The organism is Paenibacillus sp. BJ-4 (assembly GCF_020404765.1).
GTDB lineage: Bacteria > Bacillota > Bacilli > Paenibacillales > Paenibacillaceae > Paenibacillus.
The window spans coordinates 1-57356 of sequence record NZ_JAIVEM010000165.1 but is presented as its reverse complement, the minus strand read 5'-3'; the positions used below and the strand labels follow the sequence as shown (position 1 = coordinate 57356).

The window sequence follows — 57356 nt, the reverse complement described above, 5'->3', positions numbered from 1 at the left end:
ATTCCATCAGCTTTTGCACCACTGATTTGTCATCACGATAAAAGCTGTCCGAGCTGAATACGTTTCCGACATGCATGTTCAAGCCTTTGGCAACACCACGATCATAAGCGCCCTTCAAAAGAGGGAAGCTGGCAATCGGTGAGAAGTCGTAGCCGCCAAAGATATGACGGTTCATACCGGAATCCGTACACGAAGCCTGTGCCAAAATAACGTCACGAACATGCACATGCTCCTTCATCCCGCCGCATGTACCTACACGGAACAAGTTTTTTACACCGTACTCGCTGATCAGCTCATTGACATAAATACTGATCGAAGGCAGCCCCATTCCAGTTCCCTGTACAGACAAGCGTTTGCCTTGATATGTTCCCGTAAATCCGAGCATTCCGCGCACCTCGTTGTAGCAGGTCACGTCCTCCAGATACGTTTCAGCGATAAATTTCGCCCGTAACGGGTCTCCTGGCAGCAAAATCGTTTCTGCAATCTCTCCTGGCTTAGCTCCAATGTGTACACTCATTTTTCTATTCCTCCGTCCCATTTGTCCGTGCTTATATCGTTACTGAAGTTCTGCCAAAAAGCTCGTTCCGTGTTCTGGCAGTTTTACACCAAAGTTATCCGCTACCGTTGCTCCAATATCCGCAAACGTTTTACGAACTGCCAGCTCCTTGCCTCCAGCTGCAAAACGTGGGGAATACATCAACAATGGCACATATTCACGGGTATGATCCGTTCCCCGATACGTTGGGTCATTCCCATGGTCCGCAGTGATGATCAGCAGATCGTCATCCGCCATTTTGGCCAATACCTCCGGCAAACGTGCATCGTAATCGTCCAAGGCTTGACCATATCCCTGTGGATCACGGCGGTGACCGTATACAGCATCAAAGTCCACCAAATTCAAGAAGCTTAATCCGGTAAATTCCTCATCCAGCGTAGTGACCAGCTTATCCATGCCGTCCATATTGGATACGGTGCGTACCGCCTTCGTTACACCCTCACCGTCATAAATGTCGGAGATTTTACCCAAAGCGATCACATCCAGACCTGCATCCTTCAGCTCGTTCATCGTGGTGCGACCAAACGGCTTGAGCGCATAATCATGACGATTGGAGGTACGGGAGAATTTCCCTGGCTCGCCTACGAACGGACGTGCAATAATGCGGCCCAGCATGTACGGATCTTCCAGCGTGATTTTACGGCAGAACTCACAAATCTCATAGAGCTCCTTCAAAGGTACAACTTCCTCATGCGCCGCAATTTGCAGCACCGAATCCGCCGAGGTATAAATGATGAGCGCTCCTGTTTTCACATGTTCTTCGCCCAGCTCATCAATGATTTCCGTTCCGCTGGCAGGCTTGTTGCCAATCACTTTGCGGCCTGTATGCTCCTCAATGCGCTGAATCAGCTCATCCGGGAACCCATCTGGGAATACGCGGAACGGAACCGCAATATTCAAGCCCATGATCTCCCAATGCCCAGTCATCGTATCCTTGCCATTGGACGCTTCCTGCATTTTAGTGTAGTATGCGAGCGGCTTTTCGGCCGCTGGTATCCCTTCGATGGAACGAATGTTGGACAGACCAAGCTTACCCATATTCGGCATGTTCAGCCCCCCACGTTCGCGGGCGATATGACCGAGTGTATCTACATCGTAATCATCAAACTGGGCAGCATCCGGTGCTTCGCCGATGCCGACCGAGTCCAAAACGATCAAGTGAATCCGTTTAAATTTAGACATCATAAAAATCCTTTCCTGACTCGCTGTTTTTTCTTACAAAAACAACCCTGCAATCGTTGCCGACAGCACGCTAACCAGCGTCGCCCCGTACAACAGCTTCAGACCAAAGCGGGCCACCACATTCCCTTGCTTTTCATGCAGCCCCTTCACAGCCCCGGAAATGATCCCGATGGATGAGAAGTTCGCAAAGGATACGAGGAATACGGATACGATCCCGATTGTACGCTCAGACAAGCCCGTTTGCTTGGTCAGATCCAGCATGGCCACAAATTCGTTGGATACGAGCTTGGTAGCCATAATGCTGCCCGCCTGAACCGCTTCGTTCCACGGAATCCCCATAACAAAGGCGAACGGTGCAAACACATATCCCAGCAACGCCTGAAAACTGATTCCGAACAACCAGGAGAAAATGCCGTTAACCATGGCAATCAGCGCCACAAAACCAATCAGCATCGCTGCTACGGTAATGGCGACCTTGAAGCCGTCCATAATATACTCCCCGAGCATTTCGAAGAAGGACTGCTTCTCTTCCTCTTGAACCTCCAGCAAATCTTCTTCTTTTTCAATCTTGTACGGATTAATAATCGAAGCGATAATAAAGCCGCCGAACAGGTTCAACACCAATGCGGTAACCACATATTTGGGGTTCAGCATTTGCATGTAAGCCCCCACAATCGACATGGATACGGTAGACATCGCAGATGCACACAACGTATACAGTCGATGTTTCGGCAGTAAACCAATTTGCTTCTTAACGGAAATAAACACCTCGGATTGACCCAAGATAGCTGAAGCTACAGCGTTGTAGGATTCCAGTTTACCCATTCCGTTTACTTTGCTCAAGACAAGCCCGATATATTTAATAATAAAAGGCAGCACTTTTATATATTGTAAAATCCCGATCAATGCAGAAATGAACACGATCGGCAGCAGCACACCAATGAAGAACGGTGCCGCCCCTTCATTCGCAATTCCGCCGAATACAAAGTTAATCCCTTCGGTTGCATATCCCAACAGACTATTAAACCCTGCTGCAAAGCCTTTGACTAGAAATTCGCCAATACCTGTGTGGAGCAATACAAAGGCAAGCGCAGCCTGCAATACAACCATAACCGCCAGCGGACGATATCTGATTTTGCGCTTGTCGCTGCTGGCGATGTAAGTCAGTGCAAATACAACGAGCAGTCCCACTAAAGCGATGATATATTTCATTTTATTATCCTCCTCATTACATTAAGCGCTTACATTAGCTATAAAAAGAACGCGCCCCCGAAAGAGGCATTCTTTTTTTATTTCCCCAAATCCGCGGGACGAAAAGCACCCGGCAATAGTTTTTCCATCGTCCACTCTTCCGTGTTGCCATGAAGGTTTGTCAGATATATTTTGGTATCTGAATGAGCAAATTCGGAAATGACCTGACGACAGGCCCCGCATGGAGATACAGGCCCTTCCGTGTCTGCTACAACCGCAATCGCATCAATTTTACGACAGCCTTCGGATACCATTTTAAAAATCGCCGTCCGTTCTGCACAATTGCATAAGCCGTAGGAGGCATTCTCCACATTACATCCACGATAAATCGTGCCATTGCTACCGAGAACCGCAGCACCGACTTGAAAATTCGAATACGGAATATAGGCCTGTTTACGCGCCTCAAGCGCTTCATGAATCAATTGATCCTTCACCCGCGAATCCCTCCATGACTTTAAAATGAACTTAGTAGGAAGATGTAGACTGCTCGCCCTCGATGATTTTCACACCGGAGCTTGCACCGATCCGACTTGCGCCTGCTTCTACTAATTTTTGCACGTCTTCCAGACTACGTACGCCGCCAGAAGCTTTAACACCAATCTCAGGTCCTACCGTTTTGCGCATCAAGGCCACGTCTTCCGCAGTAGCTCCACCTGTAGAGAAGCCAGTCGAGGTTTTCACAAAATTCGCTCCCGCTTTGACGGACATCTCACATGCAAGTACCTTCTCTTCGTCAGTCAGCAAGCAGGTTTCGATGATGACTTTTACCAGTGTACCAGCAGCAGCTTCCACGACCGCACGAATATCCTGCTCCACGAGCTGCAGATCACGTGCCTTCAAGGCGCCAATGTTAATAACCATATCCACCTCAGTCGCACCGTTAGCAATAGCATCCTTCGTTTCAAATGCTTTTGTTGCCGACGTACTCGCTCCCAGCGGGAAACCGATAACTGTACAGATGGCTACGCCTGTGCCTGCGAGTTGTTCTGCTGAATAAGCTACCCACGCCGGATTCACACATACGGAAGCAAACTGATATTTCTTCGCCTCAGCGGTCAATTTCGTAATTTCATCCTTCGTTGCATCTGCACGCAACAATGTATGATCAATTAATGCTGCAATGTTCATGTTCTGAACGCTCCTTCAATTGATAAATAGTGTGAAGACAAATGTCCTTTATTTCTCTGTGATGAGACCATCATAGCATGGCTTTGAACATATGTAAAACACATTTTGAAATTATGTTCAAGCCTATGCATGGGACGGTCACCTACAGTTCACGTTACCCTATAGGCGCACGCCAAAACCGTATGTTTACGCCGAAGTGATGCCACATGCTTATTGTAAAAGAGCTTGTGCAGTAAACTGATCCGTCACCAGAATATTCGCATATTTGCCCCGCAATGATGCCCGGATAGCCTCCACTTTGCGCTGTCCGCCTGCTACCAGAATAGACTTCTCCTTCTTGCGTAATTCTGGCAGATCAATTCCAACGGTACGGCTGTTGATTTCGTTACTGCATATATTGCCCTCATCGTCAAAAAAGCGTGAGCAAATATCACCCTTGCCAATTTTTTGCAGTAGCTTCTGTTCCTCTTGGTTAAAATATCCCAGTCTGAACAACAGCGCATCCTCCTTGACCGTTCCCACCGTAAACACGGCAATGTTCGCTTGCTTGCCAAGTTCAATGATGCGCTGGATGTGCCGATCCTGCTCAACCATTTTCTTAACGGCATGACTATCAAAAATCACAGGAAGCGGCAAATACCGTGCAATCGTGTGAAAGGCTTCCGCGAACAAATTCACCGTCTCAACGGCATATGTGTTGACATGCGAATGGCTTACGCCTCCTTTGAGCTGAACCACCTCAACTCCCTTAACCTGCTTTTGCTGGAGATGGAGTGCCACTGCATGCATCGTCGTTCCCCACGTCACCCCAATAATATCCGCATCTTGCACTGTTTCATGCAAATAATCGGCTGCCTTTTTGCTAATATGCTTCTTAATCTCCTGATATTCATTGACTGGAGAGTAGCAAACCAGCACGGTATCCAGCCCGTATTTCTTTTTGACCTGCTCTCCAAGCGCATCCATATCCTCCATTGGATCAACAATACTGATCCGCACGTATCCCTGTTCCTTGGCAGCCTGAAGCAGCCGCGATACCGTAGGACGCGAAACCCCGAGTCTGACCGCGATATCCTGCTGGCTATAGTCGTTCAGATAGTATAACCTGGCTGCCTCGATACTTAATCGCTGCTTATCATGATCCATTCTACCTCAACCCGCTTATCTTAAAATGTAGTGCCATCACCTGAGTTGCCCTTTTGGAAGACTTAAACTGCTTGTTTGTGATATTCTGTGATTAACTGAAACAGTCTCACCGCATCCTCAACTTTATAGTTCCATGTGCCAAAACGCAATAGCTAACCCGTTTTACTGTCATTTCACAACCACCTGTAGAAGACTTATCTGAATATGTAAGGAGAATGGCTATGTCTGAATTTATTGTGTGCAGTCTGGCGGACAAAAAGTTCGCTTTAAACTTTCTGGAAGTAGAAGAAGTCATGAATGCCAAGAAAGGGACACCACTTCCCTTTTCCGAGGCATGGCATGAAGGAATGGTCACCATCCGTGACAGCGTATTTACGATCCTTAATTTACGAAAAAAGCTACTGCTTCCCGCTTCAAACGAGTCCTCCGAGGACAAAATGATTTTGCTTAGCCGGGCGAAGATTGCTCTAGTCGTTGATCAGGTGGAGGATACGGCTTCTGCCGAGGACAGTCAGCTACAGAGCAATGAGGAAGAGTGGCAACGCGAGCTGTTTCCTACCGTGCTGGAGCATCATGGTGTCCTCATTCCGGTGCTGGATATGGACGCTTTTCTCGCTTCCACCAAGACAAACTAAAAAAGCTTTAAAGCTTTCATGTAAAATACTCCCGAACCCTTGAGCCAGCTTGCACTCATCGTTCGGGAGTATTTTCAATTATTGGAGTCCCTGCCCTTCTTTCATGTGAACCAGCGTGTTCAGCTGCTCCAGCAGCGTATTCCCGCCGGTCAGCGAAATGGTGCCAATCTTCTCGCAGATTTTTTCCAGAAACTCCAGCTCTTTGAGACGATAGAGAGTGGCATTTTCGTCCATCAGCTTGGCCGTATTGAGCAAACTACGAGTAGAGGCCGTCTCTTCGCGGCGTGTGATGAGGTTGGCTTGCGCCTTCTTCTCTGCCAGCAGCACTGTATTCAGAATATCCTTGATGTCCCCTGGCAAAATAATATCTTTCACCCCAGCAGACGTAAAGGTCACTCCATATTCGCCGCTCTGCTCATTCAGTCGAGTCAAGACATATTGAGCGATTTCCTGCTTCATTTTTAGCAAATCGTCCAATTTCATAGTGCCAACGTATTCACGTAGCAACAATTGAAGCATAATATACATTTGCTCCTCGAATGCCCGAATTTCCAGCGCCCGCAGCGGATCGAGAATACGGTACTGACAGACGAAATTGAGACGCAGCGTAATTTTATCTTCCGTCATGATTTCCTGTCCCATCAAATCCATCTGCTGCTGGCGCATATCTATCGTTTTGATCTCTGTGTTCATCGTCGACATCCAAAAGTAATACTTGCCCGGCTTCAGCTCGCCTTGCAGGACGTTATCATAATACAGGAAGCCCAGCTCATAGCTGGCTACCTGAAGTGCCTTCCAGAAGCCTTGTGTCTTGGACAAAAAGGCTTGCCCCAATGCCTTATCAATCGCCGGCTGGCGGGTATCTGCATGAACGAAGCGATGCTCCTTGAGCACGTTCCAAAATGCATATTTGCCTGCCGTCAGCAGCTCCACGAATTTATTGTCCTCATAATGCAGGACATATTCATGGTCCTCAACCTCTACGACATTCAATTGCTCCAACAATAGGGGATCTGTCAAAAACAGACGAATATCATGGCCGGGTACAAAAAACGGTTCACCTACATTCAAAATTTCTACCGCCTCCTGCTGAAATGTCTTCAACAGGTAAGTCCCTGGCAGCAACAGCTTGTAGTAGCTCCCTTTTTTGAACAGCAGCCCGCGTTCATCAGATTTAATCGTTATTTTCTTAAACATGGTATCACTCCTAGTATTTAATATCCTCAACTTAAAAGAGTGCTTTTTTCTACGTGTGGCGGCTCCGCGATCCATTTGATCTTCCGATCGCTGTTGCCCGCTTAAAATCAACACACTTTTAAAATGAGGATTTTTGATTTTTATTTGTTGTAGCAGGGTTAGTGACCCTTGCAGAGCATCCCTTCGGGGTGAACGGCGGGGCCAAGCTTGAGGAAAGAGAAAGTTGCCGCTGTTTCCGTGTTTCGAGGATGTAATTCATCAGCCCAACATCGACTGTGAATCCGTATCCCCGAAGCCTCGGGCCTTATCGGCGCTTGCTCTCTCCGGTATCCGCTGGCCGCATAGCCATCCCCTGGCATCTGTCATAGAGACCAGAAATGGGATGCTCTCATCCGGGTCTTTTCATTGTTTTTATTCGACCATTCGAATACTCTACCAGGAGTCGCGTGGAAGGCGATTGGGAATCGAACCCTAATGTTGGTGGATACACAAGATTTACAGGATACCTCACCCGATAAGGGCAGGCACTGCGGGACCCTTTGAAATCCTCGCCTCGGTAATATCTTCCTGCGTCAGCCTTCATCATTATTACGCACAACCTCATTCACGAACATGGCGAAAGTATTACGACCCTATACAAAAACAAAAAAGACACGGAAGAAGCTCATTTGGCTCACTCCGTGTCACTCTTTTTATAGCTACCTGTCACGTTCGTATCTTGGGCCTGATCCACTAGGATGTTTTTTCCAAAACTTTAATGTTTTTCTCAGCAAGCCCTAGTTATTAGCCTATAGTTCAACCTCATGTGCTTTATCCTGATTTCTAGGTCAATTCTTTCATTTCTATATTTCAACTAAAAAAGGCGAAAGTATCCAAAAAAAAGCAAAAAAAACAGGATGAAAAGCCCGAAAATCCTCTCAGAGCACCTGAACACCATTTTTCCGGGAAATTATATCCGTTCTTTCCTTTGGCTTCACCCCATAAAACATTCACCCTATGAGCTGTTCATCCCATTAACCATTCACCCTAATAAACGTTTAGTATATAAAAAAAGAATCTTCCAGGCTTCTAGCCCTTCAGATCCTCAGTCTTTTGAAGTATAAGTTTTAAGTCTTTAAGTCTTTAAGTCTTTGAGTCCTTTTGCCCTTCTATCATGCTCCACACCAATTCGGAAAAATGAGTTACTTTGTGGCGGTCAGCAGCGGAGCGGAGGGGTTGAATCTGGAGAAGCGTATGCGCTCGCCTTTGCCCCTGAATTTTAACCCTGTAAGGGTGTATTCAATCCAAAAAATTCAGGGGCAACAGCGATCGTAAGATCAAAACCTTCGCGGAGCCTCCCTCACCACAATTTCACTCACTTCTTCGGCTCAAAATACCCTTCTATTTTCAAGTCCACGCCAACCTGCGTTACACTCAAATCTTGTAGCCCAACCGCATCGCTCATCGCGGACACGCCTTCCCCTCCCAAAAATCCCGGGGCTGCGCGCCCTCCAACCAGCTTCGGCGCAATATACAGTACAAGCTTGTTTGCCAGTCCTTGCTGTACGAACGAAGCGTTCACCTCGGCACCGCCTTCCACGAACACCGAAGACACCTCCGCCGCACCCAAAATATCCAGCATTTGCGGCAGACTAACCCAATCGCTGTTTTCATCCTGTGTCGGATATACCTTTACACCCAGCTGTTCCAGCTGGCTTCGCTTGCCTTCATCATAAACACGTCCTGTAAATATCCAGGTCGGCGCTTCTCCATCTGTAATGACACGAGCTTCCAATGGAATACGAAGCGTGCTGTCCAGAATGATACGAATCGGATTCCTTCCTTCCGGCAGACGTGTCGTAAGCTGCGGATTATCGTGAATCACGGTCTGCACACCGACCAGGATGCCCACATGCTCATGACGAAGACGATGCACATCCTCCCGTGCCACCTCGGACGTAATCCACTTGCTTTCCGAGGTTCGGGTGGCAATTTTACCATCCAGCGTCACCGCCGATTTGATCGTAATAAAAGGACGCTTGCTTACAATATACTGGTTAAACACTTCATTCATACGAATGGATTCCTGCTCACATACTCCGACAATGACCTCGATGCCCGCATCTTTCAAAATCTGTACCCCTCTGCCTGAAACAAGCGGGTTCGGGTCCAGCGCAGCGATCACCACACGGCGAATACCAGCCTGCACAATCGCTTCTGCGCACGGGCCTGTCCGTCCGTGGTGGGAGCACGGCTCCAGCGTTACATAAATCGTTGCTCCCCGAGCATGTTCACCCGCCATACGCAAAGCATGAATCTCCGCATGCGGCTCGCCAGGCTTCAAATGAGCGCCGATCCCAACAATACGACCGTTGTTAACAATCACTGATCCAACGAGCGGATTCGGTTCTGTCTGCCCTTTGGCACTTCTGGCATTTTCCAACGCCAGGCGCATATATTTTTCGTGAATGGTCTGAGTGGTCATAGAACCTCCCTGAAATCGAAATCCCGCAAATGGCCGGACCGTTCCACTTTTGTATTCAAATACCGTTCGTTATATTGCGATACATCGCCCCACAGCGGCATACGACCCGCCACATTCATACCCGATTTCTTCAAGGCATCCAGCTTTTTAGGGTTATTTGTAATCAATGTTACCGGTTTTTGTCTCAGGTGACGCAGCACATTGATGGCATCCACATAATTGCGGGTATCATCTTCAAAGCCCAATTGATGATTGGCTTCGACAGTATCCATGCCTTCTTCCTGCAAAATATATGCCATTGCTTTGCTGAACAAACCGATCCCACGACCTTCATGATTGGCCAGATAGAACAATGCACCTGTTCCATGCTCCACAATCATCTTCATGGATTGGTGAAGCTGAAATCCGCAATCACAACGCTTGCTACCAAAAATATCTCCAGTATGGCAAATACTATGCATACGAACAAGTGCATTTTCCGACTGTTGAAGATCACCATATACCAGTACACTTGACTGTTGTCCCTCTGCCAAATTCAGTGTCGACAATCGCTTCACAATCGTGTCGGCGGTTGCGTTCAGCAAGTCCTGACGATCTGCCTCATCCCGTACAGGCAACCAGCAGTACCATTGGAAAACAACGGTTTCTCCTTCCAAATTAACTGGCAGCTTGATCGGCCCTACCAAAATCGTCGAAGATTGCTCTCCACGAATCGTTTGAATTTTATCGTTAAGTAGCGTAGCTACATCTTTTTGGTTCATCTCTTTGCACCATCCTTTATATAAGCTCTATCTATCCGGAAGCCTCGGTTATTCAAAGCCTAATCGCTGATTTATATGATTGGGGTTTCTGCTGGTAAAAAATGTTCATGAAACGTGGATTCCATCGTCAGTTGCCGTTCCTGAAGCTCGGTCACAGCCTGTCGCCGTCCGTCTTCGAACGCCTTCAAGCCCACTGCGGTGTATCCCCCCCTCCTGACGTAAACGAAGAAGCTCACTCGCCAGCACATCGGCATCCTTCAAGGCAGCGTTCAGGCCAAAAGCTCCGGTAGGTGTCATGGTATGCGCCGCATCTCCAATGAGGACCAGTCCGCCCAGCGTCCACGTGTCACTGCGGCTGCTGAAAATATCCAACGGCACGAAGTCCTTCCATGAAGGAATGTGATCATGCACGCTATGCTCTAGATCCGGGAAAGCCTCCGTAAACAGCTCTATAAACGGTTCAAAAGATTGCTTAAACAGACTTGAAAAGCTGCCTTCCTCCACATTCCAGCCAATTTGGATGTAGCCTTCAGCCTGCGAAAATAAAGACAGCTGCCGTCCGTTGACCAGCGCCAAACGTGTGACAGGCTCCCATCCGACAGGTGCTGTGATTTTCGCCCATAGCAGATCATAGCCGTGCCGAATGTTCGTTACAGGCATCTGTGCCAGCTTGCGCACCGTTGAATAACGACCGTCCGCCCCGACAATCACAGAGCTGTGAATCTTAATCTCACGGCCGCTCTGGTCACGAGCGGTCAGACCTGTGTAGCCCTGCTCGCTATCCCCTTGCAATCCAATTACTGTCGTGCCAGCCAGGTAACGAAAGGACTTATACATTGAAGCCTGTTTCAGCAGAGCCTCTAAAAAGCGAGGCTGTGGAATGTGAATCCCCACATTCCCGTCTGCTGAACCCGGCTTGACCGTTTTCATCTGCTGCTGATGCACCCAATATTCGATTCTCGTTGAGGGAAGAATGTAATCCTCATGAATTTGTTCGAGCAGCTTATGCTTTTGAATCACCTGCTGACCTTCATCATTCAAAATTTCACCGCGGAAAGCCTTTCCCGCCACGCTCTGCCGCTCAACCAATATTGTAGAAATACCCTGCTCCGCCAGCAAACAGGACAACAAAGTCCCTGCCGGTCCTCCGCCAACTACACACACTTCACATTCCAGCTTCATCTGACTTCCCCCTACACCCAAACCATGACCTCAACACTTAATCCGTACCTGTCCATTTAATTGCATCATTATAATATCAAAATAATATCAAATTTTAAGCATTTATATAGAAATGTCCATATCGAATCTAACAAGTTACTTTATGTAACAAAGTATATTTATATCATTCAATTTCGTCAAGTAATAAATTTATACAAAGTAAAATCATTTACTTTTGACAGTGGATCGTTAATAATAGGAGCATGAGGTGATCTTATGAACATTCCGCAAATGTGCCCACGGTTTGAAAAAGCTATGGAGTTACTGAGCAAGCGTTGGACGGTATTAATCGTGTTTCAACTAACTAACGGTCCGCAACGATTTGTCGCTATTGAAAATTCAATCCCCAATTTAAGTGGGAAGGTCCTTTCCGATCGCTTGAAGGAGCTTGAGGAAGAAGGAATCATACAACGTATGGTTTACCCTGAGAAGCCGGTTCGGATCGAATACTCCCTTACGGATAAAGGACGCGATTTAGCTCCATTGTTTGACCATATCGGTACTTGGGCTACCCGCTGGATTGAAGTTGTGCCAGCAATTGAACAGCAATGATCCGCCTAACATGCTAAAGAACGCCTTTGCCGGGTACAATTCGTACTCATCACGCAAGGCGTTCTATTTCTTTATAAGACATTTCACTTATGTATCTTTTTCATGATTTACAAGGTTACCATTGCAGTTCCCATCAACGCTTCCATCGCCGCCGCGTTGCATTTCCTCACGGATGGCTTGCACCCGTTTTTTCCCCCAGTCATACATCATCTCTACAATCGGTAAAATCGTCATTCCCAGCTCGGTCATCGAATACTCCACCTTTGGGGGCACCTCTGGATATACTTCCCGATGTACAATACCGTCCTCCATCAACTCGCGCAGCTGGTTGGTCAGCACTTTATGTGAAAGCTTCGGAAACAGCCTTTGCAGATCGCTAAAGCGGTGCGGCCCTTCCACACCCAAATGCCACAAAATAACAACCTTCCACTTTCCGCTTAACACCGACAGGGTCAATTCCTTTTCACAGTTATAGTCTCCGTTGACGATCTTCTCCCGTATTTCTTCTCTTAGCGTATCAGACATATATCGTTAACTCCTTTTAATTCATCATGTTCTTACAGCCTAAGCCTAACAGTAACCTGCAGGTAACCTCCGTACTTGAAAGTGCATTCTTCACAGCTTGACGAAGTCATCCTACAATAATAGATATCGTTTCACATTGAAGGAGGAATAAAGTATGAGTAAAAAAGCTCTTTTTATTATACCCCCAGAGCGCTTTAATGAGGATGAATTGTTTAAACCCAAGGAAGCGCTAGAGCAAGCAGGCGTTACGGTGACACTGGCTAGTACAAAAACAGGCGAAATTATCGGTGACTACAACGGTAAAGCGACCGCAGAACTTATGTTCACAGACGCAGTCCCTGCGGATTATGATGTGGTATCTGTAATCGGTGGATCAGGAACAAATGATCATCTGTGGAATAATGCAGATCTCCAAGCTCTGCTGAAACAAACCCATGAGCAAAAGATTCTATTGTCCGGTATCTGCGCAGGTTCTGTAGCCGTCGCTCAAACCGGACTGCTCTCCGGCAGAACGGCTGCGTGCTATCCGGTGGACGTTCAGAAAGATCAACTCCAATCGCATCAAGCCGAATATGTGGCTCAGCATGTCGTTGCGCATAGCGACATTATTACAGCCGATGGTCCAGATGGCGCTCAGGAGTTTGGCGAAGCCCTCGTTCGAGCCCTGCAATAAGTCGCGCTCGAAGTCCTATGCGGTTGCCCTAAGCAGGCAACACAAACAGCCGCTTCATGTCCTTTCTTTTGTATGGGACCTGATGCGGCTTCTTTGTGCCATTTTCATGCTGAAGTGACTAATTTAATGGTACGGTTCTGGATTGTCGTGCTAACTTAAAAGAATCGACGTTTTAGCATAGGAGGCTTATGCCGTGATTATGAAAGGCAAAATCCATTTACATCAGGTAACGTCCGAATCGTTACGACTGGGCGCCTTACTTTCATTAGTAGGGGGCTTTCTGGACACATATACCTTTGTTGGAAGAGACGGCGTATTCGCCAACGCACAGACAGGCAATATCGTACTGCTGGCTGTCAAAATCATTCAGGGGAACTGGATTCAGGCGTTAGCCTATATTCCTCCCCTGATCGCTTTTTCACTGGGCGTTTTTGTTGCCGAGGGAATCAAAAGAAAATCGACCCACCGTCTAACACCGGACTGGGCCCGCGCTATTCTTTTACTGGAAATTACAATTTTTTTCATCGTGGGACTGATTCCGCAAGGAGTTCCCAATACGGTAGTGGTGGTAATCGTCTCGTTCGTCGCTTCCGTCCAAATGACTTCCTTCCGCAAGCTCATTGATGTGCCGTACACCTCCACTGTCAGCACCGGAAACCTCCGATCAGCTACAGAGGCTGTGTATGTCGCCATAACGACCAAGGACACGAATGCTGCCATTCGAGCGATGCGTTATGGTGTCATCCTGGCAGCCTTTTTGGTTGGGGCTTTACTGGGGGGATTTCTGACTTTGACGATTGGGGATAAAGCCATTTGGGGCGCTGTTGCTGCACTCATTTTTTCATTTATTTTATTTACGGAAAAAGAGAAGTGGAAGCTGCCCCTGCGTCACTAAGCCTGTATTAGCTCTGAACAAACTGGTGCTGGGCCATTTCAAAAAAACTTAAAAGATCCTCGCGGGATGGGAATGCGGCCTGAGCTGATTGGTTGCTGCCGCCCCCCTTCCCTTGGAATGCGCCCAGATTCTCCTTAAAAAATGTCCCGCAGGCGACAGCCTGTGTGCCATTATGGGTCAGAATGATTTTGTTGTCTGCTGTTGTGGCTAATAAAACAAGCAAATCATGTTCATCTGTCAGCTTGACAGCCATTTGCTGTATTTCCTGAAACGATTTTTGTTCAAACATATGAGCAAGAACGTGCCCCTGAACCGTAGCGAGCAATTCTTTCGACTGATACGAAGCATTTTCCTTCTGCAGAAGCTCCATTTGCGCCTTGAGCTGCTTGTGCTCCTGCTCCCACTTTTCAAATCGGGTCAAAATGTCCTTTCGCCCGGTATTGAACTTCGCAGATAATACGTCCAGAATCCGAACACTCTCGTTAAAGTCCTGAAGTGCACGAGCGCCACATTTGAAATGGATTCTCGCCATGCCCTTCTGCTTCTCCCATTTCAGACATTTGATGATTCCAATCTCCCCCGTCTGAGCCACATGTGTGCCACCGCAAGCATTATATTCAATACCTTCAATCTCAACAATCCGAATATTCTCCGTCACTTTAGGCATTTTCACAAGCGGAATATCCTTCAATTGCTCATCGGTTACAAAGTAGCTTTTTATGCTGCGGTTACTGTAGATTTGCCGATTCACTTCCTGCTCGATTGCCGATAGCTGCGCAGATGTTACATTCGAACAATTGACGTCAATTGTGGCGTACTCTTGTCCCAAATGAAAACTTTCTGTACGCGCGCCCAACAGCTCCAGACAAACTGCTGACAACAAATGCTGTCCGCTATGCTGCTGCATATGGTCAAATCTGCGCTCCCAATCCAGTTGGCAGGCCCCTTCGCATCCTCCGGCAAATACTCTACCTGATGCCAGATTTCCCCTTCTTCCAGAAAAACATCCATCACCCGGATGTCCTGAATGGTTCCTGTATCGCACGGCTGTCCCCCTCCATGTGGATAAAAAGCCGTTTCCTCCAGCATGACAAAATACTTATCATCTCTTTCCATACTTCGGGTAATATGTGTGTCCCACTCCGTGAGGTTCGGGGCAGCGTAGTATAATTTTGTCGTCATTTAAAAGCTCCTCGCTTTAGGCATTAAATTTTAAAAAACGTCGCTTCACGATAAAACTGTCACCCAATTGGCTCGGAATCCAATGCACACGGTGATTTGAATGAATCTCCAGGCCCACACCAACATCCACTTTATTATCGAACACTAGATTGTAAATATCAATGGAGGGGATTACTTGACGACCTAACAATGGACTACCTCGTTTGGAGCCTTGGCAAAATTTAGCTTGTAATTCAATTTTGAATATATTAAGATTAGTCGGCTAACTAATTTAGGGACTGTCATAAACTGTTTAACGAAAGGAGCACCTATGGATTTCGATTTACGGGACTTACCTACGCGTGAGGCGCTGCAGGAATTTTCTATACGTATTCCCGAGATTGATGTAAGAGCTACAGAAGCTATGCTATTTTTTATGCGAGTATCTTCCAGTATCTTTAAAGTCAGTTTTGAGGGCTTTGAGAAATTCGGTATATCTCACGGAAAATTTTCAATTTTAATTCTCCTATACCGGAACATTCAGACTGGACTGTTGGCTACAGAGCTTGCAGAGAAAGTAGGAGTCAGCAAGCCTACAGTTACCGGTCTGCTTGATCGTATGGAACGAGATGGCCTTATTACTAGATCAAATCATCCCTCTGACCGTCGAATGAGCATTATTAAGCTGACCGATCAAGGAACAGAGTTGATGGTAAAGCTACTGCCTGTACATTTTACAAGCACCTCCAAGCTGATGAGCCACCTATCCACCGATGAAAAAGAGCTGCTGCTGGCATTATTGCAAAAAGTAGAAGCCGGCATCCCTCAAGCACAAGAGATATATAAAGCAGCAAAACCAGAATAAGTTTTAATTTCGCATTTTAGTTAGCTCGCTAACTTTTGAATTATTAAATAAAAGGAATAAATAAAATGTACATATCAGGTTATTTATTCACGTTTATGTTTATTACTCATTTCATAAATTTAAGGAGCGTATTTACCCATGAATCGCACACAAGTCACCAGTCTTATGATTCCTCTCATTTCTATTGCCTGTCTGATTGGCGGAGGCTTTCTGCTTCAGACCAACGGACAAGATCAAGTGAACGCTTCGCGATCCGTTAAAGGCACAACGCTAAATTCCGATAGCATTCATGTATCCTTTGAACAAGTAGGCGGCAAAATCCTCACCATCCCGGTAACTGAAGAAACTATGGTGAAAAAAGGGACTGTGCTGATGGCTTTGGACTCCAAAGATGTAGATTTGCAAATTGAGCAGCTGCAAACACAAATTGCCCAGTTCAATACGCAGATTAACCAACAACAACAATCCATCGACTTAGGTTATTCACGGGCTGCCACTCAGGAAAAGCAGGCACAGCTGGATATCGCGCAGGCTCAAGTCACTCAGAGTAAAAGTCAGGCGGCATTACAGCGAGCGCAAGCGGCTGAGCGTCAAGCCACTGCGGCAGAAAAACAGGTCAATGTTGGCGCTCGGGATGAAGATGTTCAGCAGCAACGAATTGCCGTAGCTTCTGCTACCAAAAGCTTTCAAACAGCTCAGACCAACTACAAGCGTAACAAAGCCCTATATGATGCAGGAAGTGTATCCAAAGCGGTGTTGGATGATACCGAATCCGCATTAACTTTAGCTACCAATCAGCTGAGCCAGCAAAAAGAGTCTCTTCAAAAGTTGCTGAATGGTGCAACTCCTGAAGAACGAATGCAAGCGAGTGAACAGACGATACAAGTATCCGTTTCAGTAAAGCAAGCCGAAGAGGAAATCCGTGGTGCCCAATTGTCCGTCGAACGTTCCAAAACCCAACTGGAAACCATTCAGCAGAGCCGTCAACAGTTAGCGGACCAGAAGCTGGCTATTGATCTTTTAAAGCAACAAAAAGACACACAAGAAGTTCAGCTTAAAACATTGCTGCTCAAAAAAGAACGCCTGGTGTTAAAAGCACCGCAGGACGGCAAGGTCACAGCAATCCATACAAAGGTCGGCGAAAATGTGGCACAAGGTGCACCCGTGCTGACACTGGAAACCAATGATTTATATTACGACCTCTATGTGAATGAAGAACAGGCGGGAAAATTCAAGGCCAATCAGGAAGTTAAAACTCACGTATCTGCTCTAAATAAGGACTTAAAGGGTACTGTGCGCTATGTAACAGCTGCACCACAATTTGCTAATGTAAAGATGTCCCGGGAAAAAGGTGAGGCGGATACCGCTACATTCCAAGTACGTGTGTATGTAACAAGAGAAGCATCCTTGCTACCAGGCATGACAGTTGAGGTGAATACGAATGAAATCTCTTCGTGACGAATGGTCGTACCTGGTTCATTCCAAGTATCCGATCATAGCTATTATTTTCCCGTTGATTGCAGTGCTGGGGTATTCACTGCTGCTTCCAAGCAGCCAAATTAACGATGCTAACGTAGTAGTAGTGGATCAAGATAACACAGCTTACAGCCGTGAACTGATTCAGAAAATAGATGCATCCCCGTATATGAATGTAGCAGAGATTGTTTCGTATACAGACAATCCTGAACAGTATTTTTATCACGAGAAGTATTTGGCTGTTATTTCCTTGCCACAGGGGTTGGAGGATAACCACAATCGCTCTCTTTCCAGCCGTGTGGGTCTGATTCTCGATAATACTAATGTTCAATCTATTACTTCGATCCGTACAGCCATGCAGGAAATCAGTGTTTCCGAGAATATGGAGCTATCCGTTCCAGCTATTTTGAAAACCGGAATGAACTCGGAACAGGCTCAGGGAGCCCTTAATGGCATCGCATTAGAAGTACGTTCCCTGTTTAATCCAACGAATGATTATCAGAATACGACGATACTTGCATTTACCTGTATGTTCTCTTTTATGATACTGAATATAAACAGTTTGCCTCTGATCGCCAGACTAAGGGTTTCCAAGAGGCTGGCTGCCGAGCTACAACATCCGTTCAATATACTGCTACGCATTCTTCCGTATACGCTGTTTTCGACGGCCGGTTTAATCTTCTCTCTCGGCATACTTAAAATGTTTGGAGGAGGCCGTTTCGAGGCTAATCCGATTGCCTTTATCATTCCGGTTGTCCTATATGTATTCGGTACCGTTTGTATGAATATTCTGGTTACATGGGGTGCTGCACATCCGGGGGTAGCCATCGGCAGAATGGTTATGATACTGATGCCTGCTTTTGTTCTCTCGGGGGCCGTGCTTTCAAGATCACTGTTTCCGCCTTTGGCGATCCGAATCGGTGATTTCTTCCCATTTGTATGGATGTACAAATTCCTGCGTACCATGGGGCTGCGTGGGGCGCCTTTGCAGGAGATGCTTCCCGAACTCGGTTCTCTATTACTATATGTCGGTGTACTCTCCATGCTGGTTATCGCCAGAGCGCTGTGGGAAAAACAGAAGCTGGCCAAGCTCACCACGGGTACTGCTCCTGAAATGGGGGCAACACATCCCGTTGTTCCAGCAAGCACACCTAGCGGCGGGTTATCTGTGCAAGGGGCACCGTCAGTACCTATGCATGAGCCTATAAAAGGATAGAGTCTCGTCTGTAAAATAAAAAAGGGTTAAGTGCCGTCTAACGAGCCTTAACCCTTTTTTCAATAATATGAAATTCTCATTGTTATCAGAATAAAATTCACTTATATGCCAGACCTAATTGATAAGCGTGCTCCAGTAAACCTTCAATGTATTCTTTCGATTCGGACAAAGTATCATAGAAGAACTCCACCTTGGACTCTCTTACTCTTGCGTAACCAGCAATGGCTTTATTCAAATATTGAGTAACCAAATCGTGATATTCATACTTGATCAGATGTTCTTTAGTCCCTCCCGCCAAGCACATCCACAAAACCTGCTTCGTCGTAAATTCCTGAAGTAAACCTTTGTTCCAGACTTTATCCAGGTACCCTTTTAGCATGGAAGGGACACTGTACCACCATAGTGGAAACACAAAGACCAGAGCATCCGCAGCTGCAATTCTGTCCATCTCTTTCCGCGTTTCAGGAGCATATTGTTTATGGGTCGTATTCCAATCCAGCTCATCTGCAGCGCTGTACACCGGATTGTATCCATCCCGATCCAAGTCCAAAATATCTACCTCGTGCTTATTCTCTTGCAATCCCTCTACAAAACGATTCATGACCGCAAGGGTAAGTGAATCTTCTCTAGGATGCGTGACGACCAATAGAACTTTCATGTATCCGTAACCTTCTTTCTCCTCATAATTGGTGAACCCTGTCTACAGATGCTATTATGGATGTTATACATTAAAGTGTGAAGTACGCACTTCAATGTACTGTAGGTACTTTAAGGTACCTTAGTGCCTTTTGTACTACAGATCGGAGAGGGGGAAAGTCTATGGAAGACAAAGCCAAAACCTATATGCTCGGGATCGAGGCAACTTTGGAGGTCATCAGTGGAAAGTGGAAAAGCATCATCCTACACCATTTAACCAGCGGCAGAAAACGTACATACGAACTTCGTCAACTCATTCCGAAAATCACCCAAAAAGTGCTCACCCAACAGCTTAGAGAGCTTGAAAAGGATGGAATCATCTACCGCATCATTTATAACCAGGTTCCCCCCAAAGTGGAATATGAGCTTAGTGAATATGGATGGGATTTTAAAGATCTGCTTGATCGTTTTTGCTTATGGGGAGAAGATCATTTGGATAGGATCTATGGAGATAAAACAAAGGTGCTGGAAGAGTATTCTGTGAAGGAAAAAAACGCCAAACAAGCACCACCTCTTTAAGGAGGCGTGCTTGTTTGAATGCTGTACTACATGCTCGTTGCTTGTACCTTTATAACGCCTGATTACCGTTAAATACTTCTTCAGTATAACTTTTATCCGTTCACCAATTGCAGAATCCAGTCTTTTATATCAACGATTCGTAATGATTTGGGACGTGTGTCCGTTCCGGAAATAATTAATGGGACAAGAGAATCCTTTTCATGCAGCGAACCATGAGCCCCTCCTCCGATGTGGGTAGGAGAACTTTCACCAACGAGTTCATATCCGGGCTTGACCGTCACGACAACGTATTTTCCTTCATGAGAATTCATGGCCCCGTACAGCCTCGCCAAAACGTCAGGATATATTCCATACTTGATCCGGTTGTTATTTATCTTCATATCGACAAGGCTTGCTTCCCCCGATAATGCCCATGATTGTCCATATTCATCGGTGAAGTTTCCACCGGGACGATAAGAGAAGCTGGCGACCTCTTTCCCCTTTGTAATACGTATATTATTGTTTTCGTCTTTCATTGCGATGATATCGAGCTTTTCCTCTTTTTGTAAATACTTCACTACGTCGGATAAGTTGACGTTATCATTAATCGCATACACATAAGCCATTCGTTCATTCGTAGAAAGGACAATTTGGTCTTCTATTCCTACAGATTGGTTTAACTGTGCTATGCGGTAATGGTTCAACAGCGGCTTTAGTTCTACTGTTGCTGCCTGTCGGTCATCATAAACTGCACTTTGCCCACTGTCTCCCAAGACGACCCATATAGCATTTTTTACAGCCTGCTCCCACGAACCATATGCGTTAAGCACACTTTGCAGTGCTTGATCCGCTTTTTCAATTCCTTTTAGCTGATTAGGGCCTTTTTTATGCACCAAGCTATCATTCTCTGGAAAGTAGGTGATGGTTACGCTGGGAAGTTTTTTTTGATTGATTAAAAAAGCGATATCTTTTGCAGAAAACTCGTTATTCATCCCGAATTTTTTCCACGGAGGAGTATTCCAGCTATTCTTCGGATCCAGTTGTGCAAAAGTTGCATAGGAAAACCATTGAGGTCCTGTGATTTTCAATTGTTCTGGTACACGGTTGCTGTTCGCTATGAAGCGAGGCACTTTTAGAACATGCTCGGTTCTTCCTCTATAAACAATAGCGTTAATTGAGGCAGATGCTTTTCCTTTGTCGGCCAGCTCTTCATGAATGGTTTTTGTTTTTTTGTTCAAATGAACTTGATTCAACTGATAGATAGCATCCAAAAACACTTGCATTTGATCTATCTTCAGAGCTTCTTTGGCACCATTTCCGTAGAAAATCATGCGTTTCTTATGGTCACTGTACCAAACAAGTCCGGGTACATGATGTTGATCTGCATACGTCCCTGTTAATAAAGTACTGTCAATGGTCACGGACATCGTGGGAAATGAACTCACAACCTGCGGGAAGTATTGTCCTTTTTTCATGAGATATTGCATTGCGGGTGCACGGCCTTCTTGAATTGCATTTTGCAAAGGCTTGCTCATTAAAGAATCAATCATGATAACTATGACAGGTTTGGCCCTATTATCCACTGGGATATTGGATTTGACACTTTGTTGATTGAGCTGTTGACTGGAGTCCGCCCTGCAACCGACAATCAGTAAACCTAAACCTAGCACTAGTACAATGGTCAATTTATTCTTTATTCCCATGTGTGTGCCTCCTTCTTTGAAAAACACAGTTCCCTTTGATTATTTATTTTTTCTTACATTAAAAAAATTATTCCTAATTGAATCATTGAGCAAAAAAGGTGATCCCATAAAAATCAAATTATAATTCCATGAATTTTTTTGATCTAATAGGCTCAAATTATCTATGTGACTCGACTAAATTAGAAAGATGGTGAATTCTCATTAACATTCCGTTCTCACCAAGACTTTATCATTGGTTTGTTCGTCCGAAATGGTTTACTAAAAAATATATCCATGATCATGTACATTCCCATTTTACTTTTGATGGCCAAACTGTACTGGATTTTGGCTGTGGTACTGGCGCAAATTGCTCGATGTTTAACCCGTTGTATTATGTTGGGATTGATCCTGATGCCAAACGAATTGATTATGCAAAGCGATTATATAACCACCATGCATTTCAGGTATTGAATAATAAGAGGTTTCCATTTGATAATGAGTCGTTCGATTACATACTTATTATCGCTGTATTGCACCATATTTCTTCAGAGGAAATATCAAGTTACATGAAAGAATTTCAAAGAATTTTAAAGCCGGAAGGAACCGTTATCGTTATGGAGCCCTGTCTATGCAAGAAAAAGCCGATATGTAACTGGTTTATGAAATGGTACGACAATGGGGAGTATATTCGTAATGAAGAAGAATATATTCGATTGTTTAGAGATCATGATTATGATTGCAGGGTCATAAAACGATTCCGAAAATGTTTTTTATACCATGAATTATTTTTCTCAGTAAAACCAAAATCACCAAAGGGAGGGGAGTATAACAATGACTACTACAAACATAAATGGATACTCAATGCACTACATTGATTCTGGAAAAGGAATCGCTATCGTCTTCATCCATCCCCCTGTACTCACGAGCTTAAATTTTACATACCAAATCCAAGGGCTATCGCCACACTTTCGAACTATTGCTTTTGACATCAGAGGTCACGGTAAAAGTCAGCCTTCCAAACAAACGGTTACTTACCCTCTAATCGCCCAGGATATCAAACAGTTGATGGACCAAATGAGCATTGATAAAGCTTTTTTGTGTGGATATTCTACCGGAGGCTCAATAGTGCTTGAGTTTCTTTTGACCTATCCGGATCGGGCATGGGGAGGCATCGTGATCAGTGGAATGTCGGAGGTAAATGAATGGCGATTAAGAAACAAAATTTTTATGGGTATGGCTCTCTCCAAAATCGGAGCAGTTGGTTCGATTGCGCTTTCTAATGCTTGGTCGCAAACAAAACAATTTTCTTTATTCCGTGAGTTATTTAACGATGCGAAACAGGGGAATTCCAGCAATGTCGAACAATATTACCGATACAGCCTGAAGTACAACTGTACCTCGCGGCTCAGGGAAATCCATCTTCCTGTCCTGCTCGTTTATGGGGAGGATGATAAACTCTTTCATCCTTATGCCAACATGTTATATCAACAATTGCCAAAGAGTGAGCTTGTTTTCATTAAAAAGGTCGATCACCGCCTTCCTACGAAGGCTGCGGGACCACTGAACGACCAGATCAAGCAGTTCGTAGACCGTTTCAGCCTTTAAGGTACACTCTTAGTACATGACCTCGCAAAAAATGGACAACTCATCAAAGGAAAAAAAATAATATTTTATACAGTGTAAATATACAAATTATGCTAACGTCATATATAGTTTAGATAGGATAGATATTTATTGTTCTGCTTCTAAATCTGAAGGGGTGTAAAAATGAAATGCTAACGCGTATTAAAAATCTTTTTGTTATCCCTAATTACCCGTTATTTATGGTCTGTATGTTATTGCAGGGTATGGCCATATCCATCAGTGCACCTTTTTTGGCTGTATATTTTACAAATACACTTGGCGTATCGGTTGGAACCTTTGGTGTTTTTACAGCTGTAACCTTGATATGTGGTATATGGATAAGCTCTCTGATTGCCAAGCGTTCTGATACTGGATTAGATCGCAAACAAATTTTGGTTATTTGTACGTTATTTAATGCGATAGCATTCGCAGGATATCTTGTAATTCAAAATTTTTATGTACTTTTTGTATATATGACTGTCTTCACAGCCATGGGGGCACCTGGAATGCCGCAGTTATTTGCCAGTGCACGTGAAGCGGTAGATCGCAGCAAATCAGCTGATCATGCCTTTGCCAATTCGACACTTCGTTCTATGTTTTCTCTTGGCTTTATCACGGGCCCACTCTTCGGGTCTTTTCTGATTGCACATACGGGATTTAAAGGTATTTTTGTAGGGACGACTTCTATTTTTATAATTATCGCTATACTTCTATTTTGTTTTATTAAGCAATCCCCTGCTCGACTCAAAAGTAAGGATCAGCTTTCACTTCACCACATTACATTACATAAAAATATTGAAATTCTGATCCCCTTCTCTGTCCTCACTTTGCTCTATGTGTCTCACTGGATGAATAATCTGAATATTTCTTTGTTTATCATTCACAATTTAAAAGGGGACACGAGTGACGTCGCTCTAGTATCTAGTATTTGCGCGCTATTAGAAATACCTTTGATGCTCATGCTGGGTGTACTTGCAGCTAAATACTCCAACCGTTTGCTTGTATCTTTAGGGGCTTTAACAGGAGTTGTCTATTATGTTCTCGTCCTTATGTCTACGGAAATGTGGCAGCTATTAATGGGACAGCTTCTTTTAGCCTTCTTTGTTGCAGTGATTTCGGCCATTGGCATCAGCTATATGCAGGATTTGTTGCCATCCCTTCCTGGATACGCCTCGACGCTATATTCCAATGCGACGACCATCGGAAGACTGGTGGGGAGCTTGATGGGCGGATTAACCGCTCAATGGATGGGGTATCGAAACTCCTATTGGGTATGCCTGGCCCTGATTCTCTGCTCCCTTGGTCTGCTGGCGCTTTCTAAAAAATTAGAGTTTGCAAAATCGGCCGCTCTCCAAGAAAGAAATCACAGTCTATAGCAACCATCACAAAAAAGCGGGATAAACGCTTGAAGCGCATACCCCGCTTATCTATTGAACATCACATTTGAAAGAAGCCGATTTATTTATCCGACTGCGGATTCCAATGATCTGTCGCACCCAGAACGGCTTTAACTGTGTATTGACTGGCTTCGTCGGCAGTAAGCTGTTTGGCCCAAGGTACACGCCCGCCACTCTCTGCACCTGGCCCGAAGTTGTCGAACTCTCCAAATCTTGCGGTCTGCCCATTGGATTCCTTGCCCCAATTGTTCCAGCCCCCCGGCTTGATATGGTCATCCATATATGTCTTCAAAAAAGTAACATGAGCGTAAGGGCGCCATGGCCGCCCAAGATCCACCTTGCCAGTCAAGCCATCTTCCATTGTCAGACGACATTGAATAAATACAAAATCCGGCTTGTTCTCTTCTGTTGAAGCTGCTGTCACATATCCGGCACGCAGGCTGTGTATGATCGAATTATCAAACACGGCAGGTGCATTGCCAAATATAAAATCTACACTGCCACTGATGTAGCTGTCCTTAAAATACTGTCTGCCACGGTTCACAAGCAACGTATCCTGTAGGCCGGTAATTTTGACATTGTGATACTTACCGCGATCACCTTCGGCATATAACGCTACAGCCTGCACCTGCCCAGTCCCTTCTGTATTGGCGATCATCACATTTTCCAGTATGAAATCAGGACTTTGCACACGCATTGTATAGCTGTTGCTAGTTCCTAATTCTTTTCCGTCCACCACGGTTCTGGCCGTATCATCAAAAGAAATGATCGTTTTATCCCGATCTTCTCCGATAATGCTCAGATTTTTTTTGCTGGAATTCACTTTTATTTTTTCACGCTACGTACCGTTTTTGAGATGGATAACAGTCCTTGTGTTGCTTGTTTTACTGCAAGGCTTGGATATCCTGAATCAGCATTTCAACATTTTCTTTCTTCGTAGCCCAACTGGTACAGAATCGAACAACACTATGTGTATCATCAGCCTTTTCCCAAAAGGAGTAAGTATATTTTTCTCTCAATGCCTTTAATATACGATCTGGTAAAATCGGAAACTGCTGATTGGTTGTAGAGTGGTATTGAAAAGAAAAGCCTTGCTCAGATAATCCGTTTTGAAGCAACATCGCCATATCTATAGCGTGTTTGGAATTTTCAAAGTATAAACCGTCTTCAAACAAAGTTTCAAACTGAATGCCCAACATTCTTCCCTTAGCCAGCAGCCCCCCTTTTTGCTTGATCATGTATCGGAAATCTTTTTTCAATGCATCATTTATAATGACTACCGCTTCTCCCATCAATGCTCCAATTTTTGTCCCGCCGATATAAAATACATCGCATAGCTTCGCTATATCTGCTAAAGATGCATCGTTGTCCACTGCAACTAAGCCATACCCTAAGCGAGCGCCGTCGATAAACAAGGGTAAGCCACATTCCCGGCAGACTTGACTTAACGCTTCCAGCTCAGATTTAGTATAGATCGTTCCATTCTCGGTAGGGTAAGAAATAAAAACCATACCGGGCTGTACGCTATACTCAGGAGCGGCATGACTCCAGTGAGCATCATACAGACCCTTTACCTGTTCGGCCCGGATTTTCCCATCATCACTTGGCAAAGTAAGTACTTTATGGCCAGTAGCTTCGATCGCTCCGGTCTCAAGTACGGCAATATGTCCAGAAACTGAAGCAATGACACCTTGATGCGGACGCAAAATAGAAGAGATAACCGTCGTATTGGTCTGTGTACCCCCAACTAAAAAGTGTACATCTGCATTTGGGGAGTCACATGCTTTTTTAATATAAGCTCTGGCTTTTTCACAGTGCTCATCCACACCATAGCCGCCAGTTTGTTCGTCATTCGTCTCCAATAGTCGCTGTAATATACGCTTGTGGGTACCTTCGGTATAGTCGCACTCAAATCGAATCATTTTGTATTCTCTCCAATTTCTCTAGTTTGTTCTGAATGAACACCATAGAAGCGTGTAACTCTTGAATCTCTTCCTCTGATAGACCTTGAACTAATTTTATGACTTGTTCGTCAGATCTTTCATCCAGTTGGTGATAGAACGCTTTTCCTTTAGGCGTCAAACGAATCAGATTTGTTCTATTATCCACTGTAGAATTTTCCTTAACAAGAAAGCCCTCTTTGCAAAGTTTAGCTATGATTCTACTCATATAACTGCGGTCAATTTTAAGAGAATCGACCAATGTATTGGCTATACATGGCTCGATCATACCGATCTCTATAATGACACGTGCTTCGATAAAGGAATACCCGCTATCCAGCACATGTCTATCTAATACACCCAGTATATTCGTATAAAATCGATTGAAACGTCTCATATCTGCGATGATCTCAGCATCTATATTGATTTATAACTCCCCCTATTTAGTGGACTTATGCAACAATTATATTAAGGATTTTTGTGGACTCTGTCAACGAAGACGCCAACATCATTCAAGTTATGTATCATATAAAAAGCACGCAGCAGGAAATCCTGTGCGTGCTCGATCGTTCTTTATTTTTCCTCCAACTCATCCGGTACATCGTATTTATTGATATGTGAGGTCATCGCTGCAACGGCCTGGCTGGCATCCGTCGTAGCCGGTACTTCTCTGACCACATCATCAGTCTGGTCACGAAAATTCAAACGGTCAGCCTCGACTTCTTTCTGTTGATTGGGTTTCATTTTCATTGTGCTCCTTTCTTATTCCAGTGTCTGATCCCGTTCTGTTAACGTGTACAAAGGTACTTCTCGTTCCTCTTCCGGATGGTTCAGCGCATAGATGCGTGCCGTCTCACGCTGCTCGTTCACATGCTGGATATAAATCGGCAACCCATCACACAGCACATTCGCCATTATGGGAGAGGACGCTATTTCTTGTGCTCTTTGGACATTCATTTGAAAGGCCTCCCTAGCTGATTAGGTTCGTCTTTACTATGCACAAGAAGAATATCTGTTATACACATTTCTTACCGACTTGCCCCTGTACAATAATTCTCTCAGATTAATTTGGGACACTTAAATACGTTTGCAGAAAGGATATCATTTGAAAAAATAAATATTATTGTTATTATAGATAGAGAGATTCAGTGAAAACTGCGATCTTCGAAGAAGCGAAAAGGAGTGATGATGAATGTTAAACATATTAATGGTTAACTTTCCGGCAGAAGGACATGTGAACCCTACGATTGGGATTACGCAAGCCTTTGCAGCACGGGGAGACCAGGTGCATTACATTACAACTGAGAAATACAAGGATAGACTCGAAGCAGTTGGTGCAACGGTTCATCTGCATCCCGATCTGGTGAGAACTGCTTCTATCAATGCCGCTTCTCCAGCTGGATTAAACGCATTTTTGAACATTCAAATTCAGACTTCGCTAGACATATTGGAAGTAACCCAGAAGTTGTCGGAAAGCATTAATTTTGATTTTGTGTTCTACGATAGATTCGGAGCAGGTGAATTAGTTAGGGATTATTTGAATATCCTCGGTATTGCTTCATCTCCATCTTTTCTTATTTCAAACAATCAGATGATTGTTAACCCCTTTCGTCCTGATGCTGAAGTACCGTTTCAGATTGATGAACAGACCACAACCTCTCTGCAGCACATGAAGGAAAGATTCGGTGTTGCGCCCAAGCATGTGTTTCAATTTATGAATAATTCAGGAGTTCTGAATGTGGTATATACCAGCCGATATTTCCAACCAAACGGTGACTTGTTTAGTGACGAGAATCTTTTTATCGGCCCCAGCTTTCCAGAACGCAAAGGGAAAAATTCATTTCCTCTCGATGCACTACAAGATAAAAAAGTTTTGTATATTTCGATGGGAACGGTTTTAGATCATACTGAGGACTTTTTTAACACCTGTATTGAAGCTTTTTCCGATTTTGAGGGTATTGTCGTGATTGCAGCCGGCGAGAAAGCTGACTTTTCAAAAATCAATCCATTCCCCGATCACTTTATCATCTCGCCCTATGTTCCTCAGCTTGAGGTATTACGTCATTCAGATGTGTTCATTACGCATGGTGGAATGAACAGCGTGAATGAAGGGATTCATTTCAATGTCCCCTTGGTCGTCCTGCCTCAAGACAAGGATCAGCCGATGGTCGCGCAGCGGTTAACGGAACTTCAAGCAGGCTATCGAATAACCAAAGACCAAATTAATGTGCAATCATTAAGAGATGCCGTACGTGAGGTGTTGTCCAACGGAGCCTATAAAGAGGGCGTACAAAAAATAAAAGAAAGCTTCCAGCAGTCCGGCGGTACAGCGGAAGCCCTCGCCAAAATTGATGCTTATCTTCAAAATGAGCTCGCGTAAATCGCGGGCTTTTTCTTGATCCTCTATGGAGCTATTCGAGTTCAACCTTGCCAAGCGATTTTTTGGCCGGGCCTTCAATGACTTCACCTTGATATGAATAGCGAGAGCCATGGCATGGGCAATCCCATGTTCTTTCCGCCTCATTCCACTCGACTTCACAGCCCATATGGGTGCAAGTTGTGTCCACTAGGTGCAATGCACCTTGCAGGTCACGGTAAGCGCCTGCCCTTTTGCCGTTCACCCGGATGACTGCCCCTTCGTCATGTTGCAGTTCTTCGGCTTTTTTGTGGCTCATTTCTAACTTCCCCGCAATCAGGTGTTTAGCCACATTTGCATTTTGAGCCACGAATGTTTTAACGTCGGGGTCCACATGAAATCTTGAAGGGGAGAATAGATCCTGGTACGGGCTTTTCTCTCCGGTAATCAGATTCGTATTTAATAAAGCCGCCGCCACACTTGTACTCATCCCCCATTTTCTATAACCCGTAGCTACGAAGATGTTAGAGATGTTGGATAGTTCCTGCCCGATATAGGGGAGCTTGTCTAGCGTATACAAGTCTTGGGCCGACCAGCGATAAGTGATTTCCTTTAATCCAAATGTTTTCTCTGCAAACTTTTCTAAAGCTTCATAGTACTGGAAGGTACAAATTCCTTGGCCCGTTTTGTGACCTTCCCCGCCGACGATCACCATCGGTTCTCCATTTACCAGTACCGAGCGGAGCGAACGTTTTGGGGTTTCCGCACTTAGGTACATACCACCCGGATAGATTCTGTCGGTCTTGACCGCTAGTGCATAAGAACGCTCGGCATGCAATCGTGCAAAATAAAGACCGCTCGGATCATTGAATGGAAAATGGGAGGAGGATACGACATGATTGCAGGTGATTTTATTCCCGTCGTTTGTTCTAATGATGGCAGGGTTTCCTTTTTCCACCCCTACAACGGTGGTTTGCTCATAAATTTCCCCGCCCTGACGGATGACTTGATTTGCTAAATGCTTTAAGAAAGGAACCGGATTGAACTGGGCCTGGTTTTTCATCATGATAGCTGCTTTCGTTGAAAACGGCAGAGGCGTTTGCTCGACATAACTTCCCGGAATGCCCAATTCTTCGTAGGCCTTATATTCGGCGGCGATTTTCTCCACATACGTATCTGCACATGTATAAACGTAGGCATCTTCTTCTGTAAATTGACAATCGATATTGTACTCCTCTACCGTTTGTTTAATGAATTGAAGAGCGTCGTGGTTGGCATCGTAATAGAGCCGGGTTTTCTCCTTACCAAAATGTGAAAGAAACTCGCTGTAGATCAAGTCATGCTGCGCGGTAATTTTGGCGGTAGTATGACCCGTTGTCCCATGAAGCATCCGCCCTGCGTCAACGACCGCAACTTTTAATCCTTTTTTAGACAGTAAATAAGCGGTGGTTATACCGGTGATTCCCGCACCTACAATGGCAACATCCACCTGAATATCCCCACTAAGCTTGGGAAAGCTGGGGATGTCAGTTGATGCTAACCAATAAGATTCCGGAAATTGCGGAAATATTGTATGAGATTCGTTTTTCATCATTTTTATAACTACCCCCTTGATTGCACTTTCTACCTATTATTATCATTATGGGCTTTTATATTCATGAAACGAATCTCTTAGTCAGGAAACACTCTGCTTTACAGATATTTACACTGATTAAATTCACCCAATAGGTGTTCCATCAGGTAGTATAATATCCGGTTTCAATAGAACTACATCCCCCTTCTCGGGTATTCCTCCAAGGACTAATACCTCTGATTTAAAGCCTGCTATACGTCGAGGAGGAAAGTTGACTATACCAATGATTTGTTCACCTATAATTTCTTCAGCCGTATACCTTTTTGTAATTTGAGCACTCGATGTTTTAATTCCGAGATCTTGTCCAAAATCAATCTCAAGTTTAATAGCAGGTACTTTTGCTTCTGCAAAAAACTCAGCTTTTATAATTGTTCCAACACGAATATCGAGTTGCAAAAAATCATCAATCGTTGCCATTTTAACATTCTCCCTCTCTTACTTTTTTTAAAAATTTCGCAAATAATCAGTTATATTTTTTATGTTTAACAAACGTATAGTCTAAAGATTTTGCCCAAAAATACATCCCCATACCGAATAAAGTCATCATTCCACCTGTGAATTGGGATATAGAGATTGTTTCACCTAAGAATAAGTAGGCGAGAATGATGGCGAGAACAGGTTCTCCAATAATACCCACCGAAACTGTAGTTGCACCTATTGATTTCAACAACAGATTAAAAATATATTGTCCAAAAATAGTTGGGATTACTGCAAGTAAAAAGAAATATGTCCAATCCGAAGAGTCATATTCTATCAAAGTGATATTATTTAACAAACTGTAGACTAACATGACGCTCCCACCAATAAAAAAGACAATAACACTGTATAAATTTGCGTTAATTTTACGACTTACTTTCTGTCCTGCCAACATATATGCTGAAACCAAAATTGTTCCTAATAAAGATAATCCATCTCCGATTAACGCTTCCCGCGAAACCCCGATGTCTCCCCAGGCTATAATGACTGAACCGAAAAGAGCAGCTATCAAACAAAGAATGGTTAATATATTCGTTCGTTCTCTGAACATAAAGTATGAACCAATCATTACAAATAAAGGTTGTAATGATAAGATGACCATGGAGCTCGCAACTGAGGTATATACTAAAGATTCCATCCAAAACAAGAAGTGTAACCCGAGAAATAGACCAGCTAAAAAAACGGTACTCCAATCTTTTTTGTTCATCTCTGAGGATCGGAGCCTTTTCCAGGGTACAAAAGGAAGCATAATGATTACTGATATATACAATCTGTACATCCCAGCCACAGCGGTTGGAGTATCTGAGGATTTTATCATGATGGATGAGATAGAAACAGACAGTATGCTGATGAACAGCAAAATATACGGATGAAACGGTAACGACGATTGATTTATTTTCACATGTACGCCTCCAAGATGTCTTATCCAATCGTCTGTGCACAGGATTGTAATGATAAGCCGAAAATCTGATATAATAATATCACCATTTTTATTTTATTTGTGTAACTATATCTTTAATTTATATAGAAATATCGTCATTAGAAAGGACCTCGCAAAAATGGAAAAACAATTGCACGAGACCATTTTATATCCCGATGTTTCATTTCCATACATCATGTACACCCATACTATTCATAGAAGTATCCCTGAAGGTAGAGGATTTAATGATTTACATTGGCACGAAGAACTACAAATCACTTTGGTTACTAAAGGAAAACTAGTTATACAAGTTAATGGGATTGATCATGAATTAGAAACCGGTCAGGCCATCTTAATTAATAAGGGTGTCCTTCACGTTACTACACACCTGACACATAACGGCCAATATGTCAGTTTTAATTTCCCTGAGAAGCTGCTAGCCTTTTATGCAGATAGCGCGATGGAAAAAAATTATGTACTACCTTATACAAACTCTTCCTTAGTGTCACTAGTAATAAAGGGAGATGTTGAATGGCAAAGTCAAGTACTAGAAATGCTTTGGGATATGCAAAAGAAATTTGATATGAAAAAAAACTGGGGGTGGGAATATGAGGTTTCCATCAAAACTGTTCAATTATGGTTAATTTTAATATCTAATATTTCGATTTCTGCCGAGGAAGCACCTAAATATATGAAACTGCAGCAGGAAAGACTACAACTGATGCTTAGCTTTATCCACCAAAATTACACAAACAATATAACATTGCAAGAAATTGCTGATGTAGCACATCTAAGTGTTTCAGAGTGTACTCGTAGTTTTAAGAGAACCATTCATATGACACCTTATGATTACTTGATTAAATACCGCATCAAGAAAAGCAGTGAATTATTAATCTCAACGCATTATACAGTAACTGAAATAGCCCACAGAGTGGGTTTTAATGATGCAAATCACTTCATTCAGTCATTTAAAAAACACCATAAAAAAACCCCTAGAGAATTCCGGAAATTGACCATTGATTAAAGAGTGAACGGATACATTTCCGACCGGTTCTATCCTTCAAATCAAGGGTGTCGCGCTCCTTTCATAATCCTGTGCTTCATTCTGCGAAACACCGCCGTATCGGACCAAAGCCGATGCGGCAATTTTGTACTGCTTCCATTAATCCGGACGGTTTGCAGGTATCCAACCGATCAGCAGCGCTCCACCCTCCGCATGGTTGCCTGCGTCAAGTTCACCTCCATGGCGCCTGATAATTGTTTGTGAAATGGTGAGCCCCAATCCGCTGCCGCCGGTTGAACGGTTCCTGGATGTTTCCCCCCGATATAAAGGTTCGAAAACCCGCTGCAGTTCTTCCGATGAGAAACCCGGCCCTGTATCACGTATCATAAACTTTACTTGGTCACTTTCTATATCACATTGAACAACAATTTCACCATAGGGGGGCGTATGCCTGACCGCATTATCCAAAAGGTTGCTGATGGCACGCTCCAATAAATGCATGTCACCGCGAATAAAGCAGCCGTCTGCAGCATGGTTCAAGATCGAGATGTGCTTTTGCCGAGCCGGCGGGCTCAGACTGTCCATCGATTTCTGGATGATAAGTTTAAAATCAACCGTTTTTTTGTTAAGTTCCTTTTCCAAATATTCTATCTTTGTAAATGTGAAAAGTTCCTCCACCAACCGGTCCAATTGTGCCGATTTTTCCTTGCAAACCGCCACATATTTGGCTATTTTCTCCGGAGATTGAGCAATTCCCTGCTCCAGCCCATCCAAGTAACCTCGCAAGGCGAACAACGGAGTCCGTAAATCATGCGCGACAGCAGCGATCACGAACCGGCGTTCTCCCTCCAATTCCGCTTGCTTCTGAAACGCTTGCTGAAGCCCCTTCACCATCACTTCGAATCCATCTCGCACTTCGCAAATTTCCGTGATTCTGGACCGGGGCATCTCCACATCCCATTTTCCAGCGGCGATTTGTCTGGCGGCGGAGCTCATCCTTTCGAGTGGCCTCAGAAGGAACCTGCGCATTTCAACACCGATAATAAAGAAAGCTAATGATAGCCCGGCAAATATCGAAATCATCTGAACCGTATTTGTTGACTTCGGCAGATAAATGACAACCCTCCCCAGTAATTGACCATCCTCGATGACGGAGAACCGTTCGGTTGACGACAAAGCGCTACGGCGCTCCGGATTAGAAAGGTAAATTTCCTGATCTGACGCAGATAGAATAGCCGCCTCCAACTTCGCTTGCTGCAACTCTTTACTCAATTCGTTTTGCCAATTCGCATCCCTCCATTTGTCCGAGCCTGTTTCGATCAGGTGCATAATTTCGGTTAAATGTCTTTGCATAAGCTCATCCTGCGGCTGATTATTTGGGAGCCTGAGCGTATTGGTTTCCATAAAGTGAGCTGTAAGAAAGAAGATCCACGGCACCAGCAGTATGAAGAAAAAGCACAGTAAAGTAAATGTACGAATGCGAAGTGTCCTCATGTTACCCTCCCTCGAAGCGGTAGCCTACTCCCCATACGTTGACGAGGAATTGCGGATGGTTCAGGTCGGATTCGATTTTTTCACGCAGCCGGCCGAGATGGACCCGAATCGTATGCCTATCGCCCACCCCATCCCAAAATCTTGCAAGCAGCTGTTCATATGTGAAAACATGTCTGGGGTGTTCGGCAAATAATTGCAGCAGCTGATATTCCTTCGGCGTGAGCACGACATTCTTGCCGTCCACGATCACTTCTCTAGTGGACAGATTCAGCTGGATACGACCAAAATCCAGGATCCTTTCACCTATTTGCTGCTGAGAAGCGGAACGCCGCATTACAGCTTTTACCCTGGCTACGATTTCGCCAGGCGAAGCAGTTTTGACGATATAATCATCACCGCCGAGCGTCAGCCCGCGAATCTTGTCCACATCATCGCTGCGTGCGCTCAAGAAAAGGATAGGAACATCACTCTCCGCCCGAATCCGGCGGCATAACTCAAACCCGTTTTGTCCCGGCATCATGATGTCAAGAATAATGCAATGAATGGAATTCTGCCCAAACATGGCCCACGCTTGAGCGGCATCCCAAGCGGTGATCACGTGAAAATTTTCGAACTCTAAAAAGTCCCTCAATAGCTCGGCGATACTTTGGTCATCGTCTACAACCAGTATTGTCGTTGCTTCGCTCATGAATATCCCACCTTCGGATTTCAGTTTATCATTTTTGCCGCAGTAAACTAACGGTACCACCTCTTTTGTGATGAATTGTTTATTGTTTTGTGACTATTTTACAGCTTCGTTTGAGATATTCGTTGGTTACAATACTTCTTGCGTACACGGACGGCCAATCCCGCGGGTAATGACTCGTCCTGCACGGAAACGGATAAAGGGGGATTTATGGATGTTAACGGTTCAAATCGTACTTTTTGACGGCTTCGACCTTCTGGATGCCATTGCGCCTTACGAGGTTTTTTGCGCCGCGGCGATGCATACTGACAACGCGCTAAGCGTGGAATTCGTCACCGCCGAAGGAGCGAGGTCTGTGACTAGCGGCATCAACGGGTTAAAAATTGAAGCAAGCAGCAGCCTGAATTCGGAACATGCGGGCATCATTCTCGTGCCTGGCGCGTCCGGTGACGTCGAAGAAGATGGCCCTGACTCCATCCCGGCTATTCTGGGTCGAGCCTTGAAAACAGAATTAACCGGTATGATTGAGCAGGCACTCGGGCAGAAAGACATCGTCGTCGCCACGGTATGCGGCGGCTCTTTGCTGCTGGCCATGGGAGGGCTCTTGGAAGGCAGACCGGCGGTAACGAATCATCTGGGCATGGATTTGCTTGGAGCAACCGGGGCCATTCCCGTCCCGGCACGTGTCGTGGACGACGGCAACCTGATTTCCGGCGGCGGCGTCACATCGGGACTTGATGTAGCGTTGTATCTGGTGGAACGTGAGCTTGGACCGCGTATCGCACATGCGGTAGAACAGTTATTCGAATTTGAACGGAGAGGGACGGTTTGGAGAGAAACAGGAATGGCGCTTAAGGGTCGCTTCGCATCACGAAACCCATGTGCTTAAATCTGAAATTCGAAGTTGCAGCCAACGGGGATGACATGACCGGAATCGCCAAAGCCGGTATACTGCCCGCATCCAAATTAACAGGAAAACGAGTTTCCTGACTGGAATTATGTATGGGTAATAAATATGGAGCCGCGGGGGTATTGGATGACATGAAAAAACGAAGAACACTATTCAGACTTTTGGCCTGTATCAGCATTCTATTTATTTTTTATGCGTTGATGAAAAATTATGTGATTGATCCCGGAGCGGCGGGATTTTTGAGCCGTAAAACCGGACTGAAGCGCGAGCTTAATCTCCCGGTCTGGTTGAACGTGATGTACATTCATGTTGCATTTGCATGTATTGCCATGGCGTCGGGGCTGCTCAACTTTTCTAATCGAATCTTTGAAAAAAGCCGCAGGTTCCATCGCATTAACGGCTACGTTTATGTCGTGTCCATACTTGTTGTCGTGCTGACTTCCGGCTACATGGCGCCTTACGCCACCGGAGGAAGGATCAGCAGTATAGGGTTCAATGTGATAAATATGATATGGCCGTTTATAACCATTATGGCGCTCGTACAAATCAAAAAGAAACGGATGGTCCGGCACCGGAACTGGATGATCCGCAGTTACGCCTTTTGTTTTACGAACATGATGATTCATCTCATCACTTCTCTTCTTCATCAGGGATTCGGTCTTGTGTACGCAGCCAGCTATACCATTGGCGTTTATGGCTCCATTGTGCTGCTGCTGGCCATTCCTGAAATCATCATCAGAACCATCGGTCAATCCGGAGAAAAAATCGCTTAAGTCGAACGGATTTTATTTCGCTTGCAAGAGTCGTTGAAGATGGTCCTTGCTTTGTGAGCGGAGGGAGCGACAACAACATTTCACCAAAAGATAATCTGCTGAAACTTTAAATTTATAATCCTTGGCTAAGTCCTAATATCTGATCATTAACATTTACATTACTTAATCCCCCGTGATAACAAACCACGGATGCAATGTCGAGGTCTAAATACTTTTTCAATGAGAGACGAGCTGCATTCATATCCGGTGTGGTCGGGACATGAATTCCCCCGAGAATCCCGTTTACACTGTACATCGAATCCCCAGCAATGAGAGTCTTGCTTTGCCTTAAATAAAGGCTGATATGACCGGGAGTATGCCCAGGAGTATGGATGATGAGAATCCTGCCGCAAAACGGCAGTTCCTGACCGTCAATCAAGGTATCGTCCACTCTGCCTTTCGGGGGATTCTCAAGGTGCCCGTCTTTTAAAAGCGGTATCTCCCCCTGAATATACGGCTTATCCAGTTCGTGTGCATAAACTTTAATATGATTACCACACTCCTGCAAAATCTCAGGAAGACTGCCTATATGATCCACATCCTGATGCGTCAAAATCACAACTTTTAGTTTGTCGAACGACACGCCTACCTTTTCCATGGCCACGCGTAAATCTTCAATTTGCCCTGGGAATCCTGTGTCTATTAAAACAGCCATTTCTCGATCCCACAAAAGAATGGGGTGAATCATATTCCCATGAAAATCTAGCTGAAGCATTTCTACTCCCTTTGAAATTTCCATAATATCAGGCCTCCGTAAAATGAAATTGCCACCCATGCGGCTCGCCGATCCCACAAATCACGAAAGGATCGCGTGACTTGTGGGATCGGCGAGTGCCTGTAATACTATAATAGGATCATGGGGTGAATCCAACTCTGTAGGGTTGCCTTTCTTTAATGTCTATGGATACGGTGCGAATGGACGTAATAGGAATAACAAGCGTCTGATATTGCGTAAGGTATTTAACGAACTGGTCGTCAACCTGATCCAATACCCCTTCGCATGCATTTGTCCCATCTATAAAATGAATAGTTACTTCCTTGCCTTGTAAGCTTGCTAACACGATATCACCTCGTATTTTCTTGAAGTTTCTTGCCGGATCATTAGATTTTGGCATACTCTACAAAGAAGTTATCACTTGATCAATAACACCATATTCCAGTGCCTCCTGAGCGGACATGTAAAAATCCCGATCCATATCTTTTTCGACTTTTTCCAAAGATTTCCCGGTCCGTTCAGCTGTGATACGGGTTGCCTTTTCACGAGTCCATAAAATTCGTTTTGCGCTGATCGCAATATCGCTGGCCTGCCCTTGTGCGCCGCCGTGCGGCTGATGGATCATAATCTCACTGTTCGGCAGCGCCGAACGTTTCCCTTTGGCCCCCGCCAGCAAAAGGATCGCGCCAAACGAAGCAGCAAATCCCGTACATATCGTGTGCACATCGGGTTTGATGTACTGCATCGTATCATAAATGGCAAATCCTGCGGAAGTAGAGCCGCCCGGGCTGTTGATGTACATGTAAATTCCTTTTTCCGGATCTTCCGCCGCCAGAAACAATAATTGAGCAATAATACTGTTAGCCAATTGATCGTCGATGGCTGCCCCTACAAACACAATACGATCCTTTAATAGTCTGGAATAGATATCGTACGATCTTTCACCTTGAGCAGTTTGCTCGACAACATAAGGAACATAAACACTCATTTTTTAACCCCCCACTTTCCTGTTTTCAGTTGATTTCTCCTTGTAAACGAACTAAGACCGTAAAAAGATACGGAGGCTTCAATGGAAAAACGATTTACGTAAATGGTGTAACTTTTACAACCACTTGTTCGTTTACATTGGAGGTAGCAAAGGACAGAATAAGACCGTGGAGGAGAAGGCCTAATCAAAATTGGGATGCGGAAGAATAATCAAACAAACGGAGAATGTACAGGCGGGACGCCAGATTCGTTTCACCAACGTTCAAGAAATAGTTGCAATGGAAACCATCTTGAAAGCCTATATTTATGAAGCCATTGAAGTTGAAAAAGCCGGTTTGGAAGTGAATTTTAAAAAGAATACAGAATTCATAAGTCTTAGACTGACGGTGCATCATGACGTACACCCGACAAGTATGACAGGATACCAAGAAGGCCAGTTTAATGGGAGCCCGTTTTTACTAGCGGAAATAGTGACAAACGATTCTCAGTCTAATAATGTAGTGTAGTCCTTAGATCAAAGTAATGACTGAGTAATGACTTCCATTAGATATGATATTGACTTTTAAATTCGAAAATCTCATCAACAGCTTGATGATACCCACCTGATTTTCGAAAGGATTCCCCAATATTTGCAGCAGCTTCCTTGAAAGAGGAGAGGCCTAACACATGATCTACAGCTTCACGTAGTTGATTTGCAGTCAAGCTTTGCATTTGTAATTTAATGCCTGCTCCGATATTGGCGACCTGCCCCGCAATGATCGGCTGATCCGCGCTTTGTGGGATTACAATTAGCGGAACCCCGTAATAGAGACCTTCATTGGTACTGTTCATTCCACCATGTGTAATAAATAATTTAGTGTATTGCAGTACATCGGTTTGTGGAACATAATTTTTCACGATGAAGTTTTTGGGAATTTCTCCTAAAGCAGAAATTTGGGTTTTATTCCCGATAGACATAACAATAGTATGATCAGTGTTCCCAAATGCCTCAAAACAAAGCTTATAGAAATCAATTGCTTGGTTAAAGACGGTACCCAGTGAAATGTAAATTGGGTTTTTCCCCTTGATTGCAGTAAAGTCGAAGTTTTCTTGAGTTAATCGTGAAGAAATGGATGGACCTACAAATTTATAAGTTGGGTCGAATGCTTCACCATGAGGTTGAAACTCCCTTGTTGTATAAACAATTGTAAGGGGTGCAGGATTACAAAACACTTCGTAAGGAGAATGGATCTCCACACCATATTTTTCCTTCACCATTACCGTTAGGCTTTGAAATTTATCGTTTATAGGTTTAACTATTTCTGCAGGGACTTTTATAGAAAATTGTTCCAACATTTTATCGAATGAACCTTTTGTCTGCGCAAAAGAAGTACAAGAGTTGATTGCAGGAAGCTTAAGAATTTGAGCAAGTAAACGTCCACAACCAAACATGGAATCATGGATGATGTAATCAAAATGCTCTCCTTTGATCTGTTCAAGAACGCTTGGTATGACTATATCTGCCGTAAGTAAAAGACCGTTGATTCTTTCGAGTAAATAATCTCTTCCACCTGAGATAAAGGCTTTTATAAATTTTTGATCATCAAATGTTCGTACTGACACTCCTGTCTTCTCAATACGCTCCCGAAAAGCTTCTATAGAAAAGTACACTACCTCTTCTCCACGCGAAATAAGCTCTTGCACAACTCCAATGGTTGGATTGATATGTCCCTCTGATCCACCATTAATAAATAAAACACGCGCCATTTCTGCCACTCCTTAGGTATACTGTTCTCTAAAATGTGTAAATAGTAAGGGACACTGTCCCATACCATCGCTCGAATCAAATAATGGAATCAAGTTTATCATAATACAATACTTAAAATTCCCAAAACTTTAAGATGTGTGACTACAGCCATGGGGAAAACAAGTTCAAGCGTCTGCAGGATATAGCCACCATCACCCTCCCTCCATACATGCTTTGGCAATACAGAACAGTTTGCATGGCTGCTGAAGCCGGAAGCTTCAAAGCAGAACCTATAAATCCTTGCGAGCGAAGCGGAACAGCCCGAGCCCAAAGAGCACAGCCGTGTAAAATGCCGCGTACACCAAAAAGGCTGTTGAAGGAATCTCACCGATACCAAACGGTCCACTCGTGCTTACCGGGATGAGTCCATTAATATCCTCGAAGCTGAACAGCACTGCCTGCATTTTACGCTGTAGCCCATCGGCAGGCATGATCAGGGACAGGACACCCGTTATATTGTTCAGGGTCTGCATAGGACCTGGCTCCAGACCCACAGAGCCAATGATTTTGCCAACCATGCCACCGAGCCAACCAGCCCCATAAAGCATCGTCATGACGACACCGTTCGCAACCGAGGACAAGTATCCGGACCCGAACATGGACACGGTCACAAGCAAGGGAACGACTGAAGCAAAGAGCAAAAAAGCTTGTACCAGTACTACCGGATCACGCGGGATCGAAGCATGGACATCGGTGATCCACAAAATCAGGCTGTACAATATCAAGGCATAGATTACACCAAGCGAAACATAGCCGAGCCAGCGGCCCGTATACCATTTCCACCTCGGAATCGGCCGCGGCAGCATCGCCTGCATGACCCCCTGCTCCGCCTCGCCCGCAATCGCGGAAAATGAGCTGAAAATCGCTAAAAAGGCAAGTACAAAACTTGCGAATAAAAAACCGAGCATCAAAATAAACAGCCCGAGCGTAAATTCCTGGATCATATTTCCATTATCCGTACCGCCTGTGATCACCCTGGAGGCAGAATCTTCTCCGATGGCGCCGGCAATAAACCAAAAACCCAGCAGGAATACAACGGTTAATAAAAGTGTCAGCAGGAGGACCCGTTTGCGCAGCAGCTCCTTCCAGGTCATGGTCCAAATAATCCTCATTCCTGTTCCCCCCTATGATTTAGCCCTGCAACAGCCTCCATGAACCACTCTTCAAGCCGTTCTTGAACTTTGGTGACTTCATATAACGTCATCCCCTGTCCGATCAGCAGCATATTGATCCAGCCTGCCTGTTCTTCGCTCTCCAGCTCCGCTTCAAGCCAGACGGTATCATCTGCGCCCCTCTCTCCTGTAAATCCGCCTTCGGCTTTTCCATCTGTTATTACCCAAAAGCTGAGCCCTGTCGTATCCATAAGCCAAGACAGCAAAAAAGGCGAAAATCCGCCGACTTTAAAACGCCAGCAGACTCGCTTCTGAAGCACTTCGGCTACCCGCCCATGGCGGAGAACCTGTCCGTTATTCAAGAGTGCCATTCTGTCACATAATACTTCCACATCCTCAAGCAGATGGGAGTTTAAGAAAATCGTTTTCCCCTGTTGCTTCAGTTCCTCAAGTATACTCCGCACATGCATTCGTCCAACCGGATCCATGGCGGAAGAAGGCTCATCAAGAAAAATCACGGCCGGATCATTCACCAGCGCGCAAGCCAGTCCAAGCCGCTGCTGCATGCCTTTGGAATAATGCTTAACACGGTCCTTCCCCCGCTGACCCACACCTACCATGTGCAATAGCTCAGGAGCTCTCTTGTTAATCACCTGCTTGTCCAAACCGCATAATCGCCCATGCAACCGGACGACCTCATCACCGGTAAGCCATTCCTGATACCGGTACAGCTCGGGGAGATACCCGATTTGCCGTTTCGCTTCGAGCGTACCGATGGGTGCACCCATCAGGGTCGCTTCTCCGGCCGTCGGATGGATAAGTCCGACCAGCATTTTCACAAACGTGCTTTTCCCGGCTCCATTGGGGCCGAGGAAGCCAATGGCTTCCCCTTTCCCTACGGTGATGGTCACGTTGCGGCAGCCGCGCCCGTTGCTGTATTCCTTGGTTAATTCTTTAGCGTCGATTGCCGGCTTACTCATGCCTCAACCAGCTCCTTAAGCTTGTTCATGAAATCAGCCTCCGACTCATAGGCGCTCCCGCCTTCAAAGGAGAAGAACTGTCCGTCTTTGATCCAGATAGCGGTACGATTCGTCATTGAACTGTACTTCACCTTTGTAACCAAAATCTTGGTTCCTCCAACGGTAATCTTAGAAGTTTCAGCACCTTCATTAACCACATACGGCATAGGAATGGAACCCGCCAGAATGCTGCTGCGCTTTACCTGTTCTTTCAGATTGGAAGGCAGAATCGGGAGCTGAAGAACGGCATCCACCGCTTCCCCTGTATCAACGGACGGATCAACCGTAATTTCAGGAGCCTGCATCTGTGTCAGAGTTGCCCAATGGTCCTGATCGGTACCCAAATCGTAATTTACGCTTTCATGAGTACTAAATGCTATTTCTTTGCCGTCCATCGACTCCGGCAGCAGCTTCGTTGCCCCTACACGCTGCATAGCTTTATTGAGCTCGTCCACATTCAGCTTCATTGTAATTTTTTGCGAAGGAGTAACGTACACACTTTCCTTCGTTCCGGCCACATTTACTGGAAGAAGCTGATATCCGAGCTTGGAGACGGCCTGCTCACGCGTAAATTCCCCCTGTACGTTTCCGCTTTCCGATGTAAACTGGCCAAAGGTGTTTTCCATGTCGGCCGATTTTCCTGGGGCCAGCTGATTAAACATATTTTCGAGCGTGCTTTCGTCAACTGTAGCGATATCCTGTACCCGGAATTGATTTAAAATCGCCGCCAGCGCGTTATTTCCCACAGGGGTTGCAAGTACGGCGCCGAAGATAACGGCTGCCGCTGCCGCTGCGGCCCACTTCCGTCCTTTGCCTGCCTGCCGTCGGAAAGAAGCAACCGGAGCCGGAGCCTTAACTTTCAAACTGGATGCCGAATCCTGAATTGCGGCTGAGTCCGCTGACGGCGTAAGGGTATCATCAGGCTTCAGACCGTCCTCTTTGTTAATTACGCCCCAGGTCTCCCATTTGGCGTTTACCGGCTCCGTGGCCAGTTTCTGTTGCAGCCTCTCCCAGGCTTCGTGTGTACTTTTTTCCGCTTCTGAATGCTGCGGTTTGGTAGTCATATCGTTTCAACCCTTTCCGAATGTTAGGTTAGTCCTGCCGTGCCATAGCCTTGCTGGCTGTGACCTGCAGCTTGCGTGTCGCTCTTTGCAGCAGACTGCCGATTAGCGGCGGCCTGACATTAAGCTCTTCCGCGATCTCCGCATAGCTGTAGCCGGAGTAGCGCAGAAGCAGCGCCTGGCGGTCTCGTTCGGGCAGCCTGTCCAGCCAAGCCTGAACCTCTTCATGATCCAACTGACGCATTAGCGCCTCTTCGCCGGATTCAGGAGCGGCTTCCCCTTCATACATCATCTCCTGCTTGTTCTGCAGCTTTCTCTCTCTTGCTTTCTTCTCTAAATAATCGTATCCGATTCTTGTCAGTACCCGGTGCAGCCATGCTCCCAGGGTTGCCGGGTTATCCGGCGGATTCCTGTACAACCTCAGAAATACTTCCTGCGACAGATCGTCGGCTGCGGCTTCATCACGTACCAGCGCGGCCAGTTTTCTACGTACAGTTGGATAATGCTCATAAAATATGTTGCGGAATGCTGAGGATTCCGGAATACTCATTTTATAATTGCCTCCTTTTAAGCTGCAGCTATTAGGAAGACGAACCTTCTTCCTTTTTTGTATCATGTTCGGGAGATTTTCTTCGAATTTTTTATTATAAGACAGATTGTAATATGAAGTGCGACAGCTAAAAAAGCAAAAACCCATGTATGGGTTTGTGTAAAATGGAAGTTACCACACTGGATCGGCTACACCTAATTGGACAGAAAAATTAAGGGCTAGTAGAATGAAAACTTCATAATCAGGAGCGGGTCTACTATGCCAAAACAATGGCGTACTTTTGTGTTCTGGCGGAAAATATGAATAAAAGGAATGCTGGTCCATTCTGTTTCTTTATGAAAACTCAATTATTAATAATTAACGATCAACAATTTATTAAACCGGTAAAAAAAGCTTTCCATAGCCACCCTTTCGGGTGATTATAAAAAGCTAATCTGCTTTGAATCGTCTATAGCATTCGCTTAAAATTTTCCAGGAAACTGTTTGACAATGCCTTTTGTCAAGATGTCCGCTAAATGAATCATATGTATCTCGTTTTTGTCGGTTGCTGCAATATCCGCTTTCCAATCTCCTTTGATACAGTCAAGGACTACTTCCTTAATCAACTGAAGGTGCGTATACAGCATATCTTGCAGCGCTTTAAACTGCCAGTTCGAATTCGCTGCGCTTAAAAATTTGGCGATATCGTCGGCGTTTCTATGCCAAACCGCCTCTAACTTTTTCACATCCGCCTGATTTCCCGCTTTGGCAGCCACTACAATTTTCCCTGCGATCAGAATATGCTCTCTCAGAAGATCAGCCAGCTTATTTCCGGCAACTTGCCCATAATAAGGCTTGATCACATTGTCTATGTCCTGCTGATTCCGTAAAAGCCGGTCCAATACGTCCTTCTGATCTTGACGATTAGACAAGGCGCTGACAATATAGCTTCTCGTCCATATCGTATGGTCGATCCATACCTTCTGTATATCGCCTTTCAGCTGTACCATTTTGGGACTTAGGCAAGCAGTATCCTTCTCCTCGCCTACCTTCGCTTGCACTGATACTGCCGGCGTCACGCTAAAAACGAGCGCCAAGGTTAACAGCAACGCCTTCAACCAATTTTTTTCACATTCATCTGCTCCTCTGTACGTTTGGAATAAAATACCGTCTTAATATGGTTGAAATATCCGATTTTATACAGAGGATTATTTATGGAGTTCCGCCATTCTGCGAAGCCATGCATAGAGCACATTTTCTCAGTCTAATACTTTATTTTCAAGTCTGCCACTGTCCTTTCGGTACAAGTTAGAGCAGTTTTTATTTTTTTCGTAGACATCAAATCTAATGCCTACTGAGTTAGTACTTCCTTTGGATGAACTTTTTAAAAAAATAAGGGCTATCTCCCATTGGAAGTAGCTCCTTTGCTGTATCGATTTAATTACTGGAAAAGATAAAATCCCTTCAATACATCACGCATTTCTTGCTTGATGTGGATATCCGGCCGTTTTTCTTTGGCCAAGGCTTCTGCTTCTTCCAATGTGGTGGCCAAACCTAACTCAAGTAATACTCCAGTTGCTACTGTTCCTGTTCGATTGCGCCCACCGGCGCAATGGAAATACACCGTCTTCCCACTGTTTACCGCTTCTTTAACAGCCTGAATAGCAGCTTGCACAGAAGTCTCCTGCCCAGTCTCATGTTCCATAATCGGATAATGGTGACGCGTTACCTTTGCCGGAAATCCTTCTGCCTCTGTGCCGTTATCTCGCAGATCAAAAACATCTGTGATCTCTTGCTCTCGAAGAGCTTGGAACAATGCACTCTCTCCGCCAATATATACTTTGTTCTCAACAAGCGTGTGATAATTCGCCATAATCATCCTCCCTCTATCGAGTTCATAGCAGTAACTGCTATTCTCCGGTTGCTGCAAATTGTTTAATGCGTTCACCCACCTGGTCACGAACCTGCTGGAAGACGCCCCATTTCTCTTCTTCCGATCCTTCAGCTTTGGCCGGATCATCAAATCCCCAATGTTCACGACGAACTTGTGAAGGTGTAATGGGACATTTATCTGCAGCATCCCCGCACAACGTCACAACCAAATCGGCATTGTTCAGCAAGACAGGATCAATAATATCCGAAGTTTGACCAGAAATATCGATACCTACTTCACTCATCGCTTGCACCGCTTTAGGGTTAAGGCCGTGCGCTTCAATACCTGCACTATATACGTTCCAATTGCTTCCTAGATATTTTTTAGCCCATCCTTCTGCCATTTGACTCCGACAAGAATTACCGGTACACAAAAAGTAAATTGTCTTTTTCTCCATGAGAAACGTCTCCTTTAATGTTCAATTATGAAATGACTAACCACAGATATAAGCCCAATAGGGTAATGAAAAGTGTAGGAATTGTTAAAACAATGCCTGTCTTAAAATAAGTTCCCCAAGAAATTTTCACACCTTTAGAGCTAAGCACATGGAGCCACAACAATGTGGCCAATGAACCAATCGGGGTTATTTTCGGTCCCAAATCCGATCCAATCACATTAGCATAAATCAGCGCCTCTTTGACCATACCGGTTGCATGAGTGGCATTAATGGCAAGCGCATCAATCATGACCGTAGGCATGTTATTCATCAACGACGAGATAACCGCCGCGATAAAACCCATCCCCATAGTAGCTACAAACATACCTTGATCGGCAGCCGCTTGAATCACATGAGCCAGCAGATCCGTCAAACCGGCATTACGCAGACCATATACCACTACATACATGCCGATAGAGAAAAATACGATAGCCCATGGAGCACCCGTGATGACTTCTTTCAACGGTACCGCAGGACTTTTTCTAGCCAGCAGCAAGAAAAAGACGGCAATGATACCGGCTACGACCGAGACAGGAATACTAAAAAACTCGCTTGCAAAGTAGCCAAGCAACAGCACCGCGAGAACGATCCAGGACATGCGGAACATTTTTGGATCTTTAATCGCTTCTGCAGGTGCTATTAATTGTGCGGCATCAAACGTTTTGGGAATCCTTTTGCGGAAAAAGAGATACAGTACCACGATACTAGCCGCTAAGGAAAATAAATTAGGGACGATCATACGACTCGCATATTCCATAAAGGTGATGCCAAAAAAATCGGCTGATACAATATTCACCAGGTTGCTTACCACAAGCGGAAGTGACGTCGTGTCCGCAATAAATCCACTCGCTATGATGAAAGGGAATACCATTTTCTCATCCAATTTCAGTGCCCGAACCATCGCAAGTACAATAGGTGTCAGAATTAAGGCCGCACCATCATTCGCAAAAAAGGCAGAGACAACGGCGCCAAGAATAGTCACATACACAAACATCCGGGTTCCGCTTCCCCGCGCAGCTCGTGCCATGTGAAGCGCCGCCCATTCGAAGAAGCCGATTTTATCGAGCACCAACGAAATCAGGATGATGGATACAAAAGCCAAAGTCGCATTCCAGACAATCCGAGTAACTTCCCAAACATCATGCAAATCGACGACACCCACCAGTAGAGCAAGTATGGCTCCTCCGCAGGCTGACCAGCCAATAGACAGGTTTTTAGGCTGCCAGATCACCAACACTAAAGTGATTAAAAATATAATGCATGCCAACAAAACCAATGTTCAAAACCTCCATTACCTTATAAACATATACTTATATAAAAAAAACATTTGTCCCCGCTAGGAGATAAACTGAATAACTTAGGAGGAACAAGCGGGGGAATCCGGCCCACAAGATGCTATAGGTCCCTCTTTATTCAGCCATTTTAAAATATGCTTTAAATCCGGCATACATTCTAGCACAGCTTGAATATGAGGCTTGTCATCTACGTTTAAGGAATAGTATACCCACTGACTTCGTCTTTCTTTTTTTACGATCCCTTGCGAATTCAATTTCCTCAAATGTTGGCTAATGGCAGGCTGCGACATATCGAAGATATCCACGAATTCGCAAACACACCATTCTCTTTCTCTTAGTAGGGAAAGCATGGCCAACCGGGTTTTATCCCCCAGTAGCTTTAAATGATCGGCTACATAACCAAGTTGCTCCAATGTGTAACCCCCTCTCCACTATATAACTATATGCTTATATGCTAATTCAACCCTGCTCTAAAATCAAGCAAGAATATTACTTGTAATTTGCAAGTTTATAATGTATAACTAAGGCATGAGGTGAAATATACATGGAAAATACACGAGAGTTATTTCAAAACATGACCCGTTATTTAGGCTTATTAAACAAAAACTGTTGTACCGTGGGTGGACACGACATTTCACCGGTTCAAAGCCATATTCTTTATGAGATTGATCGCCAGCATAAACCTTCCATGCAGCAAATTGCTGAAACCCTTGGAACAGATATCACAACGTTCAGCAGACAGGTTCAGAGCTTGACCAAGATGAATCTGGTTGAGAAAACACCGGACCCTAGCGATCGTAGAGTCTATACCCTGTCCCTCACCGTGGAAGGTAAATATGTAGCAACCACTATTGATGCACAAATGAATGAATACTTAAACGAAGTTTTTTCGTATTTGACTGATTTCGAAAGAGAAACGGTGATTCGGTCTGTGAAACTCTTTAACGATGCCATGGCAAAGTCCAGCAAATGTTGTTTTCCGGTAACAGGATAATACTCTCCTATAATATTTGCAATTTACAAATTTAAGTCCATACAAATGGAGGTTTTTAAAAATGTACGAAAACATTTATGTTGCGGAATACCTGATGAAAGTTCGCGAATTGGAAAAGCAGCGCCGATCTCAATCCGTATGGAAATGGTCACATTCAAATCGTAAAAAAAGCCGGTTGTCATTTGACTTTTTTCTTCCAAAGCCAGTGCGAACCTCCATCTGCTGCGCGACTTGCTGCTAACTTAAATATAAGAGCTGTTCAAACTCTGTTCCACCTATTCAATCCAAATTAAAGGAGTGTTTTGATATAAATAAACTTACGAATGATGAAATACGCCAAAATGTACGGAACCATTACCAACAGATTGCTGTTAAGGAAGTCAATCCCCCCGCAGCAGTCAGCTGCTGTGGAACTCCATCCGATATGGATATCCTCTCATTGCAAATGGGATATTCCACAGAGGAGTTAACAGCTGTTCCCCAAGGAGCAAATCTTGGACTTGGCTGTGGTAACCCGCAAGCTATTGCAGAATTAAAAACAGGAGAAGTTGTTCTCGATCTGGGCAGCGGCGGCGGATTCGACTGCTTTTTAGCTTCTCGCCAAGTAGGGAACAACGGCAAGGTCATCGGAGTCGATATGACCCCAGATATGATCAGCCACGCCCGCAGTAACGCGGTTAAAGGGAATTTCACGAACACTAATTTTCGTCTAGGTGAAATCGAGCATCTACCGGTAGCAGATGGCACAGTAGATGTGATTATCTCCAACTGCGTGATCAACCTTTCACCGAATAAACAGCAGGTCTTCAACGAAGCCTTTCGTGTTCTGAAATCGGGCGGCAGACTAGCAATTTCCGATATCATTACCACTGCAGAGCTTCCTTCTGAAATAAAAAATGATCTGAACGAGCTGTATTCCGGCTGTATTTCCGGCGCCTCTTCATTGGAAGAAATGAAATCCATGCTTCTGCAAAGTGGACGTACGAGTATTAGCATCGAGCCTAAAGATGAGTCCAAATCATTCATCAAAGATTGGGTACCTGGTGCAAACGTGGATAATTACATTGTTTCTGCGGTCATTAAGGCCAAGAAAGCCTAATGTACTCGTAGGGGGATCAGCATGCCAATATTAAACGTTAGGACAGCAACCTCAGAAGATCTGAATCGTATTCTAGACATTTACAATCAAGGGATTGAAGATCGGATAGCTACACTGGAAATGGAGGCCAAGAACTTCGACTATATAGTTGACTGGTTTAGGGAGCATCAAAACCGCTACACCGTTTTGGTCGCAGAATCGGATGGGGTCGTGGTTGGTTGGGCTTCTTTGAATCGTTATTCTCATCGTTGTGCTTATGATGGTGTAGCAGACCTATCGATTTACGTAGATCGAACCTTCTGCAGTAAAGGCGTTGGCAGCGCACTTCACTCGGAGTTAGAGAAAGAGGCTCGAGAAAACAATTTTTATAAAATTGTCCTGTTTACCTTCCACTTTAATGAAAATGGCCAAGGACTTTATCGAAAAATGGGTTACCGTAAAGTCGGCATTTTTGAAAAACAAGGGGTTATGGATGGCCAATATGTAGACGTAATGATTATGGAAAAATTGATCTAAACCATATGGATAGCAGGATCTGTCCTTTGACCAACCCGTAACTTTACCATTTAAATCGAATTGAACCGTCAAAAAAACCATATCCCCACGAATCCCTAATCACGGATGTAGGGGTACCCATAGCATGAATCACTTGCTGCCTGGAAGAACCTATCGTAAATGGAGTTGCCCCCTTCTTCTTTGAGCCAATAGATACTTTCAAATTATGGTTGATATATTCCAACCAATGACATGGTAATTAGTGTCTAATACCACATTTGATTCCCCATAGCCCCATGAGTTTCCGATGATCGACGTCGAAGTACCCATAACATCGATCACCTTTTCCTTTGGAGATCCTAAAGTAAAAAAATTAGTATTTTCTTCTATAACCATGCTTTTCTCGGAAGAAGCTGTCAACTCTTTCTCATTGCATACCACATCTGAAGATGTAATCTTCTTACTACCATCGTTATTGATCTTTTGAAATTCGTTAACAGAACTCGGAGAATCATGCCCGCTGTCTCCTTCATTTCCAAAGCCAGTTTGATTCGAATCATCGATTACTTGTGACGTATCAGAAACTGACTTTTCATCTGGGTTACCTATATTTGTACTTTCATTTACCTCAAAAGTAGGCTCATTTCCTGATAAAGAATGCCCCCCTTTAGTCCAAATCCGACTAGAAGTGGAATCCCCCGATAATCGTAAACTATGCTAAAGACGACACCTAACCCATTTAAAAATGCTCCCCATATCTTTGATAATTTCGGTTGCTCCGGTAATACTTCATCGAGGAAATGTCTCTTCCTTTTATAATCAGCGTGCGTGTAATCCAGAAACAATTGATGCTCCGCTTCTACTTTCACATGTTGTGCATATCGGGTAGCACCTATTTTGTACATCAAATGATGATATGCTTCGCTCATTGGGAGGTCGGGTTTTAAACTGTTCGGAGTCTGCAGGGAGGTTTCCAGATTGAGAAAATGGCGAAGAACTTCGTTACGTGCCATAGCCGTAAATACTTGAATTTTAAACAGTCGTGGTGTGTTGCGGTAAACGACGCTATTTTCGACAAACAATTGGTTCATTTGTAGTTCTTTTCTCATCGCTTCACGTACATCTGTTTTAGCAAGTTCCAATATAGCTCCGTCCAACTTTCTCTCTCCCGTCCTCATTCAAATATAAATTCGTTTCGCTTACCCATTTTTAATTATTATACAAGACTATTCCTAACTTAAATAAAAACCCGATGAAACTTACTCATCGGGTTTTTATTTACAAATAATCACTTAATTGATTTCAATATGCTATTTTACTACTTTTTATAAACTCCATAACTTTAGTACATCCGTACAACAATAAATAAGCTTGAATTTTTAGAACTCAACTTTATTGTTCAGAACTCATCTTTATTGTGTTTGATCAACAAATTGTCAGGTGATAAAAAAGTCGTGAACCAATTTTGTTGATTTTACTGCGTTTGCCAGAGCACGTGATAAACACGAAAAATAAAAAGTCTGAAACCACCACAAATTACCATAAAAAGAAAGTTGGAAACTTGTACTATTACGATAATATAATTTTCATAACCATTTCCTCAATATACTGAATGTCGCATATAACGTGCTTAAATGATCAATTTTCTTTTTCAAAGAATTATCTCTAATAATCTGTCCATCTTTAGTCCATTGTCCATATATTTGAACTAACCGCCCTGTAGTTCGTGAGAGTTCAAGAAGTGCTGTCTTCAGATGCTCTTTTTGAACTAAAGTTAGGTTATTATCCATTTTTATTTTATTAAATTCTTCTATCAAATCTCTTACTAATTCATTATTCACTTCTTTCAATGAAGCCATTATATCTCTAGCTAGTTTATTAATTCTCTTTTTTTGTTCGAATGATAACTTGATTTTACTTAATTCTTTAAATAGTGAACTTATGGAAGGTAGATTACTATTCCAGCCTCCTGATTCTAATACTGAAAAAAACGTTTCGGCATAATACCAAAAGTCTTCTCCAAGAGCTTCACGTTTCCTTTTTATCTCTTGATACCCTGGAACTAAACATACTTCGGTTTGGACATCTTTGTACTCTAATTCAGCAGATTTATAGATTGATTTTCCGCAAATAGTTAAAAGGTAGCTCAATTTATCTAAGTTTGGTTTCGCTAAAGTCTTTTTCCCATTAAGTTGACCCTTGTGAACATAGTCCTTAAGTGAATCAATTATATCCACCATTAAACCGATAAACTCTTCCTTCTGATCTTCCTTAAATTTTTTTACTCTCTCAATTAAATTGTCATAATAAACTGACAATTGGCTCTCGTTCGAGATATTTGAGACAAGTGTATTTATAAGTAACGAAAGATGTGATACGCAACAATTAGCAATAATTTTCCTGATTATATACCTTTTATAAGGATAACTATTTGAAGGTGTAATTAAATATTCAAACTCACTCATTTTTAAGTTCTGAAGCCAATTTTCAAAATTCTCTTTTGTTGCCAAGGCTAAAGAATTTATAACAGTTTGAACTCTTCTGTCATCTAGTGAATTCAAACTATCTATTATTGGTTTAATATTAGTAGGTAATGGAACAAAGTAATCACCCCCTTCATCATATTCTTCGTAATCGAGTTCAGTTCCGTTAACGTCTTCTTTTCTAATTGTTGATTCTTCCTCTTCAATGTTATAAACCAGTTTACCAATTGCAGGTACAGGTATTATATCCTCTTCGTCTGTAATCGTTCTAACTTTATAAATTCCATTATCGTGCTTTATTACTTTTTATTTGTTGTTCTAAGGCTTCCAAGGTATCTAGTGTCACGGGAGCCGCAGAGTGTGAGGTGAGCCTATTGTTCGTTCAATTAACCGTGAGTGAGATAATGATCTGAAAACAAAAAAACTGGCACAAAAAATATCTCGATGGATAAGCCTTGAAAAAACAGCATCATTTTATGATAAATCTAAATGGGATTTATGCAGGAAATGCAGGATATAAAGAGAGTCTTAAAAATCTCAATTCAGCTTATTCGACCCCTTTTACAAAAAAAAAACTACCAAGCAGATTTGGGTGGTAGTTTTATCCAGTAGTTATTCCAATGCCTTAGATATTCTCACTAGCGTTGCATAAAACATTGACAGACAATTCAGATAATTAGCATCTACCATGAGAACCAAAAGGTCGAGCAGCCACTAAAGGTAGCCCTGTCCATTTGAAAATTTATGTATATTTACTTAGCTTTTGCGTCAGACAACGCCCTTCGGGCCGGCTCAGTTACGTGGGTTCTAACCGCTTTCGTCCTGCCGACTTGCGGCTCGGTTTTCGCTTCATACGCCCGATCCACTGTGCATAGGGCTTCCAAATCAGAGCCTTCAGCCACCGCTGGATTTGCAGGAGGGAGTGCTCTACGTTCGCGTCCAGTTTGGCCAGCATAAGCAGGCAAAAAGCGATGAGTGTCAGCCAAACCTGGTTGTGCACGGCCTGTTTGCTTGTTCCATAGAAATGCTTAATCTTCAGGTGCTGCTTCATCCATTTGAAGAAGGTCTCAATGGCCCAGCGGCTGCGGTACATCTCACTGATTTCATCGCAAGACAGATCGAAACGGTTGGTGAGCAGAATGAGAAAATTGCCCTGTGAATCGGTTGTTTCCATCATGCGAAGCTTGTGCTTCATCCGCTTTTGCGTGGAACCTACCAGCCCCCATTCATCCATGGTGACCTTGCTGTCCTCTGGAATTTCAAGCGATTGGAGCGGTTCGATCACCGCGTTCTCCTTCAAGCGAGTCACGAAGTATATCCCGTTCGAGCAATAACGATCGAATGCTTTGTAGTCCACGTAACCACGGTCAACACATAGGTGATTCCGGCATCTTCGATAAGGTCATCCATCTGTGTCCGGTCATTTTTCTTGGCTGTCGTAATGGTTGCCTTCTCTGGCAGGACCTCATGAGCATCTGCAAAAGCAAGGCGGAGGTGAAGCTTTATACCAGCCTTGGTCTTGCGAAAGTCGGCCCACTTGTACCTCCGCAAGCAAAGAGCAACGGTGGTAGAGTCGATAATCCGGAGTGCTTTGCGGTCTGCTATCGAACAGCCATGCCTAAACAAAATCTGCATAGCCAGCCGCTCGAAAACCTGCTGGAGCAGGTCCTGATCCACCTGATTATGCTTGCGGCATAATTGTGCCGGTGAGATCGATTTCCAAGCCTAGCATTCCTGTTGAAATTCCTTACTCAGAACGTCGTCGGCTATCTCTCTCAGCCCTTCCTGCGGCCTATTTCGGCCATTGTATTTCGGAACTTTTCCCCTATGAGGTAGTAGTAAACGAGTAGCCGCGGCGCACGTTTTAGATATCTGTATTTCTTCCTGTAGTCTTCGTGTGCCTTTTGTTGTTCTTCTGGTGTCATAGTCAAAAGATTAAACTCGTCTGCAACGATCGGCAATTACTTCTTTTCGTTTTTCGGGTATTCGGATTTTATGGTGGAATTATCTCTGTTTAAATGGTTTGATTCTTAGTATACCAAAGGTAAACTACGATTTCTGTTGTGTTTTGTCGATTTTCCAATAAATTGAAATAGTTACTCAGCGGCACTTGACGTCAGATTCCTGTGGTGGATTTTTCCCTTTCATTTGGAAAAAAACACCCGGCAGGATGCGTACCGAGAGAAATACGGCATACACCCAAGCCGGGTAAGGGATTAGAAAATAATATCAATGGCCTCTAGCACATCTTGCTCCTGTTCGGATTGCCCGTTCAGGGAAATATCCTTCAACAGCACCGAAGGCTGTTCGCAAATTTGGGTGATGATCACGAGCAGGTCCTGAGCGAAATTGTCGATCAGATTGCGCGTAAACAACTTGGTGGCATATTCAAACTGCCCGTTCATTCCCTCATCCAGCAACGAAATGACCAAGGTAAGATCAAATTGGGAAACCGTATGAGTTTCCGGATAAGATTCGATCTTGATATCCCCGAAGCTTTGAACGTTATCTTCCTTGGTTTCCAGAACAAACATGACATCGAATACAGGATTGCGGCTTTGATCTCGCGGCGCCTGCAGCTTTTTCACAAGCTCCTCGAACGGATAATCCTGGTGGTCGTAGGCCCCCAGCATCGTTTCTTTGACTTCGTTCAAGTAAGCGAGGAACGTCTTCTCCCCGGACGGATAATGGCGAATCGCCAAAGTGTTGACAAACATTCCGATGAGCGGCTCCAGGTCGGCATGTGTGCGGCCCGAAACCGGCGTGCCTACAATGAAGTCTTCTTGTCCCGAGTACTTGCTGAGCAGGATTGAATAGGCCGCCAATAACACCATATAAAGGGTGGCACCGTTCTCATCGGCGATGCGCTGCAAGCTGTCGGTCATCTGCTTGTCGATGCTGAAAGGCAGCACATCTCCCTCAAAGCTGCGAGCGGCAGGTCTGACAAAGTCCGTAGGCAGTTCAAGCGTCGGCAGTTCGCCTTCCAGCACGTCCAGCCAGTAGGCTTCCTGACGTTTCAGCCGCTCTTTTACAGGTTCGGACTGCTGCCAAGCGGCGAATTCCTTGTATTGAATCCGAAGCGGTTCCAGAGTCTCGCCGTTATACAGGCGCAGCAGCTCTTCGACGAAGATGCCCATCGACATGCCATCCGTGACGATATGATGAATGTCCAGCATGAGCAGATGCCGTTCCGCTTCCCATTCGACTAAGCCCACACGCAGCAGCGGCGGCCGCTCCAAATCAAAGACGCGTACAAAGCCGTCTACGATGCTCTTCGTTTCACTTTCCGTCGCTTTCGTATACTCGACGGCAAACTTCAAGTCCGGATAAATCCGTTGTACCGGTTCGCCGTCGACCATTTCGAAGCCGGTTCGCAAAATTTCGTGACGAGCTATCAATCCTTTGAGCGCCGCCTCGAATTGATTCCGTTCCAAGCGCCCGACGAGAACCGTCATGCCGGACATGTTGTAGCTAAGCTCGGCGCCTTCCATCTGCTGCTGGATGTACAGCCGTTTTTGCACGGAGGAAAGCGGATAGTAATCCCTCTTATCCAGAACCGGAATGGAAAGGTGTTCCTGCCGCTCCAATTGGCTGATCGCTTCGGCCATCGCTTCGATGGTCGAGTGCCGGAACACATCGCGCAGCGGCAGGTCCACGCTCAGCTCCTTGTGCACCTTGCTGACCAGCGTCGTCGCCCGCAGGGAGTGCCCGCCGAGGTCGAAGAAGTTGTCCGTCACGCCAATCGTGACCGGCCCGAGCACGTCCTGCCAGATGGCGACCAGTTTCGCCTCCAGTTCGGTGCGCGGCGCCACGTATTCGCGGCCTGCGCTTGCTCCCCCTTCCGGCGCCGGCAGCGCCTTCCGGTCGATTTTCCCGTTCGGCGTCAGAGGCAGGCGCTCCAGCTCGACGAAGTACGACGGGATCATGTAACCCGGCAGCTCGCTGGAGATCGCCCGTTTCAGGTCTGCCGCCGTCAGTTCGCCATCCGTTGTGTAGTACGCGCACAGCGCTTTCTGCCCGTTCGCGTCACTTCGAACCAGCACCACCGCTTCGCGCACGCCTTCCACCCGCAGCAGCTGCGACTCGATCTCGCCCGTCTCGATCCGGTAGCCCCGGATTTTCGCCTGGTTGTCGATCCGGCCGATGAAGTCCACGTTCCCGTCCTCCATCCACCGCGCCAAGTCTCCCGTGCGGTACAGCCGCTCGCCCGCGGCGAACGGGCTGTCTACGAACTTCTCTTCTGTCAGCTCCGGACGGTTCAAGTACCCGCGCGCTACCCCGACTCCGCCGATAACCAGCTCGCCCAGCACCCCGACCGGCACCGGGTTCAGATGCGCGTCCACGATGTAGAATTTCGCATTCAGCCACGCTTTGCCGATCGGC

The 57356-nt window shown here is 44.7% G+C and carries 56 protein-coding genes and 5 pseudogenes (1 of these 61 running past the window's edge); 19 read left to right on the top strand and 42 right to left on the bottom strand.

All coding sequences use genetic code 11. From position 1 onward, the window contains the following. The 6 genes from deoD to LCF57_RS24770 form a co-directional block, all read right to left on the bottom strand. On the bottom strand, positions 1–517 hold the 5' portion of the coding sequence (gene deoD / locus LCF57_RS24795; RefSeq protein ID WP_013373173.1) for a purine-nucleoside phosphorylase. 191 nt of this gene lie to the left of the window's left edge; 517 of the gene's 708 nt are visible here — the first part of the coding sequence; it begins with the start codon at positions 515–517; the stop codon falls past the left edge of the window. Between the two features lie 39 nt (positions 518–556). Next, complete coding sequence (gene deoB / locus LCF57_RS24790) at positions 557–1741, bottom strand: phosphopentomutase (protein ID WP_226003043.1); 1185 nt, start codon at positions 1739–1741, stop codon at positions 557–559. A gap of 30 nt (positions 1742–1771) precedes the next feature. After that, positions 1772–2950 carry a NupC/NupG family nucleoside CNT transporter gene (locus LCF57_RS24785; protein ID WP_226003042.1) on the bottom strand — a complete coding sequence of 393 codons (1179 nt, stop codon included), beginning with the start codon at positions 2948–2950 and terminating at the stop codon, positions 1772–1774. A 77-nt stretch (positions 2951–3027) separates the two neighbouring features. Then, a complete protein-coding gene (locus tag LCF57_RS24780) occupies positions 3028–3423 on the bottom strand; it encodes a cytidine deaminase (RefSeq protein ID WP_226003041.1) in 396 nt (131 codons plus the stop codon). 31 nt (positions 3424–3454) lie between these two features. Next, a complete protein-coding gene (gene deoC / locus LCF57_RS24775) occupies positions 3455–4117 on the bottom strand; it encodes a deoxyribose-phosphate aldolase (protein WP_226003040.1) in 663 nt (220 codons plus the stop codon). Between the two features lie 210 nt (positions 4118–4327). Then, complete coding sequence (locus LCF57_RS24770; protein ID WP_226003039.1) at positions 4328–5263, bottom strand: sugar-binding transcriptional regulator; 936 nt, start codon at positions 5261–5263, stop codon at positions 4328–4330. A gap of 221 nt (positions 5264–5484) precedes the next feature. Between LCF57_RS24770 and LCF57_RS24765 the strand changes: the two genes are divergently transcribed. Further along, positions 5485–5898 carry a chemotaxis protein CheW gene (locus LCF57_RS24765; RefSeq protein WP_226003038.1) on the top strand — a complete coding sequence of 138 codons (414 nt, stop codon included), beginning with the start codon at positions 5485–5487 and terminating at the stop codon, positions 5896–5898. Between the two features lie 78 nt (positions 5899–5976). Here the strand turns inward: LCF57_RS24765 and LCF57_RS24760 are convergent, their stop codons facing one another. From LCF57_RS24760 to LCF57_RS24745, 4 genes and pseudogenes are all read right to left on the bottom strand, one after another. Continuing rightward, positions 5977–7095, bottom strand: coding sequence for a slipin family protein (locus LCF57_RS24760; RefSeq protein WP_226003037.1), 1119 nt, complete (start codon positions 7093–7095; stop codon positions 5977–5979). A 1354-nt stretch (positions 7096–8449) separates the two neighbouring features. Further along, on the bottom strand, positions 8450–9559 hold the full coding sequence (ribD, locus tag LCF57_RS24755) for a bifunctional diaminohydroxyphosphoribosylaminopyrimidine deaminase/5-amino-6-(5-phosphoribosylamino)uracil reductase RibD (RefSeq protein WP_226003036.1): 1110 nt from the start codon (positions 9557–9559) through the stop codon (positions 8450–8452). Further along, the gene (locus LCF57_RS24750; protein WP_007432264.1) at positions 9556–10320 is read right to left on the bottom strand and encodes a GTP cyclohydrolase II; all 765 of its coding nucleotides are present in this window, start codon (positions 10318–10320) and stop codon (positions 9556–9558) included. Before LCF57_RS24750 ends, ribD begins: the two co-directional genes overlap by 4 nt. A gap of 71 nt (positions 10321–10391) precedes the next feature. Beyond that, a pseudogene (locus LCF57_RS24745) lies at positions 10392–11502 on the bottom strand (FAD-dependent monooxygenase). Positions 11503–11757: 255 nt separating this feature from the next. Between LCF57_RS24745 and LCF57_RS24740 the strand changes: the two are divergent. Next, positions 11758–12093 carry a winged helix-turn-helix transcriptional regulator gene (locus tag LCF57_RS24740; protein ID WP_025719420.1) on the top strand — a complete coding sequence of 112 codons (336 nt, stop codon included), beginning with the start codon at positions 11758–11760 and terminating at the stop codon, positions 12091–12093. 87 nt (positions 12094–12180) lie between these two features. Here LCF57_RS24740 and LCF57_RS24735 read toward each other — a convergent pair whose 3' ends face one another. Beyond that, positions 12181–12618 (bottom strand): winged helix-turn-helix transcriptional regulator, encoded by a 438-nt coding sequence (locus LCF57_RS24735; RefSeq protein ID WP_226003034.1) that lies wholly within the window; start codon positions 12616–12618, stop codon positions 12181–12183. Positions 12619–12772: 154 nt separating this feature from the next. Between LCF57_RS24735 and LCF57_RS24730 the strand changes: the two genes are divergently transcribed. Together LCF57_RS24730 and LCF57_RS24725 are read left to right on the top strand one after the other, a co-directional pair. Continuing rightward, complete coding sequence (locus LCF57_RS24730; protein WP_226003033.1) at positions 12773–13291, top strand: DJ-1/PfpI family protein; 519 nt, start codon at positions 12773–12775, stop codon at positions 13289–13291. Between the two features lie 193 nt (positions 13292–13484). Beyond that, the gene (locus LCF57_RS24725; protein WP_318840795.1) at positions 13485–14186 is read left to right on the top strand and encodes a YoaK family protein; all 702 of its coding nucleotides are present in this window, start codon (positions 13485–13487) and stop codon (positions 14184–14186) included. A gap of 7 nt (positions 14187–14193) precedes the next feature. Here the strand turns inward: LCF57_RS24725 and LCF57_RS24720 are convergent. Beyond that, a pseudogene (locus LCF57_RS24720) lies at positions 14194–15368 on the bottom strand (alanyl-tRNA editing protein). 16 nt (positions 15369–15384) lie between these two features. Then, the gene (locus LCF57_RS24715; protein WP_226003032.1) at positions 15385–15558 is read right to left on the bottom strand and encodes a hypothetical protein; all 174 of its coding nucleotides are present in this window, start codon (positions 15556–15558) and stop codon (positions 15385–15387) included. A gap of 120 nt (positions 15559–15678) precedes the next feature. Between LCF57_RS24715 and LCF57_RS24710 the strand changes: the two genes are divergently transcribed. From LCF57_RS24710 to LCF57_RS24700, 3 genes are all read left to right on the top strand, one after another. Continuing rightward, positions 15679–16212 (top strand): MarR family winged helix-turn-helix transcriptional regulator, encoded by a 534-nt coding sequence (locus LCF57_RS24710; RefSeq protein WP_226003031.1) that lies wholly within the window; start codon positions 15679–15681, stop codon positions 16210–16212. A 138-nt stretch (positions 16213–16350) separates the two neighbouring features. Beyond that, positions 16351–17670 (top strand): HlyD family secretion protein, encoded by a 1320-nt coding sequence (locus tag LCF57_RS24705; protein WP_226003030.1) that lies wholly within the window; start codon positions 16351–16353, stop codon positions 17668–17670. Then, positions 17654–18904: an ABC transporter permease gene (locus LCF57_RS24700; RefSeq protein ID WP_226003029.1), complete on the top strand. Its 1251-nt coding sequence runs from the start codon at positions 17654–17656 to the stop codon at positions 18902–18904. The genes LCF57_RS24705 and LCF57_RS24700 overlap by 17 nt, the downstream gene beginning before the upstream one ends. A 97-nt stretch (positions 18905–19001) precedes the next feature. On the opposite strand, the gene LCF57_RS24695 is transcribed toward LCF57_RS24700, so the two are convergent. Next, positions 19002–19562, bottom strand: a complete 561-nt coding sequence (locus LCF57_RS24695; protein ID WP_226003028.1) for an NAD(P)H oxidoreductase — start codon at positions 19560–19562, stop codon at positions 19002–19004. Between the two features lie 161 nt (positions 19563–19723). On the opposite strand from LCF57_RS24695, the gene LCF57_RS24690 reads away from it, so the two are divergent. Then, the gene (locus tag LCF57_RS24690; RefSeq protein ID WP_226003027.1) at positions 19724–20119 is read left to right on the top strand and encodes a winged helix-turn-helix transcriptional regulator; all 396 of its coding nucleotides are present in this window, start codon (positions 19724–19726) and stop codon (positions 20117–20119) included. Positions 20120–20211: 92 nt separating this feature from the next. Here LCF57_RS24690 and LCF57_RS24685 read toward each other — a convergent pair whose 3' ends face one another. Beyond that, complete coding sequence (locus tag LCF57_RS24685; RefSeq protein WP_226003026.1) at positions 20212–21801, bottom strand: alkaline phosphatase family protein; 1590 nt, start codon at positions 21799–21801, stop codon at positions 20212–20214. A gap of 194 nt (positions 21802–21995) precedes the next feature. Between LCF57_RS24685 and LCF57_RS24680 the strand changes: the two genes are divergently transcribed. The 3 genes from LCF57_RS24680 to LCF57_RS24670 all read left to right on the top strand — a co-directional run bounded on the left by LCF57_RS24680 (position 21996) and on the right by LCF57_RS24670 (position 24779). Further along, on the top strand, positions 21996–22655 hold the full coding sequence (locus tag LCF57_RS24680) for a class I SAM-dependent methyltransferase (RefSeq protein WP_318840798.1): 660 nt from the start codon (positions 21996–21998) through the stop codon (positions 22653–22655). Next, positions 22612–23385, top strand: a complete 774-nt coding sequence (locus LCF57_RS24675) for an alpha/beta fold hydrolase (protein ID WP_226003025.1) — start codon at positions 22612–22614, stop codon at positions 23383–23385. The genes LCF57_RS24680 and LCF57_RS24675 overlap by 44 nt, the downstream gene beginning before the upstream one ends. A 167-nt stretch (positions 23386–23552) precedes the next feature. After that, on the top strand, positions 23553–24779 hold the full coding sequence (locus tag LCF57_RS24670; protein ID WP_226003024.1) for a sugar efflux transporter: 1227 nt from the start codon (positions 23553–23555) through the stop codon (positions 24777–24779). Between the two features lie 82 nt (positions 24780–24861). On the opposite strand, the pseudogene LCF57_RS24665 reads toward LCF57_RS24670, so the two are convergent. The 5 genes and pseudogenes from LCF57_RS24665 to LCF57_RS24645 form a co-directional block, all read right to left on the bottom strand. Continuing rightward, positions 24862–25680: pseudogene (locus LCF57_RS24665) on the bottom strand (pectinesterase family protein); the annotation flags it as partial. Positions 25681–25684: 4 nt separating this feature from the next. Further along, positions 25685–26722 carry a threonine aldolase family protein gene (locus tag LCF57_RS24660; RefSeq protein ID WP_226003022.1) on the bottom strand — a complete coding sequence of 346 codons (1038 nt, stop codon included), beginning with the start codon at positions 26720–26722 and terminating at the stop codon, positions 25685–25687. Further along, positions 26709–27137, bottom strand: a complete 429-nt coding sequence (locus LCF57_RS24655) for a MarR family winged helix-turn-helix transcriptional regulator (RefSeq protein WP_226003021.1) — start codon at positions 27135–27137, stop codon at positions 26709–26711. The genes LCF57_RS24660 and LCF57_RS24655 overlap by 14 nt, the downstream gene beginning before the upstream one ends. 176 nt (positions 27138–27313) lie before the next feature. Next, complete coding sequence (locus tag LCF57_RS24650) at positions 27314–27484, bottom strand: hypothetical protein (protein WP_226003020.1); 171 nt, start codon at positions 27482–27484, stop codon at positions 27314–27316. Between the two features lie 18 nt (positions 27485–27502). Further along, complete coding sequence (locus tag LCF57_RS24645; protein ID WP_226003019.1) at positions 27503–27697, bottom strand: H-type small acid-soluble spore protein; 195 nt, start codon at positions 27695–27697, stop codon at positions 27503–27505. A 235-nt stretch (positions 27698–27932) separates the two neighbouring features. Between LCF57_RS24645 and LCF57_RS24640 the strand changes: the two genes are divergently transcribed. Further along, positions 27933–29120: a macrolide family glycosyltransferase gene (locus tag LCF57_RS24640; protein WP_226003018.1), complete on the top strand. Its 1188-nt coding sequence runs from the start codon at positions 27933–27935 to the stop codon at positions 29118–29120. 31 nt (positions 29121–29151) lie between these two features. On the opposite strand, the gene LCF57_RS24635 is transcribed toward LCF57_RS24640, so the two are convergent. From LCF57_RS24635 to LCF57_RS24625, 3 genes are all read right to left on the bottom strand, one after another. Continuing rightward, on the bottom strand, positions 29152–30690 hold the full coding sequence (locus tag LCF57_RS24635; protein ID WP_226003017.1) for an FAD-dependent oxidoreductase: 1539 nt from the start codon (positions 30688–30690) through the stop codon (positions 29152–29154). 123 nt (positions 30691–30813) lie between these two features. Next, the gene (csaA, locus tag LCF57_RS24630; protein WP_226003016.1) at positions 30814–31146 is read right to left on the bottom strand and encodes a chaperone CsaA; all 333 of its coding nucleotides are present in this window, start codon (positions 31144–31146) and stop codon (positions 30814–30816) included. 46 nt (positions 31147–31192) lie between these two features. Then, positions 31193–32107 (bottom strand): DMT family transporter, encoded by a 915-nt coding sequence (locus LCF57_RS24625; RefSeq protein WP_226003015.1) that lies wholly within the window; start codon positions 32105–32107, stop codon positions 31193–31195. A gap of 157 nt (positions 32108–32264) precedes the next feature. On the opposite strand from LCF57_RS24625, the gene LCF57_RS24620 reads away from it, so the two are divergent. After that, positions 32265–33149: an AraC family transcriptional regulator gene (locus LCF57_RS24620; RefSeq protein ID WP_226003014.1), complete on the top strand. Its 885-nt coding sequence runs from the start codon at positions 32265–32267 to the stop codon at positions 33147–33149. A 138-nt stretch (positions 33150–33287) separates the two neighbouring features. Here LCF57_RS24620 and LCF57_RS24615 read toward each other — a convergent pair whose 3' ends face one another. Both LCF57_RS24615 and LCF57_RS24610 read right to left on the bottom strand, forming a co-directional pair. Then, a complete protein-coding gene (locus LCF57_RS24615; RefSeq protein ID WP_226003013.1) occupies positions 33288–34622 on the bottom strand; it encodes a sensor histidine kinase in 1335 nt (444 codons plus the stop codon). A gap of 1 nt (position 34623) precedes the next feature. Then, positions 34624–35310, bottom strand: a complete 687-nt coding sequence (locus LCF57_RS24610; protein ID WP_226003012.1) for a response regulator transcription factor — start codon at positions 35308–35310, stop codon at positions 34624–34626. Positions 35311–35521: 211 nt separating this feature from the next. Here LCF57_RS24610 and LCF57_RS24605 point away from each other — a divergent pair. Both LCF57_RS24605 and LCF57_RS24600 read left to right on the top strand, forming a co-directional pair. Beyond that, positions 35522–36297, top strand: a pseudogene (locus LCF57_RS24605) (DJ-1/PfpI family protein). Between the two features lie 51 nt (positions 36298–36348). Continuing rightward, positions 36349–36990 (top strand): DUF2306 domain-containing protein, encoded by a 642-nt coding sequence (locus LCF57_RS24600; protein WP_226003011.1) that lies wholly within the window; start codon positions 36349–36351, stop codon positions 36988–36990. Positions 36991–37102: 112 nt separating this feature from the next. Here the strand turns inward: LCF57_RS24600 and LCF57_RS24595 are convergent, their stop codons facing one another. The 3 genes from LCF57_RS24595 to clpP all read right to left on the bottom strand — a co-directional run bounded on the left by LCF57_RS24595 (position 37103) and on the right by clpP (position 38732). Then, complete coding sequence (locus LCF57_RS24595; protein WP_226003010.1) at positions 37103–37768, bottom strand: MBL fold metallo-hydrolase; 666 nt, start codon at positions 37766–37768, stop codon at positions 37103–37105. A 115-nt stretch (positions 37769–37883) separates the two neighbouring features. Beyond that, positions 37884–38090, bottom strand: a complete 207-nt coding sequence (locus tag LCF57_RS24590) for a hypothetical protein (RefSeq protein ID WP_226003009.1) — start codon at positions 38088–38090, stop codon at positions 37884–37886. 57 nt (positions 38091–38147) lie between these two features. Next, on the bottom strand, positions 38148–38732 hold the full coding sequence (gene clpP, locus LCF57_RS24585; protein WP_226003008.1) for an ATP-dependent Clp endopeptidase proteolytic subunit ClpP: 585 nt from the start codon (positions 38730–38732) through the stop codon (positions 38148–38150). Positions 38733–38922: 190 nt separating this feature from the next. Here clpP and LCF57_RS24580 point away from each other — a divergent pair, with 190 nt between their 5' ends. Next, entirely contained in the window at positions 38923–39237 is a 315-nt protein-coding gene (locus LCF57_RS24580; protein WP_226003091.1) for a hypothetical protein, read from the top strand. A 37-nt stretch (positions 39238–39274) separates the two neighbouring features. Here LCF57_RS24580 and LCF57_RS24575 read toward each other — a convergent pair whose 3' ends face one another. The 10 genes from LCF57_RS24575 to LCF57_RS24530 form a co-directional block, all read right to left on the bottom strand. Then, positions 39275–40477, bottom strand: coding sequence for a macrolide family glycosyltransferase (locus tag LCF57_RS24575; RefSeq protein WP_226003007.1), 1203 nt, complete (start codon positions 40475–40477; stop codon positions 39275–39277). A 270-nt stretch (positions 40478–40747) separates the two neighbouring features. Then, positions 40748–41629 (bottom strand): ABC transporter permease subunit, encoded by an 882-nt coding sequence (locus tag LCF57_RS24570; RefSeq protein ID WP_226003006.1) that lies wholly within the window; start codon positions 41627–41629, stop codon positions 40748–40750. Further along, complete coding sequence (locus LCF57_RS24565) at positions 41626–42609, bottom strand: ABC transporter ATP-binding protein (protein ID WP_226003005.1); 984 nt, start codon at positions 42607–42609, stop codon at positions 41626–41628. The genes LCF57_RS24570 and LCF57_RS24565 overlap by 4 nt, the downstream gene beginning before the upstream one ends. Beyond that, complete coding sequence (locus LCF57_RS24560; protein WP_226003004.1) at positions 42606–43712, bottom strand: hypothetical protein; 1107 nt, start codon at positions 43710–43712, stop codon at positions 42606–42608. Before LCF57_RS24560 ends, LCF57_RS24565 begins: the two co-directional genes overlap by 4 nt. Before the next feature lie 28 nt (positions 43713–43740). Beyond that, the gene (locus LCF57_RS24555; RefSeq protein ID WP_226003003.1) at positions 43741–44259 is read right to left on the bottom strand and encodes a sigma-70 family RNA polymerase sigma factor; all 519 of its coding nucleotides are present in this window, start codon (positions 44257–44259) and stop codon (positions 43741–43743) included. 461 nt (positions 44260–44720) lie between these two features. Continuing rightward, the gene (locus tag LCF57_RS24550) at positions 44721–45356 is read right to left on the bottom strand and encodes a glycosyltransferase (RefSeq protein ID WP_226003002.1); all 636 of its coding nucleotides are present in this window, start codon (positions 45354–45356) and stop codon (positions 44721–44723) included. 323 nt (positions 45357–45679) lie between these two features. Continuing rightward, positions 45680–46111: a dual specificity protein phosphatase family protein gene (locus tag LCF57_RS24545; RefSeq protein WP_226003001.1), complete on the bottom strand. Its 432-nt coding sequence runs from the start codon at positions 46109–46111 to the stop codon at positions 45680–45682. Positions 46112–46148: 37 nt separating this feature from the next. Continuing rightward, positions 46149–46568 carry an arsenate reductase (thioredoxin) gene (arsC, locus tag LCF57_RS24540; RefSeq protein ID WP_226003000.1) on the bottom strand — a complete coding sequence of 140 codons (420 nt, stop codon included), beginning with the start codon at positions 46566–46568 and terminating at the stop codon, positions 46149–46151. A gap of 25 nt (positions 46569–46593) precedes the next feature. Further along, positions 46594–47883 carry an arsenic transporter gene (locus tag LCF57_RS24535; protein ID WP_226002999.1) on the bottom strand — a complete coding sequence of 430 codons (1290 nt, stop codon included), beginning with the start codon at positions 47881–47883 and terminating at the stop codon, positions 46594–46596. 81 nt (positions 47884–47964) lie between these two features. Further along, the gene (locus LCF57_RS24530) at positions 47965–48315 is read right to left on the bottom strand and encodes an ArsR/SmtB family transcription factor (RefSeq protein ID WP_226002998.1); all 351 of its coding nucleotides are present in this window, start codon (positions 48313–48315) and stop codon (positions 47965–47967) included. 131 nt (positions 48316–48446) lie between these two features. On the opposite strand from LCF57_RS24530, the gene LCF57_RS24525 reads away from it, so the two are divergent. From LCF57_RS24525 to LCF57_RS24515, 3 genes are all read left to right on the top strand, one after another. After that, positions 48447–48896 carry a MarR family winged helix-turn-helix transcriptional regulator gene (locus LCF57_RS24525; protein WP_226002997.1) on the top strand — a complete coding sequence of 150 codons (450 nt, stop codon included), beginning with the start codon at positions 48447–48449 and terminating at the stop codon, positions 48894–48896. Positions 48897–49203: 307 nt separating this feature from the next. Continuing rightward, positions 49204–49995, top strand: coding sequence for an arsenite methyltransferase (locus LCF57_RS24520; RefSeq protein ID WP_226003084.1), 792 nt, complete (start codon positions 49204–49206; stop codon positions 49993–49995). A gap of 21 nt (positions 49996–50016) precedes the next feature. Then, positions 50017–50511 carry an arsinothricin resistance N-acetyltransferase ArsN1 family A gene (locus LCF57_RS24515; RefSeq protein WP_226002996.1) on the top strand — a complete coding sequence of 165 codons (495 nt, stop codon included), beginning with the start codon at positions 50017–50019 and terminating at the stop codon, positions 50509–50511. A 602-nt stretch (positions 50512–51113) separates the two neighbouring features. On the opposite strand, the gene LCF57_RS24510 is transcribed toward LCF57_RS24515, so the two are convergent. From LCF57_RS24510 to LCF57_RS24495, 4 genes and pseudogenes are all read right to left on the bottom strand, one after another. Continuing rightward, complete coding sequence (locus LCF57_RS24510; RefSeq protein ID WP_226002995.1) at positions 51114–51647, bottom strand: hypothetical protein; 534 nt, start codon at positions 51645–51647, stop codon at positions 51114–51116. 429 nt (positions 51648–52076) lie between these two features. Beyond that, positions 52077–53000: a hypothetical protein gene (locus LCF57_RS24505; protein ID WP_226002994.1), complete on the bottom strand. Its 924-nt coding sequence runs from the start codon at positions 52998–53000 to the stop codon at positions 52077–52079. Between the two features lie 769 nt (positions 53001–53769). Next, positions 53770–54608: pseudogene (locus tag LCF57_RS24500) on the bottom strand (IS4 family transposase). A gap of 581 nt (positions 54609–55189) precedes the next feature. Then, the coding region (locus LCF57_RS24495) for a condensation domain-containing protein (RefSeq protein ID WP_226002993.1) at positions 55190–57356 on the bottom strand (2167 nt) is incomplete at its 5' end.

What these genes read in the sequence shown, in the direction of transcription:
- deoB (WP_226003043.1), bottom strand. Translation starts at nt 1,741, where the DNA reads ATGATGTCTAAATTTAAACGGATTCACTTGATCGTTTTGGACTCGGTC.
- LCF57_RS24785 (WP_226003042.1), bottom strand. Translation starts at nt 2,950, where the DNA reads ATGAAATATATCATCGCTTTAGTGGGACTGCTCGTTGTATTTGCACTG.
- deoC (WP_226003040.1), bottom strand. Translation starts at nt 4,117, where the DNA reads ATGAACATTGCAGCATTAATTGATCATACATTGTTGCGTGCAGATGCA.
- LCF57_RS24770 (WP_226003039.1), bottom strand. Translation starts at nt 5,263, where the DNA reads ATGGATCATGATAAGCAGCGATTAAGTATCGAGGCAGCCAGGTTATAC.
- LCF57_RS24765 (WP_226003038.1), top strand. Translation starts at nt 5,485, where the DNA reads ATGTCTGAATTTATTGTGTGCAGTCTGGCGGACAAAAAGTTCGCTTTA.
- LCF57_RS24760 (WP_226003037.1), bottom strand. Translation starts at nt 7,095, where the DNA reads ATGTTTAAGAAAATAACGATTAAATCTGATGAACGCGGGCTGCTGTTC.
- ribD (WP_226003036.1), bottom strand. Translation starts at nt 9,559, where the DNA reads ATGACCACTCAGACCATTCACGAAAAATATATGCGCCTGGCGTTGGAA.
- LCF57_RS24750 (WP_007432264.1), bottom strand. Translation starts at nt 10,320, where the DNA reads ATGAACCAAAAAGATGTAGCTACGCTACTTAACGATAAAATTCAAACG.
- LCF57_RS24740 (WP_025719420.1), top strand. Translation starts at nt 11,758, where the DNA reads ATGAACATTCCGCAAATGTGCCCACGGTTTGAAAAAGCTATGGAGTTA.
- LCF57_RS24735 (WP_226003034.1), bottom strand. Translation starts at nt 12,618, where the DNA reads ATGTCTGATACGCTAAGAGAAGAAATACGGGAGAAGATCGTCAACGGA.
- LCF57_RS24730 (WP_226003033.1), top strand. Translation starts at nt 12,773, where the DNA reads ATGAGTAAAAAAGCTCTTTTTATTATACCCCCAGAGCGCTTTAATGAG.
- LCF57_RS24710 (WP_226003031.1), top strand. Translation starts at nt 15,679, where the DNA reads ATGGATTTCGATTTACGGGACTTACCTACGCGTGAGGCGCTGCAGGAA.
- LCF57_RS24705 (WP_226003030.1), top strand. Translation starts at nt 16,351, where the DNA reads ATGAATCGCACACAAGTCACCAGTCTTATGATTCCTCTCATTTCTATT.
- LCF57_RS24700 (WP_226003029.1), top strand. Translation starts at nt 17,654, where the DNA reads ATGAAATCTCTTCGTGACGAATGGTCGTACCTGGTTCATTCCAAGTAT.
- LCF57_RS24695 (WP_226003028.1), bottom strand. Translation starts at nt 19,562, where the DNA reads ATGAAAGTTCTATTGGTCGTCACGCATCCTAGAGAAGATTCACTTACC.
- LCF57_RS24690 (WP_226003027.1), top strand. Translation starts at nt 19,724, where the DNA reads ATGGAAGACAAAGCCAAAACCTATATGCTCGGGATCGAGGCAACTTTG.
- LCF57_RS24685 (WP_226003026.1), bottom strand. Translation starts at nt 21,801, where the DNA reads ATGGGAATAAAGAATAAATTGACCATTGTACTAGTGCTAGGTTTAGGT.
- LCF57_RS24675 (WP_226003025.1), top strand. Translation starts at nt 22,612, where the DNA reads ATGACTACTACAAACATAAATGGATACTCAATGCACTACATTGATTCT.
- LCF57_RS24670 (WP_226003024.1), top strand. Translation starts at nt 23,553, where the DNA reads ATGCTAACGCGTATTAAAAATCTTTTTGTTATCCCTAATTACCCGTTA.
- LCF57_RS24660 (WP_226003022.1), bottom strand. Translation starts at nt 26,722, where the DNA reads ATGATTCGATTTGAGTGCGACTATACCGAAGGTACCCACAAGCGTATA.
- LCF57_RS24655 (WP_226003021.1), bottom strand. Translation starts at nt 27,137, where the DNA reads ATGAGACGTTTCAATCGATTTTATACGAATATACTGGGTGTATTAGAT.
- LCF57_RS24650 (WP_226003020.1), bottom strand. Translation starts at nt 27,484, where the DNA reads ATGAAACCCAATCAACAGAAAGAAGTCGAGGCTGACCGTTTGAATTTT.
- LCF57_RS24645 (WP_226003019.1), bottom strand. Translation starts at nt 27,697, where the DNA reads ATGAATGTCCAAAGAGCACAAGAAATAGCGTCCTCTCCCATAATGGCG.
- LCF57_RS24640 (WP_226003018.1), top strand. Translation starts at nt 27,933, where the DNA reads ATGTTAAACATATTAATGGTTAACTTTCCGGCAGAAGGACATGTGAAC.
- LCF57_RS24635 (WP_226003017.1), bottom strand. Translation starts at nt 30,690, where the DNA reads ATGATGAAAAACGAATCTCATACAATATTTCCGCAATTTCCGGAATCT.
- csaA (WP_226003016.1), bottom strand. Translation starts at nt 31,146, where the DNA reads ATGGCAACGATTGATGATTTTTTGCAACTCGATATTCGTGTTGGAACA.
- LCF57_RS24620 (WP_226003014.1), top strand. Translation starts at nt 32,265, where the DNA reads ATGGAAAAACAATTGCACGAGACCATTTTATATCCCGATGTTTCATTT.
- LCF57_RS24615 (WP_226003013.1), bottom strand. Translation starts at nt 34,622, where the DNA reads ATGAGGACACTTCGCATTCGTACATTTACTTTACTGTGCTTTTTCTTC.
- LCF57_RS24610 (WP_226003012.1), bottom strand. Translation starts at nt 35,310, where the DNA reads ATGAGCGAAGCAACGACAATACTGGTTGTAGACGATGACCAAAGTATC.
- LCF57_RS24600 (WP_226003011.1), top strand. Translation starts at nt 36,349, where the DNA reads ATGAAAAAACGAAGAACACTATTCAGACTTTTGGCCTGTATCAGCATT.
- LCF57_RS24595 (WP_226003010.1), bottom strand. Translation starts at nt 37,768, where the DNA reads ATGGAAATTTCAAAGGGAGTAGAAATGCTTCAGCTAGATTTTCATGGG.
- clpP (WP_226003008.1), bottom strand. Translation starts at nt 38,732, where the DNA reads ATGAGTGTTTATGTTCCTTATGTTGTCGAGCAAACTGCTCAAGGTGAA.
- LCF57_RS24575 (WP_226003007.1), bottom strand. Translation starts at nt 40,477, where the DNA reads ATGGCGCGTGTTTTATTTATTAATGGTGGATCAGAGGGACATATCAAT.
- LCF57_RS24570 (WP_226003006.1), bottom strand. Translation starts at nt 41,629, where the DNA reads ATGAGGATTATTTGGACCATGACCTGGAAGGAGCTGCTGCGCAAACGG.
- LCF57_RS24565 (WP_226003005.1), bottom strand. Translation starts at nt 42,609, where the DNA reads ATGAGTAAGCCGGCAATCGACGCTAAAGAATTAACCAAGGAATACAGC.
- LCF57_RS24560 (WP_226003004.1), bottom strand. Translation starts at nt 43,712, where the DNA reads ATGACTACCAAACCGCAGCATTCAGAAGCGGAAAAAAGTACACACGAA.
- LCF57_RS24555 (WP_226003003.1), bottom strand. Translation starts at nt 44,259, where the DNA reads ATGAGTATTCCGGAATCCTCAGCATTCCGCAACATATTTTATGAGCAT.
- LCF57_RS24545 (WP_226003001.1), bottom strand. Translation starts at nt 46,111, where the DNA reads ATGGCGAATTATCACACGCTTGTTGAGAACAAAGTATATATTGGCGGA.
- arsC (WP_226003000.1), bottom strand. Translation starts at nt 46,568, where the DNA reads ATGGAGAAAAAGACAATTTACTTTTTGTGTACCGGTAATTCTTGTCGG.
- LCF57_RS24525 (WP_226002997.1), top strand. Translation starts at nt 48,447, where the DNA reads ATGGAAAATACACGAGAGTTATTTCAAAACATGACCCGTTATTTAGGC.
- LCF57_RS24515 (WP_226002996.1), top strand. Translation starts at nt 50,017, where the DNA reads ATGCCAATATTAAACGTTAGGACAGCAACCTCAGAAGATCTGAATCGT.